The 56,022-nt window shown below is 60.7% G+C and carries 55 protein-coding genes (2 of these 55 running past the window's edge); 30 read left to right on the top strand and 25 right to left on the bottom strand.

Annotated elements, in window-relative coordinates; all coding sequences use genetic code 11:
• Positions 1-536 carry the 3' end of an FAD-binding oxidoreductase gene (locus ACR0M9_RS14380; protein ID WP_480773923.1) on the top strand. 880 nt of this gene lie to the left of the window's left edge, so the window shows 536 of its 1,416 coding nt (coding positions 881-1,416); its start codon lies off the left edge, out of view; the stop codon is at positions 534-536.
• A 42-nt stretch (positions 537-578) separates the two neighbouring features.
• Here ACR0M9_RS14380 and ACR0M9_RS14375 read toward each other — a convergent pair whose 3' ends face one another.
• Complete coding sequence (locus tag ACR0M9_RS14375) at positions 579-1,118, bottom strand: adenine phosphoribosyltransferase (protein WP_209505620.1); 540 nt, start codon at positions 1,116-1,118, stop codon at positions 579-581.
• A 325-nt stretch (positions 1,119-1,443) separates the two neighbouring features.
• On the opposite strand from ACR0M9_RS14375, the gene ACR0M9_RS14370 reads away from it, so the two are divergent.
• Complete coding sequence (locus ACR0M9_RS14370) at positions 1,444-1,617, top strand: hypothetical protein (protein ID WP_209505622.1); 174 nt, start codon at positions 1,444-1,446, stop codon at positions 1,615-1,617.
• An 8-nt stretch (positions 1,618-1,625) separates the two neighbouring features.
• Here ACR0M9_RS14370 and ACR0M9_RS14365 read toward each other — a convergent pair whose 3' ends face one another.
• From ACR0M9_RS14365 to ACR0M9_RS14355, 3 genes are all read right to left on the bottom strand, one after another.
• Positions 1,626-2,255, bottom strand: a complete 630-nt coding sequence (locus ACR0M9_RS14365) for a LysE family translocator (protein WP_209598172.1) — start codon at positions 2,253-2,255, stop codon at positions 1,626-1,628.
• A gap of 314 nt (positions 2,256-2,569) precedes the next feature.
• Positions 2,570-3,442: an S-methyl-5'-thioadenosine phosphorylase gene (locus ACR0M9_RS14360; protein WP_480773922.1), complete on the bottom strand. Its 873-nt coding sequence runs from the start codon at positions 3,440-3,442 to the stop codon at positions 2,570-2,572.
• Between the two features lie 66 nt (positions 3,443-3,508).
• Positions 3,509-4,069, bottom strand: coding sequence for an invasion associated locus B family protein (locus ACR0M9_RS14355; RefSeq protein ID WP_480773921.1), 561 nt, complete (start codon positions 4,067-4,069; stop codon positions 3,509-3,511).
• A 165-nt stretch (positions 4,070-4,234) separates the two neighbouring features.
• On the opposite strand from ACR0M9_RS14355, the gene ACR0M9_RS14350 reads away from it, so the two are divergent.
• The gene (locus ACR0M9_RS14350; protein ID WP_480488476.1) at positions 4,235-5,869 is read left to right on the top strand and encodes a SulP family inorganic anion transporter; all 1,635 of its coding nucleotides are present in this window, start codon (positions 4,235-4,237) and stop codon (positions 5,867-5,869) included.
• 135 nt (positions 5,870-6,004) lie between these two features.
• Here the strand turns inward: ACR0M9_RS14350 and ACR0M9_RS14345 are convergent, their stop codons facing one another.
• Complete coding sequence (locus ACR0M9_RS14345; protein WP_480773920.1) at positions 6,005-6,610, bottom strand: flavin reductase family protein; 606 nt, start codon at positions 6,608-6,610, stop codon at positions 6,005-6,007.
• Between the two features lie 72 nt (positions 6,611-6,682).
• Here ACR0M9_RS14345 and ACR0M9_RS14340 point away from each other — a divergent pair, with 72 nt between their 5' ends.
• The 5 genes from ACR0M9_RS14340 (at position 6,683) to ACR0M9_RS14320 (ending at position 9,745) form a co-directional block, all read left to right on the top strand.
• A complete protein-coding gene (locus tag ACR0M9_RS14340; RefSeq protein WP_267363076.1) occupies positions 6,683-7,177 on the top strand; it encodes a GNAT family N-acetyltransferase in 495 nt (164 codons plus the stop codon).
• 52 nt (positions 7,178-7,229) lie between these two features.
• The gene (locus tag ACR0M9_RS14335; protein WP_480773919.1) at positions 7,230-7,973 is read left to right on the top strand and encodes an EcsC family protein; all 744 of its coding nucleotides are present in this window, start codon (positions 7,230-7,232) and stop codon (positions 7,971-7,973) included.
• A gap of 140 nt (positions 7,974-8,113) precedes the next feature.
• Positions 8,114-8,575, top strand: coding sequence for an NUDIX hydrolase (locus ACR0M9_RS14330; protein ID WP_480773918.1), 462 nt, complete (start codon positions 8,114-8,116; stop codon positions 8,573-8,575).
• A gap of 72 nt (positions 8,576-8,647) precedes the next feature.
• Positions 8,648-9,103 (top strand): DUF1178 family protein, encoded by a 456-nt coding sequence (locus ACR0M9_RS14325; protein ID WP_480507785.1) that lies wholly within the window; start codon positions 8,648-8,650, stop codon positions 9,101-9,103.
• Between the two features lie 3 nt (positions 9,104-9,106).
• Entirely contained in the window at positions 9,107-9,745 is a 639-nt protein-coding gene (locus ACR0M9_RS14320; RefSeq protein ID WP_209505642.1) for an SDR family NAD(P)-dependent oxidoreductase, read from the top strand.
• Here ACR0M9_RS14320 and ACR0M9_RS14315 read toward each other — a convergent pair.
• Entirely contained in the window at positions 9,739-10,095 is a 357-nt protein-coding gene (locus tag ACR0M9_RS14315) for a hypothetical protein (RefSeq protein ID WP_480773917.1), read from the bottom strand. The genes ACR0M9_RS14320 and ACR0M9_RS14315 overlap by 7 nt on opposite strands.
• A gap of 165 nt (positions 10,096-10,260) precedes the next feature.
• Between ACR0M9_RS14315 and ACR0M9_RS14310 the strand changes: the two genes are divergently transcribed.
• The 6 genes from ACR0M9_RS14310 (at position 10,261) to ACR0M9_RS14285 (ending at position 19,071) form a co-directional block, all read left to right on the top strand.
• Complete coding sequence (locus tag ACR0M9_RS14310) at positions 10,261-11,499, top strand: aspartate kinase (protein ID WP_480488466.1); 1,239 nt, start codon at positions 10,261-10,263, stop codon at positions 11,497-11,499.
• Between the two features lie 46 nt (positions 11,500-11,545).
• The gene (ptsP, locus tag ACR0M9_RS14305; protein ID WP_209505648.1) at positions 11,546-13,789 is read left to right on the top strand and encodes a phosphoenolpyruvate--protein phosphotransferase; all 2,244 of its coding nucleotides are present in this window, start codon (positions 11,546-11,548) and stop codon (positions 13,787-13,789) included.
• A 149-nt stretch (positions 13,790-13,938) separates the two neighbouring features.
• The gene (zwf, locus tag ACR0M9_RS14300; RefSeq protein ID WP_480773916.1) at positions 13,939-15,384 is read left to right on the top strand and encodes a glucose-6-phosphate dehydrogenase; all 1,446 of its coding nucleotides are present in this window, start codon (positions 13,939-13,941) and stop codon (positions 15,382-15,384) included.
• A 2-nt stretch (positions 15,385-15,386) separates the two neighbouring features.
• Positions 15,387-17,192 (top strand): phosphogluconate dehydratase, encoded by a 1,806-nt coding sequence (gene edd, locus ACR0M9_RS14295; protein ID WP_480773915.1) that lies wholly within the window; start codon positions 15,387-15,389, stop codon positions 17,190-17,192.
• 4 nt (positions 17,193-17,196) lie between these two features.
• A complete protein-coding gene (locus ACR0M9_RS14290) occupies positions 17,197-17,829 on the top strand; it encodes a bifunctional 4-hydroxy-2-oxoglutarate aldolase/2-dehydro-3-deoxy-phosphogluconate aldolase (protein WP_480773914.1) in 633 nt (210 codons plus the stop codon).
• A gap of 51 nt (positions 17,830-17,880) precedes the next feature.
• Positions 17,881-19,071, top strand: a complete 1,191-nt coding sequence (locus tag ACR0M9_RS14285; RefSeq protein WP_480507795.1) for a pyridoxal-phosphate-dependent aminotransferase family protein — start codon at positions 17,881-17,883, stop codon at positions 19,069-19,071.
• A 127-nt stretch (positions 19,072-19,198) separates the two neighbouring features.
• Here the strand turns inward: ACR0M9_RS14285 and ACR0M9_RS14280 are convergent, their stop codons facing one another.
• Positions 19,199-20,314 (bottom strand): pyridoxal phosphate-dependent aminotransferase, encoded by a 1,116-nt coding sequence (locus tag ACR0M9_RS14280; protein WP_480773913.1) that lies wholly within the window; start codon positions 20,312-20,314, stop codon positions 19,199-19,201.
• A gap of 90 nt (positions 20,315-20,404) precedes the next feature.
• Between ACR0M9_RS14280 and ACR0M9_RS14275 the strand changes: the two genes are divergently transcribed.
• Positions 20,405-21,475 carry an SMP-30/gluconolactonase/LRE family protein gene (locus ACR0M9_RS14275; protein WP_480773912.1) on the top strand — a complete coding sequence of 357 codons (1,071 nt, stop codon included), beginning with the start codon at positions 20,405-20,407 and terminating at the stop codon, positions 21,473-21,475.
• A gap of 66 nt (positions 21,476-21,541) precedes the next feature.
• Complete coding sequence (locus ACR0M9_RS14270; RefSeq protein WP_209505660.1) at positions 21,542-22,324, top strand: crotonase/enoyl-CoA hydratase family protein; 783 nt, start codon at positions 21,542-21,544, stop codon at positions 22,322-22,324.
• On the opposite strand, the gene ACR0M9_RS14265 is transcribed toward ACR0M9_RS14270, so the two are convergent.
• From ACR0M9_RS14265 to ACR0M9_RS14250, 4 genes are all read right to left on the bottom strand, one after another.
• On the bottom strand, positions 22,325-22,657 hold the full coding sequence (locus ACR0M9_RS14265; protein WP_480773911.1) for a DnaJ family domain-containing protein: 333 nt from the start codon (positions 22,655-22,657) through the stop codon (positions 22,325-22,327).
• Between the two features lie 39 nt (positions 22,658-22,696).
• Positions 22,697-23,860, bottom strand: coding sequence for a benzoate/H(+) symporter BenE family transporter (locus tag ACR0M9_RS14260; protein WP_480773910.1), 1,164 nt, complete (start codon positions 23,858-23,860; stop codon positions 22,697-22,699).
• Positions 23,861-23,995: 135 nt separating this feature from the next.
• Positions 23,996-27,088, bottom strand: a complete 3,093-nt coding sequence (locus tag ACR0M9_RS14255) for a valine--tRNA ligase (protein ID WP_480484400.1) — start codon at positions 27,086-27,088, stop codon at positions 23,996-23,998.
• Between the two features lie 94 nt (positions 27,089-27,182).
• Positions 27,183-28,082, bottom strand: a complete 900-nt coding sequence (locus ACR0M9_RS14250; RefSeq protein WP_480773909.1) for a phytanoyl-CoA dioxygenase family protein — start codon at positions 28,080-28,082, stop codon at positions 27,183-27,185.
• A 164-nt stretch (positions 28,083-28,246) separates the two neighbouring features.
• Between ACR0M9_RS14250 and ACR0M9_RS14245 the strand changes: the two genes are divergently transcribed.
• Both ACR0M9_RS14245 and ACR0M9_RS14240 read left to right on the top strand, forming a co-directional pair.
• A complete protein-coding gene (locus ACR0M9_RS14245) occupies positions 28,247-30,538 on the top strand; it encodes a xanthine dehydrogenase family protein molybdopterin-binding subunit (protein WP_480773908.1) in 2,292 nt (763 codons plus the stop codon).
• Positions 30,516-31,592, top strand: coding sequence for a DUF2235 domain-containing protein (locus tag ACR0M9_RS14240; protein WP_480773907.1), 1,077 nt, complete (start codon positions 30,516-30,518; stop codon positions 31,590-31,592). Before ACR0M9_RS14245 ends, ACR0M9_RS14240 begins: the two co-directional genes overlap by 23 nt.
• Before the next feature lie 254 nt (positions 31,593-31,846).
• Here the strand turns inward: ACR0M9_RS14240 and ACR0M9_RS14235 are convergent, their stop codons facing one another.
• From ACR0M9_RS14235 to ACR0M9_RS14220, 4 genes are all read right to left on the bottom strand, one after another.
• The gene (locus ACR0M9_RS14235) at positions 31,847-32,626 is read right to left on the bottom strand and encodes an IclR family transcriptional regulator (RefSeq protein WP_480483850.1); all 780 of its coding nucleotides are present in this window, start codon (positions 32,624-32,626) and stop codon (positions 31,847-31,849) included.
• An 11-nt stretch (positions 32,627-32,637) separates the two neighbouring features.
• The gene (locus ACR0M9_RS14230) at positions 32,638-33,996 is read right to left on the bottom strand and encodes a TRAP transporter large permease (protein WP_480547640.1); all 1,359 of its coding nucleotides are present in this window, start codon (positions 33,994-33,996) and stop codon (positions 32,638-32,640) included.
• Positions 33,996-34,661 (bottom strand): TRAP transporter small permease, encoded by a 666-nt coding sequence (locus tag ACR0M9_RS14225; protein WP_480487433.1) that lies wholly within the window; start codon positions 34,659-34,661, stop codon positions 33,996-33,998. The genes ACR0M9_RS14230 and ACR0M9_RS14225 overlap by 1 nt, the downstream gene beginning before the upstream one ends.
• A 66-nt stretch (positions 34,662-34,727) precedes the next feature.
• The gene (locus ACR0M9_RS14220; RefSeq protein WP_480483847.1) at positions 34,728-35,966 is read right to left on the bottom strand and encodes a TRAP transporter substrate-binding protein; all 1,239 of its coding nucleotides are present in this window, start codon (positions 35,964-35,966) and stop codon (positions 34,728-34,730) included.
• A 109-nt stretch (positions 35,967-36,075) separates the two neighbouring features.
• On the opposite strand from ACR0M9_RS14220, the gene ACR0M9_RS14215 reads away from it, so the two are divergent.
• Positions 36,076-37,671 (top strand): GMC family oxidoreductase, encoded by a 1,596-nt coding sequence (locus tag ACR0M9_RS14215; RefSeq protein WP_480483846.1) that lies wholly within the window; start codon positions 36,076-36,078, stop codon positions 37,669-37,671.
• A 603-nt stretch (positions 37,672-38,274) separates the two neighbouring features.
• Here the strand turns inward: ACR0M9_RS14215 and ACR0M9_RS14210 are convergent.
• Complete coding sequence (locus ACR0M9_RS14210) at positions 38,275-38,844, bottom strand: GcrA family cell cycle regulator (RefSeq protein WP_267363457.1); 570 nt, start codon at positions 38,842-38,844, stop codon at positions 38,275-38,277.
• A gap of 126 nt (positions 38,845-38,970) precedes the next feature.
• Here ACR0M9_RS14210 and ACR0M9_RS14205 point away from each other — a divergent pair, with 126 nt between their 5' ends.
• A complete protein-coding gene (locus tag ACR0M9_RS14205; protein ID WP_480622737.1) occupies positions 38,971-39,774 on the top strand; it encodes an ABC transporter permease in 804 nt (267 codons plus the stop codon).
• Here ACR0M9_RS14205 and ACR0M9_RS14200 read toward each other — a convergent pair.
• The 3 genes from ACR0M9_RS14200 to ACR0M9_RS14190 all read right to left on the bottom strand — a co-directional run bounded on the left by ACR0M9_RS14200 (position 39,771) and on the right by ACR0M9_RS14190 (position 42,415).
• Positions 39,771-41,006, bottom strand: coding sequence for an MFS transporter (locus ACR0M9_RS14200; RefSeq protein WP_480773937.1), 1,236 nt, complete (start codon positions 41,004-41,006; stop codon positions 39,771-39,773). The two genes, ACR0M9_RS14205 and ACR0M9_RS14200, sit on opposite strands and share 4 nt — an antisense overlap.
• Before the next feature lie 106 nt (positions 41,007-41,112).
• Complete coding sequence (locus ACR0M9_RS14195; RefSeq protein ID WP_480773906.1) at positions 41,113-41,997, bottom strand: DMT family transporter; 885 nt, start codon at positions 41,995-41,997, stop codon at positions 41,113-41,115.
• Between the two features lie 52 nt (positions 41,998-42,049).
• A complete protein-coding gene (locus ACR0M9_RS14190; protein ID WP_480586237.1) occupies positions 42,050-42,415 on the bottom strand; it encodes a MerR family transcriptional regulator in 366 nt (121 codons plus the stop codon).
• A gap of 74 nt (positions 42,416-42,489) precedes the next feature.
• Between ACR0M9_RS14190 and ACR0M9_RS14185 the strand changes: the two genes are divergently transcribed.
• The 4 genes from ACR0M9_RS14185 to ACR0M9_RS14170 all read left to right on the top strand — a co-directional run bounded on the left by ACR0M9_RS14185 (position 42,490) and on the right by ACR0M9_RS14170 (position 45,585).
• Positions 42,490-42,750: a zinc ribbon domain-containing protein gene (locus ACR0M9_RS14185; RefSeq protein ID WP_480773905.1), complete on the top strand. Its 261-nt coding sequence runs from the start codon at positions 42,490-42,492 to the stop codon at positions 42,748-42,750.
• A 242-nt stretch (positions 42,751-42,992) separates the two neighbouring features.
• On the top strand, positions 42,993-44,180 hold the full coding sequence (locus ACR0M9_RS14180) for an acetylornithine transaminase (protein WP_480773904.1): 1,188 nt from the start codon (positions 42,993-42,995) through the stop codon (positions 44,178-44,180).
• A 75-nt stretch (positions 44,181-44,255) separates the two neighbouring features.
• Positions 44,256-45,182, top strand: coding sequence for an ornithine carbamoyltransferase (gene argF, locus ACR0M9_RS14175; RefSeq protein ID WP_480484533.1), 927 nt, complete (start codon positions 44,256-44,258; stop codon positions 45,180-45,182).
• A 58-nt stretch (positions 45,183-45,240) separates the two neighbouring features.
• Complete coding sequence (locus tag ACR0M9_RS14170) at positions 45,241-45,585, top strand: 5-carboxymethyl-2-hydroxymuconate Delta-isomerase (protein ID WP_480773903.1); 345 nt, start codon at positions 45,241-45,243, stop codon at positions 45,583-45,585.
• A 24-nt stretch (positions 45,586-45,609) separates the two neighbouring features.
• Here the strand turns inward: ACR0M9_RS14170 and ACR0M9_RS14165 are convergent, their stop codons facing one another.
• From ACR0M9_RS14165 to ACR0M9_RS14155, 3 genes are read right to left on the bottom strand one after another with little or no spacing between them, the layout of a single operon-like run.
• A complete protein-coding gene (locus tag ACR0M9_RS14165; protein ID WP_480473648.1) occupies positions 45,610-45,924 on the bottom strand; it encodes a monooxygenase in 315 nt (104 codons plus the stop codon).
• 38 nt (positions 45,925-45,962) lie between these two features.
• Entirely contained in the window at positions 45,963-46,340 is a 378-nt protein-coding gene (locus ACR0M9_RS14160) for a hypothetical protein (RefSeq protein WP_480773902.1), read from the bottom strand.
• Positions 46,337-46,795 (bottom strand): MarR family winged helix-turn-helix transcriptional regulator, encoded by a 459-nt coding sequence (locus ACR0M9_RS14155; RefSeq protein ID WP_480484530.1) that lies wholly within the window; start codon positions 46,793-46,795, stop codon positions 46,337-46,339. The genes ACR0M9_RS14160 and ACR0M9_RS14155 overlap by 4 nt, the downstream gene beginning before the upstream one ends.
• 176 nt (positions 46,796-46,971) lie before the next feature.
• Between ACR0M9_RS14155 and ACR0M9_RS14150 the strand changes: the two genes are divergently transcribed.
• Together ACR0M9_RS14150 and ACR0M9_RS14145 are read left to right on the top strand one after the other, a co-directional pair.
• Positions 46,972-47,964, top strand: a complete 993-nt coding sequence (locus ACR0M9_RS14150; RefSeq protein WP_480556001.1) for a pirin family protein — start codon at positions 46,972-46,974, stop codon at positions 47,962-47,964.
• Between the two features lie 45 nt (positions 47,965-48,009).
• A complete protein-coding gene (locus ACR0M9_RS14145) occupies positions 48,010-48,984 on the top strand; it encodes a 2-dehydropantoate 2-reductase (RefSeq protein ID WP_480773901.1) in 975 nt (324 codons plus the stop codon).
• Between the two features lie 9 nt (positions 48,985-48,993).
• Here ACR0M9_RS14145 and ACR0M9_RS14140 read toward each other — a convergent pair whose 3' ends face one another.
• The 3 genes from ACR0M9_RS14140 to hrpB all read right to left on the bottom strand — a co-directional run bounded on the left by ACR0M9_RS14140 (position 48,994) and on the right by hrpB (position 53,663).
• Positions 48,994-50,472 carry an inorganic phosphate transporter gene (locus tag ACR0M9_RS14140; RefSeq protein WP_480773900.1) on the bottom strand — a complete coding sequence of 493 codons (1,479 nt, stop codon included), beginning with the start codon at positions 50,470-50,472 and terminating at the stop codon, positions 48,994-48,996.
• Between the two features lie 89 nt (positions 50,473-50,561).
• Positions 50,562-51,020, bottom strand: a complete 459-nt coding sequence (locus ACR0M9_RS14135) for an NUDIX hydrolase (RefSeq protein WP_480773899.1) — start codon at positions 51,018-51,020, stop codon at positions 50,562-50,564.
• Positions 51,021-51,212: 192 nt separating this feature from the next.
• Positions 51,213-53,663, bottom strand: coding sequence for an ATP-dependent helicase HrpB (hrpB, locus tag ACR0M9_RS14130; protein ID WP_480773936.1), 2,451 nt, complete (start codon positions 53,661-53,663; stop codon positions 51,213-51,215).
• Positions 53,664-53,839: 176 nt separating this feature from the next.
• Here hrpB and meaB point away from each other — a divergent pair, with 176 nt between their 5' ends.
• The 4 genes from meaB to ACR0M9_RS14110 all read left to right on the top strand — a co-directional run.
• Positions 53,840-54,811: a methylmalonyl Co-A mutase-associated GTPase MeaB gene (meaB, locus tag ACR0M9_RS14125; protein WP_209598140.1), complete on the top strand. Its 972-nt coding sequence runs from the start codon at positions 53,840-53,842 to the stop codon at positions 54,809-54,811.
• 232 nt (positions 54,812-55,043) lie between these two features.
• A complete protein-coding gene (rpmB, locus tag ACR0M9_RS14120) occupies positions 55,044-55,331 on the top strand; it encodes a 50S ribosomal protein L28 (RefSeq protein WP_008756960.1) in 288 nt (95 codons plus the stop codon).
• A gap of 189 nt (positions 55,332-55,520) precedes the next feature.
• Positions 55,521-55,670, top strand: coding sequence for a hypothetical protein (locus tag ACR0M9_RS14115; RefSeq protein WP_209505706.1), 150 nt, complete (start codon positions 55,521-55,523; stop codon positions 55,668-55,670).
• A 69-nt stretch (positions 55,671-55,739) separates the two neighbouring features.
• On the top strand, positions 55,740-56,022 hold the 5' portion of the coding sequence (locus ACR0M9_RS14110) for a hypothetical protein (RefSeq protein ID WP_480539525.1). 68 nt of this gene lie beyond the right edge of the window; only the first 283 of its 351 coding nucleotides appear in the window; it begins with the start codon at positions 55,740-55,742; the stop codon falls past the right edge of the window.

The following is a 56,022-nucleotide window of genomic DNA, read 5'->3' as shown; positions in this document are numbered from 1 at the left end:
AGTCTCCGTCCGACGCGCTGGAGGATATCTTTGTCCACGCGCAAGCGCTTGGGCTGGTGCAGGATGGCGTGATTGCACAAAGCGAGGCGCAGCGTGATGAGTTGTGGGCCGTGCGCGAGCGTATCCCCGAGGCCAACCGCCTGATCGGCTCGGTGTCGAGCCATGATATCTCGATCCCGATCTCAGAAATTCCGGAATTTGTGCGCCAAGGGGAAAAGTTGGTTTCCGGTCTCGGGCAGTTCCGGATCAATTGCTTTGGCCATCTCGGGGATGGCAATCTGCACTACAACGTCTTTCCCCCCAAGGGGCAGCGCCGCGCGGAATTTGAGGGTCAGAGCGCCGTGGTCAAGCGGGCCGTGCATGATTTGGTCCATGCCTTTGATGGTTCGGTCAGCGCGGAACACGGCGTGGGCCGCATGAAAACGGACGATCTGGACCGCTATGGCGATCCGGTAAAGCTGGATGCAATGCGGACCATCAAGGCGGCGCTGGACCCCTTTGGCATCATGAATCCCGGCGCGGTGCTGAAGGCGTGAACCCGGCTCTGACTCTTGTTAAGAAGTCCGAAGGTTGCCGCGTTAAAGCCCTTCGAATTCGCACAGGACATGCACGTCCATGCCCATATCTTCTAATACTTTGCGCCCGCCGAGGTCAGGCAGGTCGATAATGAACGCGCATGAGACGATCTCACCGCCCAAACGCTCGATCAGTTTGATGCCCGCCGCCGCAGTGCCGCCTGTGGCCAGAAGGTCGTCAACGACAAGGATTTTTTCGCCTGGCTGGATGGCGTCATCGTGGATCTCGACGATCGCTTCACCATATTCCAGCTTGTAGTCCTGGCTGATCGTTGTGCCGGGCAGCTTGCCTTTCTTGCGGATCGGTACGAAGCCCAGGCTCAGCTGATGCGCAATCGCCCCCCCAAGGATAAAGCCCCGCGCTTCGAGGCCGACAACCTTGTCGATGCGTTCCCCGGCATAGGGGTGCAGCATCTGGTCAATGGCCATCCGAAATCCGCGCGGATCGGCAAACAGCGTCGTCACATCGCGAAACAGAATTCCTTCATGCGGAAAGTCGACAATCGTCCGGATGTAGTCTTTGACAGTCTTGTTCCTTGACATGAACCAACCCTTTTCCGCTTCAAATACCAAAACGTGTTTGGCCCAAGAGGGTTAGCCATGCAAGGAACAATTCATTCACGCGATCACCAGCGGCACGAAACCACAGCCTTGGGCAATCCGTAATACCGGTAAAGCGTGGCAGGCAAACATGACAGGTGCGGCTTGCGCATTTGCGTTGATCTCGCAAAAGAAAGGCCCCAGACGGTTTGAAGGTTCATTGCCATTTCCGTTCCGGTGCTGTTAAGTGCCCGATAACGACAATCACTATGCTATGTATACACAATGCATCGCCTGAATTAACGAGCATTTGCTAGGAGCAACGCGCGTGCCAAAGAAAGACGGCAAGGGATCAACGAAGAAAAACAGCCAGCTGGTTCTGCGTCTGGACAAGGATGAACGCGACGCGTTTGTCGAGTTGTGCAGGGAGCTGGATACATCAGCTGCCCGCGAAATCCGCCGGTTTATCCGCGGGTTCATGAAGGAAAACGCCGAAAACTGAAAAAGGGGTCAGGCCGGGCGGCGCAGAACTGCCGTGGCGAAACCCATCCCGATCAAGGTCAGCCCGCCAAACCGCGTCATGCCGGTGATCACGCTGGCGCGGCCAATCAGCCGCCGCAACCGGTCGGCCAGCAACGCATAAGCCAGCGCATTCAGCCAGGCCAGCCCGACAAAAGTGGCGATCAGGATGGCAAATTGCGGCCCCAGTGGTTCAGCCGGGCGCAGGAACTGCGGCACAAAGGCGATGAAAAAGGCGATGGATTTCGGGTTCAGTGCCGTGACTGCGGCCGCATGTCCAAACACGCTGCGGGGGGTGACATCCCGCCCGGTCGCGACCGTTCCCAAACCACTTGCCGGGGCGCTGCGCAGCAGTTTAACCCCAAGCCAGACCAGATAGGCCGCTCCGACCCATTTGAGGACGGAAAACAAGGTGGCCGAGGCCAGAACAAGCGCGCCCAGTCCCAACAAAGACGCGGTCATTGCCACAAGATCCCCCACAGCGACCCCTGTGGCCGAGGCCACGGCAACGCTGCGCCCCTTGGACAGCGCATAGCTCAGCACCAACAGCACGGTTGGGCCAGGGATCAGCAGCAAGGCGGTGGATGCGGCAACAAAGGCCAGCCAGAGTTCCAGAGACATAAGGGTCTGCTCGCAATACGTTCCTTTGGTACCGCTATAGCCAAACTACCAGTACTTGACAATTTTCATGGTGACCAGCTTTCGGGCCCTTCAAATCGGTCGGATCAGGCCGAGACTTGCACGAAAACTGATACGAGTGCGATCCGTCACAACCGTCGCATTCTTGCGGCGAGTATCCCGGCAGAAAGTACCCGCATCCCCTGTGCCCGGACAGTTTCGAGCGCAAGGGTCGATGCCATGCTTGGACGCTTGAACAACGTGATCCGGAAAACCGATCTGCTGTCGGCTGCAATGCCCGACGCGTCGCGCAGAACCTACAGAATCCGACCCGCAACCGCGTCCAACTTGGCCAACAGCGCCGGGTCGCGTTTTTCAGGGGCAGTCAGGATTGCGTATTCCAAGGCCCGGTCACAGCCATGCGGGCAGGGCGCGCGGTCGGACCCCAACAGGGCGGGTAGGCCCTTGACCAGTGCACGGCCCTTATCGGCATTGCCGGTCAGGGTCGCAATGATGGTGGTCACATCCACCTCGCCATGATCCGGGTGCCAGCTGTCAAAATCGGTGACCATTGCGATCGAGGCATAACAAAGCTCGGCTTCGCGGGCGAGCTTGGCTTCGGGCATGTTGGTCATCCCGATCACGTCGCAGCCCCATTGCTCGCGATACATCTTCGATTCCGCCAGAGACGAAAACTGCGGCCCTTCCATCGCCAGATAGGTGCCGCCGCGATGGATCGTGATACCGGCAGCCTTGCCTGCGGTCTCACAGGCGTCCGACAGGCGCGGGCAGGTCGGGTGCGCAACGCTGACATGGGCGACGCAGCCTGTTCCGAAAAAGCTCTTGTCGCGCGCAAATGTCCGGTCGATGAACTGATCGACGATGACAAAATCGCCCGGTGCCATGTGTTCGCGAAACGACCCGCAGGCCGAGACCGAGATCACATCCGTCACACCAAGCCGTTTCAGCGCGTCGATATTGGCGCGATAGGGCACATCGGTGGGCGAATGCACATGCCCGCGCCCATGGCGCGGCAGAAAGGCCATTGCGACACCGTCCAGCGACCCGGTCAGAATCTGATCCGAGGGCGCCCCCCAAGGGGTATCGACACTGACCCATTCCGCATTTTCCAGCCCATCGATGTCATAGATGCCTGATCCGCCGATAACGGCAATCCTGGTTTGGGTCACTGTCCTGCTCCGCCTGAAATACTGATATTGAATTTGTGCGGGTTCGGCCCGAAATTGACAAGAGGTCTATTCCTGTTTCGCCAGCAGGTTACGCTGTTGAGATTGCGTATTGAAATCCGCCCACGCGGCTCCAAACTCATCCAGCGGCCACGTCAGGTCCTGCGATTGACCATGCCTGTCACGAAACTCAAAACGATACGCATCCCCGTTCAGCATGGCATCCAGCAGGCTGTCGGCGCGATGATCCTCGAATGTGCAGCTTAACCCTGTCAGGCACCCGGGGCGCCGCGTGCGCCAGATCACATCCTGATCTTTCTCTATGCGGAATCCAGAAGGGATGAAGAAGGTGCCGGGCTCAATCCCGAACTCGATTTTGAAACCATCTGGTTCAGGTGTGATGAACATGAATTGCGCCGCAAATTTCGGACGCAAGGAAAACACCTCGGCGCGCCTTATGTAGCAGCGCTTCACCAAAGTACCGGCTTCCTCACGCTCGTCACAAATCGAATTCCAGATGCCGAAAATTTCATGGTGCGTGACACGCCAGTTTCCAGCCGTGTCATTCCCTTGCAAGTCCTGTGCAAAGGCGGGCAGGGCCGATAGAAATATAAGGGCAATCCAACGCATGAACTCACATTTGGGTGCTTGATCCGGGTGCCGCAAATCACGTTGCCGAGAGGCAAGTTATGCGCTGTGCGCATGGCTGCATCCCACCTCCTGCGGTGGCTTAACAGCGGCGCGCCCGCTACAACGACCCCTTCGCGCGAACATAAAATCCTTTAGGACTGTCCAATGCCCCGAGCCTTGCTGGCAAGTTTTGCCAACCGTATCGCCATACCCGATCTGCGCTGGGTGCCGGATGAGGGGCTGACCTTCTCTCGCCTGCGGATCGAGCTGCTGTCCGGCCTGACCGTGGCCCTCGCACTGGTGCCCGAGGCCGTGGCCTTTGCCTTTGTGGCAGGCGTGCACCCGCTGGTGGGCCTATATGCCGCTTTCCTTGTGGGGCTCATCACCGCGCTGATCGGCGGACGACCCGGCATGATCTCGGGCGCGACGGGCGCGCTGGCGGTCGTCATGGTGGCTTTGGTGGCCGAACATGGGGTCGAATACCTGTTCGCGACGGTGGTTCTGATGGGGATCCTCCAGGTTATCGCCGGGGCGATGCATTGGGGTCGCTTCATCCGACTGGTGCCGCACCCGGTGATGCTGGGTTTTGTGAATGGCCTGGCCATCGTGATCTTTCTGGCCCAGATGGGCCAGTTCAAGGTGCCGGGTACCATGGAAAACACCGGTCACGGCATGGGTGGTGGAGAATGGCTCTCCGGTGCGCAGCTATACACCATGCTGGGCCTTGTGGCACTGACCATGGCGGTGATCTGGGTGGTGCCGCGCATCACGCGCATCATTCCTGCGCCTCTGGCCGGTATTCTGGTTGTCGCTGCGCTGGTGATCGGTCTGGGTCTGGATGTTCCGCGCGTCGGTGATCTGGCCTCGATCGAAGGTGGTCTGCCTGCCTTCCACATCCCGATGGTTCCGCTGAACTGGGGCACGCTTGAGGTCATCCTGCCCTACGCTGTCATTCTGGCCGCGATTGGCCTGATTGAATCCCTTCTGACCCTGAACCTTGTGGGCGAAATCACCGGCAAGCGCGGCGGGGCGTCTCAGGAATGTATCGCCCAGGGAGCGTCGAATATCGTTACCGGCTTTTTCGGAGGCATGGGTGGCTGCGCGATGATCGGTCAGTCGATGATCAACGTGAAATCCGGTGGCCGGACCCGTATCGCCGGGATCGCTGCGGCGCTGTTTTTGCTGACCTTCATCCTGTTTGCCTCACCGCTGATCGAGCAGATCCCGCTGGCCGCGCTGGTTGGGGTGATGTTCATGGTGGTCATCGGCACCTTTGCGTGGAACTCGTTCAAGATCCTGCGCAAGGTTCCACTGACCGACGCCTTTGTCATCGTTCTGGTCACCGTCGTGACAGTGATGGAAGACCTCGCGGTTGCTGTTGTGGTCGGTGTCATTGTCTCGGCTCTGGCCTACGCTTGGAACAACGCCAAGCGCATCCACGCCGTCACCCGTGAGTCCGCGACCGAAAAAGGGGCGAAGGTCTATGAAATCCAGGGGCCGCTGTTCTTTGGGTCATCGGATGGCTTTATCGAACTCTTCGATGTGCCGAATGACCCGGAAACCGTCATCGTCGATTTCGCTGAAAGCCGTGTGGTGGACCAGTCGGCGTTGCAAGCCATCGAAAATATCGCGGCCAAATACGAGGCCGCGGGTAAACGCGTCATGTTGCGCCACCTGAGCCGGGATTGTCACAAGCTGTTGAACAAGGCAGGCCACCTTATGGTCGACAGTGACGATGACCCGGATTACGAACTTGCCGTCGATTACTCGGTCCGTACCGGCATTCTGGGCGGCCACTGATCCATTTGCGAGGCTCTGCCTCGCGCTCCGGGATATTTGAAGCCAGATGAATGAAGGATCCCTGCTTCATCTGGCCAAAAAATATCCCGGGGGAGCCGCCCGGAACGGGCGGTGGGGGCAGAGCCCCCGACACCCTCAATCATCCGGGCGACTGAGCGAGAACAGCTCGGACACGACCGAATAGTCCCGGTACCCAAGCCGCGCCAGAGGTTTGAACGAGGTTACGTCGAACTTGCCCTCTCGGATGTGGTCGTCGAGCAGATGCACGCCTGTTACTTCGCCGAACACGACGCGGTTGGCCGCGCCCGGCAGAGTGACGATCTGGGTCAACTTGCATTCCAGTGCTGCCGGGGCGCCTTGTACGCGGGCGCAGGGTATGGTTTCACATTCGACCGGGGTTAACCCGGCATGGGCAAACTCGTCCACCTCCTTGGGAAGGCTGGCCGAGCTGGCGTTCATCGCATCCTGTTGCGCAAGCGCTACAACATTCACGCAGAATACACCTGTCGCCTCGATATTGGCGATACTGTCCTTGCCGCCGATCTGATCGTGTTTCGTGCCGGTTGTGGCGAACATCACCTGCGGCGGTGTGTAAGCAACCCCGTTGAAAAAGGAATAGGGTGCCAGATTGTTGATCCCACCCGCATCACGGGTCGAGATCCAGCCGATCGGGCGTGGCGTGATAATGGCGTTGAACGGGTTGTGCGGCAGGCCGTGGCCGTCTTCGGGGCGGTAGAACATCATATCTCCAAGCGTTTGCCCAAGGCGTAACGAAGTGCTAGGGCGATTTCCAGCAAGGAAAAGAGGGCGGGTGTGCAGCAATTCGGGATCAGGCCAGAAGAGCCGGACGATTGGTGGGAGGTCGAAGCCCTCTATGACCTGTGCTTTGCGCCGGGCCGTGAGGCGTTGTCGTCCTACCGGTTGCGCGATGATGTGCCGCCGGTTTCTGACCTGTCACTGGTCGCGCGCGACGGTCAGGGCATTCTGGCCGGGGCGATCCGCTTCTGGCCGGTCCATGTCGGCGAACACGACGCATTGCTGCTAGGCCCGGTTGCCGTACACCCAACCCACCAGGGCGAGGGTCTGGGCGGGTATCTGATCCATGCCGGTGTCGAAGCCGGGCGTAAGCGCGGGTGGCAGCGGGTCATGCTGGTCGGTGACGAACCCTATTACAGGCGATTTGGTTTTGCGCGGCTGCAAGGTGTCGAGATGCCACCGCCCACCAACCCGGACCGGGTTTTGGGGCTAGAACTGATGCCCGGTGTCTGGTCCGGAGTTCAGGGGGCTGTCACCCGCTGGACCCGCTGACCTATTGAATCGACACGGCTTAACGCCGATGTTGATAGGCAGGAGGACGCACATGCAGAACGTGGTTCTTGTCGAAAACGTGGATGCCGAGGCTGAACTGGATCGTTTGGCGGGTTATTACCGATCTGCCGGAGGGACTGGTGTCAAACTGCTGAACAAGCTGGGCGGATCAGCCGAGTCACTGCTCGAGCAATTGCCCGATCCGGTTCGGAACGGCCTGACAGGGGCTACCGAGCAGGCGCTGTGGCTTGCGATGCACGCGGCTCAGGGGTCCCGGCGTGCGATCCCTGATCAGCAGCCCTGGGTCAATACCGCGCTTGCCACGGCCATGGGCGCGGCCGGCGGGCTGGGCGGTGTTTCAACAGCCCTGATGGAGCTGCCTGCAACAACCGCCATGCTGTTGCGCGCCATTCAGGGGGCCGCCGCGCGCGAAGGTTTCGATCCGTCTGCCGAGAACGTAAAGTTCGACTGTGTGCGGGTTTTGTCCGCATCGGGCCCGCTGTCGCATGATGACGGTGCGGATCTTGGCTTTTTCTCGGTGCGCCTGACACTGACGGGTCCGGCCATGCAGCGTCTGATTGCTGCAGTGGCACCACGCTTTTCAATCGTGCTGGGGCAAAAACTGGCGGCACAGTCCGTCCCGGTGCTCGGCGCGTTGGCCGGTGGTGGAACGAACTATGTCTATTCGCGCTATTACCAGCAAATCGCGCGTGTGCATTTCGGCCTGCGAAGATTGGCGGTTGATGCCGATATCCCGCATAACGAGCTGGTGAAACAGCTGTCAGCCCGTATGTGATCAACAAATGCGCCATCACGCCGGACTTGGCGGACACCACTTCATATGGTAGTTTTTCAAGAGAAAGGCGCTAAATAGGCGTGTCCTGCGGGCCTATAACGCCAACGGGTCCTTTGCCCGAACAAAAGGTGCGTCGCGCAATGAATGCAAGACCGGTACTGCGTGAATTGGCTGAGACTGCGGAACACCCTGTTTTGCGGCAATCCGCTGCCCTGTGTTACCGGATACGGCATGGCCAGCCAGAGGTTTTGCTGATTACAACGCGTCAGGCCCAGCGCTGGATTATCCCCAAAGGGTGGCTTATCCCCGGGCTGACCCCATCAGAAACCGCAGTGCAGGAAGCCTGGGAAGAAGCGGGCGTGACGGGGCGATGCAGCAAAGCGGGGCTGGGGCAGTTTCTGCACGTCAAGCACCGCCCAAATCAGCCTCCGGCCTTGATTCTGGTTGATGTTTTTGCGCTGCATGTACAGACAATGTCGCAGGACTTCCCCGAAAAGCACGAGCGCAGGCGCAAGTGGTTTGCGCCTGAAAACGCGGCCCAAAAGGTCAGATCACCCGAGCTTGCCGAATTGTTACGCGACTTTAAGACCCATACACATTAAGATAGCACCAGAGAGGCTTGATATTGTCAGTCTGGTCGGTATCTATTCGCCAATCGCAATTTTGGACTGAACATGATTCAATACGCGTTGAAATGCAGTGAAGGCCACACATTCGACAGCTGGTTTCAATCTGCCGAAGCCTTTGACAAGCTGGCTTCTGCAAGGATGGTGACCTGCGCGATCTGCGGATGTGCGCAGGTTGCGAAGGCAATCATGACACCGCGTGTCCGTCCGGCCCGGAACGCAAAGGGAAAAACCGATAGCGCGCCTGTTTCCAACGAACGGATCAACGTTGCCACCCCTTCGCCCGAGATAGAGAAGGTTCTGGCCGAGATGCGCCGCCATGTAGAAAAGAACTCGGACTACGTCGGCAAGGATTTTGCCAGCGAAGCGCGCAAGATGCATCTGGGAGAGGCGCCAGAGCGCTCGATTTACGGTGAAGCCAGACCGGATGAGGCAAAATCGCTGATCGAAGATGGCGTGCCGGTGGCACCGCTGCCGTTTCTGCCCAGCAGAAAGACCAACTGACCCATGCATGTCGTGATCACCGGTGCCAATCGCGGTATCGGTCGCGCCCTTGCCTTGCGCTACGACACCCGCGGTGACGTGGTCACCGGAACTGCGCGAGATGGCAGCGCAAAGGTGCGTCTGGACGTGTCGGACCCGGCCCAACAGGCGGCAATGGCCGAACAGTTGCAAGACCAGCCCGTTGATCTGCTGATCTGCAATGCCGGGGTCTATCTGGACAAGGGGCACACGCTCAACGACTACCCCGCCGATATGTGGGCGCAAAGCTTTGCCACCAACGTGACCGGCGTTTTCCTGACTGTTCAGGCGTTGTTGCCCAATCTGCGCGCCGCAGGCGGCAAGGTCGCGATCATCTCGTCTCAGATGGCGTCCCATACGCGGGCGCCGGGGGGCAGCTATATCTACCGCGCCTCCAAAGCGGCGGCGCTGAATCTGGGGCGAAACCTGGCGACGGATCTGAAAGCCGACGGGATCGCCGTGGGCATCTATCATCCGGGCTGGGTGCAAACCGACATGGGCGGTGGCGCTGCTGATATTGATGTCGATCAGGCCGCCTCCGGCCTGATGGAACGCTTTGAGGCCCTGTCGATCAGCTCAACCGGCTGTTTCGAAACCTATGACGGTCAGGCGCACGTTTACTGACGGGTCAGTGCCGCTTTGGGAATTTCATAGACTTCACCGGGTTCAATATAGACCACAAGCAGGTCACCCAGCGTTTCATAGGTCATCTTCGAGGTCGAGCTGCTGGACTCCGGCGCACCATCCTTGAAATAGATGTTGCGCACCTTGCCACCCCCCAAAGCCACGGCCAGCGTCGTTGTGCCGTCATCATGGCGGCGCAGTTCTGCATTGCAGCTTTGCATCGGGTCACCGGCATTTGCGGCGCAGGGCACCTTGCCCAGTGCATTCTTTCCGTCCGTGCCGGCCACACTGGCAACCTGCGCCAATGCAGGCGACGATAACAAAGTAACGGCAAGGGCTAGGCGAAACATGGGGAACCTCTTGATTTGGTTGTTACTCGCAGGCTGACACCGCACCTGCGCAATGTAAAGCGGCCCTGTGCCACAGGCGGGTCCTGTTTGCGCTCTTGCTCTTGGGGTGCCCCTCGCTTATGAGGCTCGGGACCTCTAATCCAAGGCGCGGAGACATTTGCCCCCATGCCCGTACTCGTTATGAAATTCGGCGGCACTTCGGTCGCCAACCTGGACCGCATCCGCCGTGCTGCCAAGCGCATCGGTGTCGAAGTTGCCAAGGGCTATGACGTGATCGTCATCGTCTCGGCCATGTCGGGCAAAACCAACGAGCTGGTGGGCTGGGTGAACGAGACCTCGCCGCTGTTTGATGCACGTGAATACGATGCTGTGGTATCTTCGGGCGAAAACGTCACCGCTGGCCTGATGGCGCTGACATTGCAGGAAATGGATGTTCCTGCGCGCAGCTGGCAGGGCTGGCAAGTGCCGCTGCTGACAACCAGCGCGCACAGCCAGGCCCGGATCGAAGACATCCCGACCACGAACATCAACCAGAAATTCGGCGAAGGCATGAAAGTGGCCGTTGTGGCCGGGTTTCAGGGGCTCAGCCCCGAAGGCCGCATCACCACGCTGGGCCGGGGTGGCTCTGACACCACTGCCGTGGCTTTTGCCGCCGCGTTTGGTGCGGAACGCTGCGACATCTATACCGACGTGGACGGCGTCTATACCACCGATCCGCGCATCTGCGAAAAGGCGCGCAAGCTGGACAGGATCTCGTTCGAGGAAATGCTCGAACTGGCGTCGCTGGGCGCCAAGGTGCTGCAGACCCGCTCGGTCGAGCTGGCAATGCGCTACAAGGTAAAACTGCGCGTTCTTTCAAGTTTCGAAGAACAATCCGACGAGGCCGGTACGCTGGTCGTTGACGAGGAGGATATCATGGAATCCAATGTTGTGGCCGGTGTGGCCTATTCCCGTGACGAGGCCAAGATGACCGTCGTTTCGGTGGCGGACCGTCCCGGTATCGCCTCGACCATCTTCACCGCGCTCAGCGATGAGGGCGTCAATGTCGACATGATCGTGCAGAACATCTCGGACGAGGGGCGCACGGACATGACCTTCTCGTGCCCCACCGATCAGGTGGTCCGTGCCGAAAAAGCGCTGCTGGCGATCAAGGACAAGGGCGAGCTCAATTATGCCGAACTGGTCGCCGATACCGGTGTCTGCAAGGTCTCGGTGGTGGGAATCGGTATGCGCTCGCAATCGGGTGTCGCGGCCAAAATGTTCAAGATACTCTCGGATGAGGGGATCAACATCAAGGTCATCACAACCTCCGAGATCAAAATTTCCGTTCTTATCGACAGGAAATACATGGAACTTGCCGTTCAGGCACTGCATGATGCCTTTGAACTGGACAAGGCGGCCTGAGCTGATCGGCCAAGGGTTTCGCCTGACACACTGAATTGGTTGGGCCATGGCGGACGGCACGGAAACAGAATCCCGCAAGCTGCTGGGGCGGTTGCGCGAGGCGATGGCCAGCGAAGCCGCTGGACAGGAGCGCCTTGATCAGATCACTCATCTGATCGCTGACAGCATGCGCAGCGAAGTGTGCTCAATCTATCTGTTCCGCGATGATGAGACCCTGGAACTCTGTGCGACCCAGGGGCTTGCGCCTGAATCGGTACACCAGACCCGGATGCGCATGGGCGAGGGGCTGGTGGGCAGGGTCGCCAAGACCGGCAAGGTGGTCAACACCCCGGATGCGCCGTCTGAAAAAGGGTTCCGGTATATGCCGGAAACCGGGGAAGAGCGGTTTTCGTCCTTTCTCGGCGTGCCGGTGCAGCGCCTTGGGGAAAAGCTCGGTGTTCTGGTTGTCCAGTCCCGCAAAGCGCGTGAATTTTCCGCCGACGAGATCTATGCGCTGGAAGTGGTGGCCATGGTGCTGGCCGAAATGGCCGAACTGGGCGCCTTTGTTGGCGAAGGCGCGGCCCTGTCGCCACGGCACCAGCAATCGGTTCTGCTGCGCGGCGGCCCGGCGCAGGAAGGTTCCGCCGAAGGCCATGTCTGGCTGCATGAACCCCGCGTGGTTGTCACCAATCCGATCGCCGAGGACCCGCACCGGGAACGCGAACGTCTGAATGAGGCGGTGGAAGAGCTGCGCGTCGGTGTCGACAAGATGCTCGAAATTTCCCGGGATGGTGATACCGAACAGCTCAAGGTGCTGGAAGCCTACCGGATGTTTGCCAATTCCAAAGGCTGGATGCGCCGGATGGAAGAGGACATTGCTCTGGGGCTCAGTGCTGAGGCCGCGGTCGAGAAAGAACAATCTCAGGCGCGCGCCCGGATGGGGCAGGTGTCCGATCCCTATCTGCGCGAACGGCTGGCGGATCTTGACGATCTCAGCAACCGTTTGTTGCGCATTCTGACCGGGCAGGGAAAAACCGACAGCGCCGATCTGCCGCCCGATCCGATTCTGGTCGCACGCAATATCGGCCCCGGCGACTTGCTGGAATACGGGCGGGCGCTGAAGGGGATCATCCTCGAAGAAGGTTCAGTCGGCAGTCACGCCACCATTGTGGCCCGTGCGCTGGCGATCCCTCTGGTGGTCCATGTGGGCCGGATCACGACCGAAGCGTTGAATGGCGACCACGTGCTGGTGGATGGCGATCAGGGCGTTGTTCACCTGCGCCCCGAAGATAGCGTGGTCGGCGCCTTCCGCGACAAGATCGCGATGCAGGCCAAAGCGCAGGAACGCTATGCCTCGATCCGCGAAACGCCCTGTATCACACGCGACGGGACGCGCATCAATCTGGTGATGAACGCAGGCCTTATGGCCGACCTGCCGTCGCTGGGAACATCAGGTGCCGAAGGTGTTGGCCTGTTCCGAACCGAGCTGCAATTCCTGATCCGCAATCAGATGCCCAAACGGTCCGAGCTGGTCACCCAGTATCAGCGGGTACTGGATGCGGCAGGCGACAAAAGGGTGGTGTTCCGCACACTGGATATCGGGTCGGACAAGGTGCTGCCCTATATGAAACACGTGGCCGAACCCAACCCGGCCCTGGGTTGGCGCGCCATTCGTGTCGGTCTGGACAAACGCGGCGTGATGCGGATGCAGTTGCAGGCCCTTCTGCGCGCTGCCAATGGTCGCCCGCTGACCATCATGTTCCCCTTTGTCGCGCAGGCCGAGGAGTATCGCGAAGCCCGCTGGGAGGTAAACAAAACCATCGAACGCGAAAAGCGACTGGGCCACGTTCTGCCCGAAACGCTTGAAGTCGGCGCGATGCTGGAAACCCCGTCGCTGGCCTTTGCCCCGCAAAAGTTCTTTGACGAGGTCGATTTCATCTCGATCGGCGGGAACGACCTCAAGCAGTTCTTTTTTGCGGCTGACCGCGAAAATGAACTGGTCCGCCGCCGCTATGACACGTTGAATGTCAGTTTCCTGAGCCTGATGGAACGCATTGTCGAACGCTGCGGGCTTTCGGACACCCCGCTCAGTTTCTGTGGCGAGGATGCGGGCCGTCCGGTCGAGGCGCTGTGCCTTGCGGCCATGGGTATTCGCACCCTGTCTATGCGCCCGGCGTCGATTGGTCCGGTCAAAAGCCTGTTGCTGCGGTGCGACCTGATGGAGGTGCGAAAAATCATCGCCGACGCGCGCCATCGTGGCGAACAATCCGTGCGCCCGGCCGTGATGGAGTGGCTGCGCAGTCAGGTATAGCCCGCAAAACCTCGCTTTTTGGGGAAACTATGCTTGATTTTTTCGCGCAGGCTTTCTATCACGCAGGCAATGTTAGCGGTAACAGTGTGCCGCAGAGCCGTTTCATGCCGTGCTGAACTGATATCGGCAAACTCGAGAAGGAGCCTGTGATGGTTTCACGCGTAATTCCGGTAGAGCCGTTCGATCTTGTGTTGTTCGGCGCGACCGGGGATCTGGCGCAACGTAAGATCTTGCCGGGCTTGTACCATCGGTTCGAGGTCGGCCAGATGCCCGATGGGGCGCGGATCATCGGCACGGCGCGCTCGGATATCGACAGCAACGGGTTTCGCGATCAGGTCCGCGCATCGATGCAGGAATTCGCACCAAAGTTCAAAAAGGACACATTGGACCGGTTCCTGTCTCATGTTGAATACGTGCCGGTGGATGCACTGGGCGATGCCGGATGGTCCGATCTGTCCAAGCTGCTGCGCCCCGACGTGGTGCGGGCCTTTTACCTGTCGGTGGGTCCCAGCCTGTTTTCCGGCATTGCGCAGCGCCTGCATGACGCCGGTCTGGCCACGCCGGACAGCCGCATCGTTGTTGAAAAGCCTTTCGGTCATGACCTTGCCTCGGCCAGGGCGCTAAACGAAGGCTTGCGGGCGTGTTTCAAGGAACACCAGATTTACCGGATCGACCATTATCTGGGCAAGGAAACCGTGCAGAACCTGATGGCGCTGCGCTTTGCGAATTCCCTGTTCGAGCCGCTTTGGAACTCGACTCATGTCGACCATGTGCAGATCACCGTGGCGGAAACCGTCGGGGTCGAAGGGCGCGGGGCCTATTACGATCAATCCGGCGCGATGCGGGACATGATCCAGAACCATCTGGTGCAATTGCTGTGCCTGACCGCGATGGAACCTCCGTCAAAGTTCTCTCCCAACGCAGTGCGTGACGAGAAGGTCAAGGTGATTGAGGCGCTGGAACCGGTCGAACCCAGGGACATCGCCCGTGGTCAGTATCGCACGGGCAAGGGCGGTGACGGATACCTTGATCACGTTGGCAAGCCGGCCAGCCGCACCGAAAGCTTCATTGCACTCAAGGTCCATATCGGCAACTGGCGCTGGGCCGGGGTGCCGTTCTACCTGCGCACAGGCAAACGTCTGCGCGTCCGTGCCTCTGAAATCGCGGTGTTCTTCCGCGACCCACCACACACGATCTTTCCCAATGTCGGCCCGTTGCATGGCAACGTGCTGGTGATCCGTCTGCAACCTGACGAAGGCATCACCCTGCGCACAACGATAAAGGAACCGGGGCAGGGCGGCTTCCGCCTGTCCGATGTCGCTCTGGACATGAGCTTTGCCGACGCGCTGGGTGATGACTCGCAATCCCCGGACGCATATGAACGCCTGATCATGGATGTCATCCGGGGCGATCAGACCCTGTTCATGCGTGGGGACGAGGCCGAGGCCGCCTGGGCCTGGGTCGATCCCATCATTCACGGCTGGGAACAGCGCGGGGACAAACCCGCCAAGTACGATCAGGGCAGTTCAGGCCCCGAAGAAGCACTGATGCTGATGCATCGCGATGGGCGTCGCTGGCGTCAGATCGGAGGGTAATCATGGTTCACTCTGTCATTTCCGACGTCACCAAACGGATCATCGACCGCAGCGCCGATCTGCGTGGTCCCCATATTGACCGGATGGAACAGGCCAGATCCAAAGGTCCCGCCCGTGCGCACCTGTCCTGCAGTGGTCAGGCCCATGCCTACGCGGGTGCGGGTGAAGACCAGCAATCCATGGCCACCGGCACGGCGGGCAATCTGGGCATCGTCACCGCCTATAACGACATGCTGTCCGCCCATCAGCCCTTTGAACGGTACCCTGCCTTGATCCGCGACGCGATCCGCGCCGCCGGAGGCACCGCTCAGGTCGCGGGTGGTGTACCAGCCATGTGTGACGGTGTCACCCAGGGTGAAGCAGGGATGGAATTGTCGCTGTTTTCACGCGACGTGATCGCACTTGCCACTGGCGTCGCGCTCAGCCACAACACCTATGACGCGGCTGTCTTCCTCGGCGTCTGCGACAAGATTGTCCCCGGCCTGATCATCGGTGCGCAGGCGTTCGGGCATCTGCCTGCCGTGTTCCTGCCCGCAGGGCCAATGACCAGTGGCCTGCCCAATGACGAAAAGGCCAAGGTCCGCCAGAAATTCGCTGCCGGAGAGGTCGGGCGCGACGAACTGATGGCCGCTGAAATGGCCGCCTATCACGGCCCCGGCACCTGCACTTTCTACGGCACCGCCAACACCAACCAGATGCTGATGGAGTTCATGGGCCTGCACCTGCCGGGCTCCAGCTTCGTCAATCCCAACACGCCCTTGCGCGACGCGCTGACACAAGAGGGCGCGCGCCGCGCCCTGTCGCTCAGCGCGCTGGGAAACAGCTATACCCCGGTTTATCAGGTGCTCGACGAACGGGCCTTTGTGAACGGTATCGTCGGCCTTATGGCGACCGGAGGTTCGACCAATCTGCTGATCCACCTGATCGCCATGGCGCGCGCCGGGGGCATCGTGCTGGATTGGCAGGATTTTTCCGATATCTCCGCCGTTGTTCCACTGGTCGCGCGGGTCTATCCCAACGGTCTGGCCGACGTGAATCACTTCCACGCCGCAGGCGGGCTTGGGTTCACCATCGGCACGTTGCTCGAAGAAGGTTTGCTGCACCCCGATACGCTGACCGTCGCCGGGCAGGGCCTGCACAATTACACGCGCGAACCCAAGCTGATCAATGGTGAGCTGACATGGCAAGACGGTGCAGGCCACAGCCTGAATGACAAGATCGTCCGTCCCGCGCGCGATCCGTTCCAGCCCACCGGCGGCCTGTCGCGCCTGACCGGCAATCTGGGCACCGGGGTCATGAAAGTATCAGCCGTCGCGCCAGAACATCAGGTGGTCGAGGCTCCGGTCCGCGTTTTCCACGACCAGGACGCGGTCAAGGCAGCCTTCAAGGCTGGCGAGTTCACCGGTGACGTCATCGTCGTCGTGCGCTTCCAGGGCCCCAAGGCCAACGGGATGCCGGAACTGCACTCACTGACGCCCATGCTGTCGATCCTGCAGGGCCGGGGCCAGAAAGTGGCGCTGGTCACCGATGGCCGTATGTCTGGCGCATCCGGCAAAGTACCCGCCGCCATCCATGTCGTCCCCGAGGCGCTCGACCGCGGCCCCATTGCATACCTTCAGGATGGTGACATCCTGCGCGTTGACGCGGTCAGGGGTGATTTGGAAATCCTCACCGCAGGCGTTTTGGACCGTGCGCCCGTCACCGCCGACCTGTCCGCCAATCAACACGGTACAGGGCGCGATCTTTTTGGCGCGTTCCGCCAGAATGTCGGCTCGGCCGACACCGGTGCCAGCATTTTCGGAGTTTAACCTCATGTCCAAATCCCAACGCACCCGTGAAATCTGCGCACTGGCCCCGATCGTTCCGGTTCTGGTTGTCGATGACGTCGCGCAGGCCTGCCCGCTGGCCGAGGCATTGGTCGCCGGCGGTCTGCCAGCGCTTGAGGTCACTTTGCGCACGCCCGCCGCGCTCGACGCGATCCGCGCGATGGCCAAGGTGCCCGGCGGCGTGGTCGGCGCAGGTACGCTGGTCACACCGGAAGACGTCCGCGCCGCCAAAGAGGCGGGCGCGCAGTTCGGCGTCTCTCCGGGCGCAACCGACGCGCTCATCGCGGCGTGCGAGGCCGAGGGCCTGCCGCTGTTGCCCGGCGCGGCCACGGCCAGCGAAGCGATGGCATTGCTGGAAAAAGGCTATGACATGCTGAAATTCTTTCCGGCCGAGGCCTCGGGCGGCGCGCCCGCACTCAAAGCCATCGGCGCACCCCTGCCGCAGATCAGCTTTTGCCCGACAGGCGGGGTGTCGCCGTCCAACGCCCGTGACTACCTGTCCCTGTCCAATGTGGTCTGCGCCGGTGGCAGCTGGGTCGCGCCCAAGCAGATGGTCGAAAGCGGCGACTGGGCCGGGATCGAAACACTTGCGCGCGAGGCATCGAAGCTGGCGGATTGACGCCGCGAAGCCCCTCGGTAATGTGGGCGTCAACTCAGACAGGTTGACCCCATGACACAGACATCTGCCCTCTCCCAGGGGCGAACTTATTTGGCGATCCCGGGCCCGTCGGTGATGCCGGACGCAGTCCTGCAGGCGATGCATCGCCCGTCGCCCAATATCTACGATGGCGCGCTCATCGACATGATGCCCGCGTTGACCCGCGATTTGCGCCGGGTTGCTCGCACAGGCCATGACGTCGCCATCTATATCGCCAACGGTCACGGCACGTGGGAGGCCGCGTTGTCCAACGTGATCGCCCCCGGCGAAACCGTTCTGGCTCCTGCCTCGGGCCGGTTCACCCATGGCTGGGCCGAGATGGCCGAAGGCATCGGGGCAAAGGTGCAACTAATCGATTTTGGCACCTCATCCGCCTGGGATCTCGACCGAATTGCCGACGCATTGCGCGCGGACAAAAGCTACCAGATCAAGGCCGTTCTCGCGGTTCATGTGGACACATCAAGCTCGATCCGCAACGATATCCCGGCACTGCGCAAACTGCTCGACGATCTGGACCACCCGGCGCTGTTGATGGCCGATTGCATCGCCTCGCTGGGATGCGACCGGTTCGAGATGGATGAATGGGGCGTCGATGTCACGGTCACCGCCTGCCAGAAAGGCCTGATGACCCCCGCAGGCACAGGCTTTGTCTTTTTCAACGACAAAGCACAGGCCAAGCGGGCCGCCATGCCGCGTGTGTCGCGATACTGGGACTGGCAGCCGCGCGCCAATCCCGACCTGTTCTACCAGTATTTCGACGGTACCGCGCCGACACATCACCTTTATGGTCTGCGCGCCGCGCTCGACCTGATCCATGCGGAAGGGATCGAACAGGTCTGGGCCCGCCATGAGCGTCTGGCTACTGCCATCTGGGCGGCCTGCGAAACATGGTCCGAAGGCGGCGCGCTGCATCTGAACGTTGCCGACAGCGACCACCGCAGCCATGCCGTTACAGCCCTGCGCCTGACCGCAGGGCGCGGCACGGCCCTGCGCGCGTTCACCGAACATCAACTGGGCCTGACACTGGGCATTGGCCTTGGGATGGAGGATTACGACAGCTGTTTCCGCCTCGGGCATATGGGCCATGTCAACGGGCAAATGGTGATGGCGATGCTGGGCGGTATGGAAACGGCCATGGCCGCGCTTGATATCCCCCGTGGCAAAGGCGCGCTCGAGGCCGCCGCCGCCGTCCTGGCCGCCTGATACACGTCAGACGAACAGCACTGATCCGCCCCTTCATCTGGCCAAAAATATCCTCGGGGGGAATCGCGCATTGCGCGATGGGGGGCAGACAGCCCCCCCTTTGCCCCGATGGCAAGACAGACCAGTGCTAGGCAGTATGTGACCGCACCTCCACTAGCGCCTTGGGCAAGGCGGCCGCAAAAGCATCCAAATCTGCTGTTTCACCACAGCTTACCCGGATGCACCTGTTCTGGGGCGCTGCAAACGGCATCCGAACAAACAGACCCCGCGCAACCAAAGCCTCCAGTACCGCTCTGGCGAACTCGCCATCCCGCCCGCAATCAATCGTCACGAAATTGGTGGCCGAGGGCAGGGGCTCCAACCCGTTCTCGCGGGCAATCGTTCCTATCCGCTCACGCGCCTCTGCGATCTGTGCCTGAATGTGCTCCAGCCACGCACCATCCTGCAACGCGGCCAGCGCCCCGGCCTGCGCCGCGCGGTTCATGCCGAAATGGTTGCGCACCTTGTTGAAGGCTGCAATCAGGTCGGGCGCTCCAATGGCATAGCCAACCCGTGCGCCCGCCATGCCATAGACCTTGGAAAATGTCCGCATTCGGATCACGCGAGGGTCGTCTGCGCTGACGGGTGCCGCTGTCCCCTCTGGCGCGCATTCCACATAAGCCTCATCCAGAATCAGCAGGCAACCCTCGGGCAGGGCATCCATCGCCGCCACGATATCCGCGCCGGAATGCCAGCTGCCCATCGGATTGTCCGGATTGGCCAGATAGACCAGTTTTGCCCCCACCTCGGCCGCCTTCGCAAACAGGGCCGCCGGGTCCTCGTGATCCCCGGCATAGGGAACCTTGTGCAGAACGCCACCGAACCCGGCCACATGATAATTGAACGTCGGATACGCCCCGTCCGAGGTTACAACCGCATCCCCGGGCCCTACAATCAGACGCACAAGATAACCCAGAAGCCCGTCAATCCCTTCGCCTACGACGATATTTTCGGGGGTTACCCCATGATACTCGGCCAAAGCATGGCGCAGATCGTGATTCTCGGGATCGCCATACATCCAGATATCAGACGCGGCCTGCTCCATAGCCCGGATCGCGCGGGGCGAGGGGCCAAACACGCTCTCGTTGGCGCCAAGACGGGCAATGAACGCCGTGCCGCGCTGACGCTCTTGCGTTTCGGGGCCCACAAAGGGCACGGTGGCGGGCAGGGATTGGGCAAGCGGGGTGTATCGAGGTCCTGTCATGCCTGCAGATAACCCCAAGCCCGAGCTTCGGGCAAGCGCGCACCTCATCCCGCGCGTCAGAACGTATTGAAACACAAGTAAGGAGCGCAGATGCGCATACTGTCTGCCATTGTTCTTCTGGGCCTTGCCTATCTTCTGTTCTGGCCCGTTCCCGTTATCCCCGTCGCCGTTGAGATGCCTGAAGATGCCGGTTTCACAGGGGATTTCGCAGAAAACACCGCGCTGGACGCCGCGCAGCTGATCCGCCTGCCGGATGGGGAAACCGGCCCCGAAGACATCGCCATCCTGCCCGGCGGTGCGGTCTATACGACCAGCCGGTCCGGCACGCTCTATCGGATTGACGGGGCCGACCCTGTTGTGGTCGACCAGCTTGGCGGGCGTCCTCTGGGCCTCAGGGCCGGGCCGGATGGCGCGCTATATATTGCCGACAGCTTTCGCGGGGTGATGCGCTGGACTGGGTCGGGCACGCTTGAATCCGTGGTGGCAGATATCGACGGTGCACCCGTGGTCTATGCAAACCAACTGGACGTGGCACAGGACGGCACGATCTATTTTTCGAACTCCTCTGACCGGTTCGACCCCGAAACCATGGGCGGGACCAAGCCGACCTCGGTCCTGACCATCTGGGAACAGTCCGAGACAGGCTATGTCGCGCGTCACAACCCCGATGGCCGCACCGAAAAGATTGCCACTGGATTCGTCTATACCAATGGCATTGCGCTCTCACCTGACGCAGATTTCCTGCTGATCGCCGAAACCGGCCGCGCACGGGTGCACAAGCTGTGGCTCAGCGGGCCGAAAGCCGGTCAGCAAGAGGTCTTGCTGGACAACCTGCCGGGCTATCCCGACAATCTCGAAGCACAGGGCGATGGCACCTACTGGATGGCCTTTGCCAGCCCGCGTGTTCCGTCCGAGGTGCTGATGCCGTACCCCTTCCTGCGCAAGGTGATCTGGCGACTGGGTCCCACCGTGCGCCCGGCGCCGATCCACCGGGGTATGCTGGTGCAGTTCGATGGTGAAGGCACGATCCTGCGCACGCTACAGGATCCGCAGGGCCGTATTGGTATCACGACAGGGGGCCGGATCGTGGGCGATCAGTTTTATGTCATGACGCTTGATTCCCCCTGGTTCGGGCGGATGCCTGTCAGCGATATGCCCTGACGTCGCAGTGGAAATCGGCGTCCCGTCCGGGCATGGTCGCCGCAACTGAATTTCGGGAGGTCCCCCATGTCACGCGTATCCGTCACCTATCAAGACCATGTTGCCCATGTCACCCTGACCCGGGGTGACAAGATGAACGCGCTGGATGACGCGATGGTCAAGGCATTGCTCTCAGCCGGGCAAGAGGTCGCCGCCTCGGACGCCCGCGCCGTGGTTTTGTCGGGCGAGGGGAAAAGCTTCTGCGCCGGGCTCGACATGGCAAGCTTTGCCAAGATGGCCCATATGGACCCCACCGAATGGCTGATGACCCGCAGCCACGAAGATGCCAACGAAATGCAGGAGCTGGCGCTGATATGGCGTCGCGTACCGGTGCCGGTGATCTGCGCCATTCAGGGCGTCGCCTATGGCGGTGGCCTGCAAATCGCGCTGGGCGCGGATATCCGTATCGCGCACCCCGAGGCGAAACTGGCGGTGATGGAGATGAAATGGGGTATCATCCCCGATATGGGCGGCATGGTTCTGCTGCCCCGGCTTGTGCGTTCGGACGTGCTGCGCCTGCTGACCTACACGGCCCGGCCCATCGGCGCGCAGCAGGCGATGGATTGGGGACTGGTCACGCAGCTTTCAGATGACCCGCTGACCGAAGCTCTGGCCATTGCCGAGAATATCGCCGGTCAAAGCCCCTCGGCTATCCGTGCCGCCAAGCGGCTGATCGAAGTGGCCGAAACCCAGCCCCGTGCGGACGTTCTCAAGGCGGAATCCGCCGAGCAGGTGGAGTTGATCGGCAAGCCTCATCAGATGGAGGTCGTGATGGCGCAGATGCAGGGCCGCAAGCCCGAGTTCAAGTGATCAGCGCATGAAAGCCCGCCGCGCATCGCGGGCCATGTTGTAACGCATTTCCAGATTAGCGATCTCCGACATCGCGGCCCGGCGTTCCGCGGGGTCGGTCAGGGCCGGATACGCTTTGCGGGCCGCATCCAGTTTCTTTTTGATGTCGAACTCTTCGGGCAGAACCCCGGCTTGCGCCATGATCCGGTGCCCGGCGGCGATGGCCGGATCGCCCTGCGCCTCGCCGGACCGGTCGGGCAGGGGGTGACCTTCGCCGACAAGGCCCTGCAACTGCCCCTCGGCCTGTGCCTTTTTGATCTGGCGTTCCACCAGTTTTCCAAGTGAACCGAACATGGCGCAATAATACCCGGTAAGGGCGGGATACGAAAGCGGCTACCGAATTCTGTTGCTCACCAGATAGGCCAGCCCGCCGACCAGAAGGCCCCAGACCGCCGCGCCCAGCCCAAAGACCGAGATGCCCGATGCGGTGATCGCAAAGGTCAGCATCGCGGCCTCACGCTCGGCCGGAACCTCAAGTGCTGCGAAAATCGAATTGGCCAGAACGCCGATCAGGGCGACACCGGTCAGTGTCCCCATCAACAGCGGATCGGCATGGGATGCAAAGCCGGTAATCGCCACGGCAAAGATACCGAATACACCATAGAACACACCACTCATGATGGCCGACCAGTACCGTTGCGCGGGGTCGGGGTGGCTGTCTTCATTGGAACACATCGCAGCCGTGATCGCCGCAAGGCAGGTGGCAGGTGCACCAAATGGCGCAGATAACAGGCTCGCCCCACCCACGGATGAAAACAGCCTGCCCGGTGCCGGGGTATAGCCAAAGCTGCGCATCACCGCGATGCCGGGAATATTCTGGGTCGCCATCGTGACGATGAACAGCGGGATGGCGATCCCGATGGTCGAGGCCAGCGAAAAACTGGGCGTGGTCCAGACCGGTGCCGCCAGCCATCGCGCCGGGGTCACCGATGCGTCGCCTGCGTTCAGCACCACAACCAGCGCGGCGGCGACAACAGCTGCCGGAACAGCGAACAGCCGGTTGATCCGGCCCGCGATGAACCATGTCAGGATCACCGGCAGGGCTTGCGCGGGCAATTCGACTGCGGCCTGAAAGGGCAGAATGCAAAGCGGCAGCAGAACCCCCCCCAGCATGGCCTGCGCCAGTGTCGTCGGAATGGCGGCCGCCAGCCGCCCCAGTGGCCGCCAAAGCCCGGCCAGAACCGTCAGCGCCCCTGCACACAGGAAGGCGCCCGTCGCCTCGGCAAACCCCAGCGCCGGTGTCGCGGACACCGCCAGCAGCGCCGCCCCCGGCGTCGACCAGGCGACGCTGATCGGTTGCCGGTACCACAGGCTCAGAACAATGGCGGTCAGTCCCATTGCGATGGCCGCCATCATCAGGCCCGAGGCCGCCTGCGCCGGAGACGCCCCCATCGCGGCCAGCCCCTGCAACACGATAGGAAATGAACTGAAGAATCCGACAATGGCGACTACAAGCCCGGTCGAGACTGTCTGGAGCGGTGGGGCAAACTGGGTCATGACTGCCTCGGGCGGTTGGGGTTGGTGATTGCTAACAAGCGGCGGCAGGGACGGGCAAGGTCTGAACGCGCAAAAGAAAACCCCGCCAGATCAGCGGCGGGGTTCGGGGTATGAGTATTTTTGAAAAGATGAAGATCAGGCGATCTCGGCCAGACGGGCCAGCGCCTCGTTCAGCTTGGCTTCTTCTTCCTCGCGTGCGGCGAGGTTGGCTTTGGCTTCCTCGACCACCTCATCCGGGGCCGAGGCCACGAATTTGGGGTTGTTCAGACGCCCACGCAGGCCACCCAGTTCCTTGGCCAGCTTGCCCTTTGCTTTCTCCAACCGCTCCTTTTCCGCGCCAATGTCGATGATATCCGCCAGCGGCAGGCCGAAGGAGGCTCCGGGAGCGGCAATCGAGATGGTGCCCTTGGGCAGCGCGTCCGCGCTGGTCAGGCTGTCGATGCGGGCCAGACGTTTGATCAGCGCCTCGTTGCGGTCCCACGCGGCTTGGCCGTTGGCGTCGATCTCGGTCACCAGCATCGGCACGTAAAGACCCGCAGGCACCCGCATCTGCGCACGGGCCGAGCGGGTGTTCTCGATCACCGAGATCACCCAGTTCATCTCACGATCCGCGTCGGCGTCGACCAGTTCCGTGCCGTAGGTCGGCCAGTCGGCATGGACGACCATTTTCGCGCGGTTGCCGGTCAGGCCCCACAGCTCTTCGGTGATGAAGGGCATGATCGGGTGCAGCAGAACCATGCACTGATCCAGAACCCAGCGCATGGTGGCGCGGGTTTCGACCTGTGCTTCGGCGTCGTCACCCTGCAGCAGGGGTTTCGACAGTTCCACGTACCAATCGCAGACCTTGCCCCAGACAAAGGCGTACAGGCCGTTGGCGGCATCGTTGAAGCGATAGCTCTCCAGCGCCGCGTCGACCTCCGCCCGCACACGGGCGGTTTCGCCGATGATCCAGCGGTTTACGGCGGCCTTGGGCTGCAGGTCGGCCACGTCCAGTTGCGGGACGGCGTCGGTAAAGACCTCGTTCATCTCGGCAAAGCGGACGGCATTCCAAAGCTTGGTGCCGAAGTTGCGATAGCCGGTGATGCGCTCGCGCGACAGTTTCAGCACACCGCCAATCGCCGCCATCGAGGCATTGGTGAACCGCAGCGCGTCGGCACCGAACTCGTCGACGATTTCCAGCGGGTCGATGACGTTGCCGGTGGTCTTGGACATCTTCTTGCCCTTCTCGTCACGGACGAGCGTGTGCAGATAGACGGTGTGGAACGGGATTTCGTTCACCACGGCCAGTTGCATCATCATCATCCGGGCGACCCAGAAGAACAGGATATCCGCGCCGGTGATCAGGACGTCCGTGGGGAAGTAGCGCTCCAGCTCCTCGGTATCTTCGGGCCAGCCCAGCGTGCCGATGGGCCAGAGGCCGGAGGAGAACCAGGTGTCGAGGACGTCGGGGTCGCGGTAGAGGCCGATTTTGCCCTCGCGAATGAACGAGATAGCCTCTTCCTTAGTAGAGACCTCGGCGATTTCCATGCCTTCGTAGTAGCCCTCAACGTCCGCCCGAATTGCATCAAAAGACGGGCCGCAGAATACCGCAAACTCCCCTTTGTTGTGGCTTTCCATACGGGCGATGCGATCAGGGTTCGGTTCCAGCCCCGAGCACTTCTGCTGAGGCCCATACCAAACCGGAATCTGATGCCCCCACCACAGCTGGCGCGAGATGCACCAGGGCTCGATGTTTTCCAGCCAGTGGTAATAGGTTTTCTCGCCCGATTCAGGGATGATCTTGACCGTGCCATCCTTGACCGCGTCCAGCGCAGGGCCGACGACCTTTTCGGCGTCGACGAACCACTGGTCGGTGAACATCGGCTCGATGACGACTTTCGAGCGGTCGCCAAAGGGTTGCATGATCGGTTTGCTCTCGACCAGTGGGACAAGTGCCGGGCTGAAGTCCTGCTCACCGTCTTCGTCCTCTGTAGGCCGGGCCTCAGTCCGGCTCGATCCCAGACGCGGATCGTCCGCTGGACACATAACAGCCAGACCTTCGCGGGTGATCTCTTCGACCACCTTGGCGCGCGCCTCGAACCGGTCCAATCCGCGCAGGTGATCCGGGATCAGGTTGATTGCGTCGATCTCATTCTCGGTGAACGGCTTGCCGCGCGCATATTCCTGCGCCTTGCCCGCCTCTTCGGCGTAAGGCGCGCCATCAGCCCGCATCGCGCCCTTGGTGTCCATCAGGCGGTACATCGGAATACCGCCGCGCCTGGCGACCATATTGTCGTTGAAGTCATGCGCGCCGGTGATTTTCACCGCGCCCGAGCCGAAGTCGGGATCGGGATACTCATCGGTGATGATCGGAATCTGGCGGCGATGCTCTTTCGGTCCAACCGGGATTTCGCACAGTTTGCCGACGATCGGCGCGTAGCGCTCATCCGACGGATGCACGGCCACAGCACCGTCGCCCAGCATGGTTTCGGGCCGCGTGGTTGCAATGGAAATATAATCCCGCTCTTCGCGGAAGATCACATTCCCATCTTCATCTTTTTCCAAATACTCATATGTCTCACCGCCCGCCAAAGGGTACTTGAAGTGCCACATGTGGCCTGGCGTTTCAATATTCTCGACCTCAAGGTCCGAAATCGCAGTCTCGAAATGCGGGTCCCAGTTGACCAGTCGCTTGCCGCGATAGATCAGGCCCTTCTCGTACATATCGACAAAGACCTTGATAACGGCATCATGGAAGTTGGGTGAGTTTTCGTGCCCGGTGCGTGGGTCACCTGGTGCGCCCGCCATGGTAAAGGCATTGCGCGACCAGTCGCAGGAATTCCCCAACCGCGTCATCTGTTCGATAATCTTGCGGCCGTATTGCCCCTTCCAATCCCAGACCTTGGCCAGAAACTCCTCGCGCGCGTAGTCGGTACGCTTCTTGCCCTCTTCGGCCATCAGTTTCTTTTCAACCTGCATCTGCGTGGCGATGCCGGCGTGGTCCTGACCAGGTTGCCACAGAGTGTCGAACCCGCGCATCCGGTGCCAGCGGATCAGAATATCCATCAGTGTATGGTTAAAGGCATGTCCCACATGCAGCGCGCCGGTCACGTTGGGCGGTGGCAGCATGATGCAAAAGCTCTCATCACGCGAACGGTTCGCGCCTGCCTTGAAGGCTCCGGCCTGTTCCCAGGCCTCATAGATACGGGCCTCGGCCTCGGCCGCGTTGAATGTCTTTTCCATCGCCATGGGATGCGTCCTGCGTCAACAAATTCGGGTCAGCGCCTGCAATAGCGAATGGAGACGGGAAGGGGAAGGCCCTGTGCGGCGACGATTGCCGAAGTCACCCCGTGCCGGTCGCCTCGTTTCCGTACAGGTGCGTGCTTTGCGCCGCGCCTTGTGTCATCGCCTTGGCCTGATCCTCCCGGATGCGGGCATGAAGCGCCAAGGCTGGTTGCGAAAACAACTCGGTCGGTGGTTCGATGAGGATGAAATTGCCCACCCGGTCTTCGCCCCGCGCCAAGACCGCGTAATCGCGATCCGCCACTTTTTGCTGCGCGTTCGGGTTCAGATACCGGATCGCCAGCCCGATCCGCCGATCGTCTGACATATTGGGCCCCGAGCCATGGATTGTGAGGCCATGGTGCAGCGACATCTGACCCGGCTGCAATTCGATATGCGTTTTGTCCTCGTCTGCCACATCGACAGCCACCTCCTGCCCGCGCGACAGCAGGTTGTTGTCTGAAAACGTGTCGTTATGGGGCAGGATCGGGTTTTTGTGGCTGCCCCTGACAAAATCCATGCAGCCGCTTGTTACCGTGGCAGGCGACAATGCGATCCACGCGGTCACCTGATCCGGTGTTTCGCCCATCCCCCAATAGGTCAGGTCCTGATGCATTCCCACCACCTGGGTCGTGCGTGGCTCTTTGATGAACAGTTCCGCAGACCACAGCAGCAAGTCCGGTCCCAGTATTCCTTCGACGATGTCCAGAACCCTGGGGTCCAGTGCGATACGGGCGACCAGCGGCATCACCACATGGGCGTTCAGGCGTTTGTACATGTTCAGCGGCAGCGGAAGGTCAGCCACGCGCCAGGTCTCCTCGATCTGCTCCAGCTCGGCCCGGAACTGTTCGGTCTCATCCGGCGAAAAGACAGTGATGGGAAAGGCAAACCCGTCTTGCCAATACGCGTCGACCGATGGGGCGTCCAGGCGGCCCTGTGACAGGGAAATGGGTTCGGGCATGGGGGACCTCCGGCAGGCTGTATCTTCAAACAGCCTACGAATCCCTCTGTGGCTCCTGCAATCCTGTTTACGACATCGGTGTCGCCACACGCTTTCATGCAAGGCGCTGGACATAAGCAAGCACAGGGCTAGTGTCGCCATCAAGGCAGCGACAGGAGCATCCCATGGAAAAATTCGGCAAAAGCCAGCCCGTCAAACGGACCGAGGATCAGCGGTTCCTGACCGGGCAGGGGCGCTATATGGACGATGCCGTGCCCGACAATGCGCTGTTTGCCGCTTTCTTCCGCAGCCCTGCGGCCCATGGCGATATCACCGCGCTGGATCTTGAGGCCGCGCGGGATGCTGACGGGGTGCGGCTGGTCATGACACTGGACGATCTTGCCGCCTCGGGCATCGACACGGTGATGAATGCCGCAACCTTGACCAACCGCGACGGGACCGGCTCTGCCGCGCCGGATCGGCATATGCTGGCCAAGGACCGTGTGCGCTTTGTGGGCGAACCCGTGGCCGTTGTCATCGCGGATACACTGGTACAGGCGCAGGACGCGGTCGAACTGATCTGGATGGACATCCGGGAACGCCCCGCCAAGCTGGACGTGAACGCGGGGGGTGAGGCCCTGCACCCGCAAGCGCCCGACAATCGCGCGTTTGATTGGGGTCTGGGGGATGAGGCCGCGACCAAGGCCGCCTTTCAGGCCGCCGCCCATACCGTGTCGCTGAACTTGCACGACAACCGCGTCATCATCAGCTCGCTCGAGCCGCGGGGCTGTCAGGCCGACTGGTCTGGCGGGCGTCTGCACTTTTCCTATGGCGGGCAGGGTGTCTGGGCGATGAAGGCACAACTGGCACAAAAGCTGAAACTCGATGCGGATGCGATCCGCGTCACCACCCCGGATGTGGGGGGCGGGTTCGGCATGAAGGTGATGCCATATCCCGAATATTTCTGCGTGGCCGTGGCCGCGATGAAACTGGGCCAGCCCGTGCACTGGATGTCCGACCGGTCCGAAGCGATGCTGTCCAATCACCACGGCCGCGATCTGACCTCGCTGGCCGAGCTGGCCTTTGATGCAGACCACCGGATCACCGCCTACCGCGTCCACAGCAAAGTCAACCTTGGTGCCTATAACAGCCATTTCGCGCAGGCGATCCAGACAAGCCTGTTCAGCAAGGTGCTGATGGGGGTCTATGACGTTCAGACCACCTATCTCCGGGTCGAGGGGTTCTATACCACGACAACACAGGTCGACGCCTATCGCGGTGCCGGACGTCCCGAGGCGATCTATGTGCTGGAACGCGTGATGGACCGCGCCGCACGCGAACTGGGCGTTGACCCGTGGGAGTTGCGTCGCAAAAACTTCATCAGACCCGGCGATTTCCCCTACACCTCTGCCACGGGTGAAACCTATGATGTCGGCGATTTCGACATGGTCCTGCGCCGCGCGGCCAGCCAGACCAGCGGGTTCGAAGCCCGCAAGGCCGCCGATGCCGAACGCGGTCTGATCCGGGGGCAGGGTCTTTGTTACTATATCGAAAGTATTTTGGGGGACCCTTCCGAGAACTCGAAGGTCGAGTTTTGCGCGGATGGCACGGTGAACCTTTATGTCGGCACACAATCGAACGGGCAGGGGCACGAGACGGTTTATGCCCAGTTCCTGTCCGATCAGACTGGCGTCCCGATGGACAGGATCACCGTCATTCAGGGCGATACCGACCGGCTTGGCCATGGCGGCGGAACCGGTGGCTCGCGCTCGGTGACGGTGCAAAGTACCGCGACCCTCGCCACCATTGACAAGATGATCGCCGCATTCACGCCTTATCTGGCCGATAAGATGGGGGTCGAGGACAGTGATGTGCGATTTGACCATGAAACATTCCGCGCGCCGGGCTCGAACCTGACGCCGACCCTGACCGAAGCCGCGGCTATGGCGCGCGCCGACGGGCGCGTGGACTTGCTGACGCATGAGTCCCGCGCGCAACTGGATGCCCGCAGCTATCCCAACGGCGCGCATGTTGCCGAGGTCGTGATCGATTCCGTCACCGGCGAAACCCGTGTGGACCGCTACACCGTGGTTGATGATTTCGGAAATCTTATCAACCCGATGCTGGCCGAAGGGCAGGTGCATGGCGGGGTGGTTCAGGGCATCGGGCAGGCGCTGTCGGAACATGTGGTGCATGATGATCACGGACAGCTGCTCACGGCATCGTTTATGGATTACGCCTTGCCCCGCGCGGTGGACGTACCCATGATAAAGTTTACCTCGGCGCCGGTGCCGTCAACTTCCAACCCGATGGGGATGAAAGGATGCGGCGAGGCCGGCACGGTGGGCGCTCTGGCCGCTGTGGCAAATGCGGTTCAGGACGCGCTCTGGGATCACGGGGTGCGGCAGGCGGATATGCCTTTCACACCTCACAAGGTTTGGGAATTGCTGACGCATGAATCTGTCGCGGCTAAGTAGGAAGGTTCTGGGATGGCTCGGGCGGCCCTTACGGTCCGAGCACTCCGCCGAAACGCGGCACCGCGAGCCGATCAGCCACGTCATTATCCTTGATGGCACCATGTCCACCCTCGAACCGGGGTTCGAGACCCACGCCGGTCAGACCTATCGCCTGTGCTGCGAAATGGGCAGCAAGGTGTCGGTGTTCTACGAGTCGGGCGTGCAGTGGGAAAGCTGGAAGTCCACCATGGACGTGATGATGGGCCGGGGCATCAACCGCCAGATCCGCCGCGCTTATGGCTATCTGGCGTCCCGCTACAAACCCGGTGACCGCATTTATTTCATCGGTTATTCCCGTGGCGCCTACGGCGTGCGCAGCCTGGCTGGGGTGATCGATATGATCGGCCTGCTCAAGGCCGAACACGCGACCGAGCGGAACATCCTGCAAGCCTACCGCCATTATGAATGCAATGTCAGCGGCACTGCCGCCCGCGATTTCCGCCGCAAGTTCTGCCACGACAACGTCAAGATCGAGATGGTCGGTGTCTGGGACACGGTCAAGGCGCTGGGCCTGCGCCTGCCGCTGCTGTGGCGCTGGGCCGAGGATCGCCATGCCTTTCACAACCACCAGCTGGGCCCTGCCACTCTGCATGGCTATCACGCGCTGGCCCTCGACGAAACGCGCGAGGTGTTCGAGCCGGTTCTGTGGCGATGCAAGCCCGAGTTCAATGGCCATGTGGAACAGGTCTGGTTCCGTGGCACCCATGGCGATATCGGCGGCCAGCTGAACGGCTATGAAGAGGCCCGGCCGCTCAGCAATATCTCGTTGATCTGGATGCTGGACAAGGCCGAGATGCACGGGCTGCCGATGCCCGAAGGCTGGCGCACCCGTTTCCCCACGGATGCCCATGCGCAATCGGTTGGAACCTGGCGCGGTTGGGGCAAGATATTTTTGCTGCGCAAACACCGCAAGGTCGGGCGGGACCAGTCAGAACGCCTGCATGTCTCGGTCGCGCCGGATGAATTGCCGGGCTGGGTGGCGATGCCGAACCTGCCGACACATCCCGCGCAGTGAAAGGCTACCATGTGCCACTGACACCAAGATCACCGGCACTTCAATGTCAGGTTCGAGCCCAGAGCGGCTGATGCTGCACCAGCCAGGAATGGCAGCAGTGCGCAAATGTTGACTCTACAACGCTGAACGAACGGCGCACACTGGACTTTGATCACACTCTCACTCACTGAGGTGCAGAATTCTCCAAACCGGTCGATTACCGAATTCGCAGTTGGTAAAAAAGTTTACGTTTTGACTGTCATCTCCGGTACTAGTCACTCGGTCAAAAGAGCCGAAAGCTCATCCGCCCCTTTTTGCAGTATTCCCAGAAACGACATCAGACTGTTGACGTCATGACGTTGTGTCGGCGCATGAACCGAAAGCGTGCCTACCAATCGGCCTTGCCCATCCTGAACGGGTACAGCTAAGGCAGTCATTCCGGTCATGAATTCCTCGTCATCGGTGGAATAACTATTCTCAGAGATACGTTGGATCTCCGCTCGCAGCGACTTGGGATCAGTCAGCGAGCGCTCCGTCTGTGGTTGTAGATTTCCCGCTGAAAGAAAACCGTCCAGCGTTTTTTGCCGCAGTGTGGACAGGTACATCTTGCCGCTGGCCGTACAATGGAAGGGTACCTGAGTACCAACCGGAAGCTGAATCCGCAGTGGCCACTTCGTTTCCACCCGGTCCAGATAGATCATCCCCTCTCGGTCTGGAATGGCGAGATTGCAGGTTTCACCAACCTGCTCGGCGACGCTGCGCAAGATCGCCAGACGCGCCGTACGCAGGTGCTCGGAAGACATCGTATTGACTGAAAGCAATCGCAGTCGGTGTCCAGGGCCGTATGAACGCCCATCCAGATCGCGCTGCAGGAAGCCCTCGGCTTCTGCGGTTTGCAACAGGCGGTGGATGGTTGGCTTGGCCAGGCCCAGTGACTCGATCAGGTCTGACGGTTTGACGGCGACCCCGCGTCGCGCCACCTCCTCAAGGATGAGAAGAAGGCGCAAGTTGGTCGGTATCTGAGTTTCTTTGTCTTTTGTTTCCGTTGCGGCCATTCCTTAACAGTCTAGTTATTTGGCAGCAGGATCAAGGCCAGATCGGGCACAAGTGACACCAAAATCCACACCGACAGCAATGCGACCAGATAAGGTACTGTGTACCGCAGCAGCCGGAAATAGGGCACTCCGGTCACGCCAGAGGCCACATACAGGTTTAAGCCATATGGCGGAGTGATGAACCCGATAGACGCCCCCACGAGGAAGATCACTGAGAAATGGATCGGATCAATTCCAACTGACGCCGCAATCGGGGCAAGGATCGGGGCCAGAATGATCGTCACAGGCAGGCTTTCCAGCACCATGCCCGAGAAGAAGACGATCACCATCGAGGTGAACAGAACCGCATGGTACCCACCCATTGAGGTTACGAAATCCCCAATGGTCTGCTGTGCGCCAAGCAATGACAGGATCTGCTGCATCACCACCGAAATCGCGATCAGCGGTGCAAGAATTCCGGTGATCTGGGCCGAACGGATCACGATCGATGGGATCTCGGGGATAGTAAACCCTTCGACTACGAACATCTCGGCATAGCTCTTCTCGGTCGGCGAAATATCATTCCGCGCGCCCATGATCCGGTTGATCGGATAGCTGACCAATCCTGCGATCACACAGAATCCAACCGTCACGCCCGCTGCTTCGGTCGGAGAGAATTTGCCCGTATAGATGCCCCAAAGCACCAGTCCAATTGCGAAGAACCCAAGCCATGCACCAAAGGCGGTTTTCAACACTCGGTTCAGCTGTAACGGGATCAGATGCCCCCAACCGTTTATGCGGCAAATGATCCAGCACGCGAATTGCATGCCAAAGACCATCAGTGCCCCCGGAAGGATGCCTGCAACGAACAGTTCGGAAATCGGCAGGTTCATAAGAAATCCGTAGACGATAAAGATAATCGACGGAGGAATGATGATGCCCACCGTACCACCCGCCGCCGCTGTGGCCGCGCTGAAACGTTCGTCATAGCCGCCTTTCACCATCTCGGGATGCAGCATTGAGCCAATGGTTGCTGTCGTCGCCGAGTTGGATCCTGAGATTGCTGCGAACAACCCACAGGCGCCAAGCGAGGCCATCGCCAGCCCGCCGCGTATCCAGCCCAGACAGGCATAGGCGAAATCGCTGAGACGCCGCGCAATACCCGATTTGTTGATCAGGTCTCCGGTCAGGATGAACAGTGGCATCGCCAACAGGGCAAAACCCTTGTTGAACACGTTCAGCAATTCGGCACCCATGTTGTCCAGCGTCAGGCCAAGGACAAATGAACAGCCTATGACCCAATAACCGATGACCAACAGGACCGGCACGCCCAACATGAACAGAAAAGTGACCCCAAGCGAGATCAGTGTGACCATGGTTCCATCTGTCATCAGTCTGCTCCGATCACGGCCTGCTTGATCAGCGGCTCACCTGTTTTCCAGTTGTGCAGATCGTCGGCGAGGTTTTGAAACACCCGACCGACCATCAGAAAGAACGACAGTGGTGCGGCCAGAAGGAACCACCACTGCATGATATTGTCAGTCCCCAGAACGATCTGAAAGTTCGATGCCGAAAGGGCGACTAGCCGGGACGTGGTCACGATGACGATCACTGCGAATATGAACCACAGCAAGGCGTCAAGGATCAGGCAGGCCAATTGACCACTGCGCGGCATGGCAGAGCGGAATTCGCTAAAGCTCAGATGTGTACGTAGGCGGACGTTATACGAGGCCCCGAACCACGCCATCACCATGAACAGCAGCGGCGGAATAGTGGTCGACCAGGGCTCTTGATCGTTGAACACGAACCGGTCGATCACGCCCCAAAAGATGATCAAGGCAATGGCAAGGTAGGAATACACCATTACCGATCGTTCCAGATGCCGTTCAATGAAGGGCACGGCCCGATAGATCAGCATGATCACGAACCCGCCCAGAGCCGAGACAATCGCGCCCAACACCCAGGTCGCGTCGGATTCCAGTGCGGATTGAATCTCGAACGAATCCTGGCTGAGAAAGGCGCTGAAAATTGCGCCTATGTCTGCCCAAAACGACATGTACCCCGTCCTCCCAGTCGGTAATTGGATGAACCGGCCCGCCTGGGGCCGGTTCGTGTAAGTTTATCAGGCTTCGCCCTTCCACCAACGGCGCGGCTCGACATTTTCCGGTAGTGTATCGGCTGGAATCTCACGCGCGATGTCATAGATTTCCTGATAGGTATCGATGCCACCTGCCCATTTGTTCAGGCGTTCACGCCATTGCGCCCAGGGCTCGGGGTTGTAGTTTGGGGCGCACATTTCCTCGGCCAGTTTGATCTGATCATCCGCCAGAAATGCCGGGCGCACGCCGTTTTCGGCAAAGATCGTGTCAGGCAGTTGCGGGTCCGAGAAGCCCACGGTGTTCAACAGCGCCGCCTCATTCGCGCCCTGAATCAGCGCCTGCGTAAAGTACGAAGATTCCATCACAGCATCCTGTAACTCGCCGCTCAGCCCATCAAACACCTTTGCTGACATTGAGGTATGTTCGGTTCCGCAGAAGAATTTCAGGTTCACTGACTGCGAGACCACCGGCGCCATGTTGGCATAGGCAACGGCCGAGGCCCATGTTTCGGCCCCGTCGATCAGACCAGTCTTGAGCGCGTCCAGAGTCTCTTCCCATGCCACCGGCACCGGGTTCAGGTTCAATAACTGCATCGCAATCCGGCCCAACTGCGTGCCGGTCACGCGGTTTTTGGTGCCAAACAGTTCTTCCAGTTTGGTGACGGTCGGTTTGTCTGAAAAGGTCGATCCCATTTGCAGACCGCGCAATTCGCAATGAGTGAACAGGAACTTCAGCCCATGCCGTTTCTCCAGCGGATCACGCAGGATGCGCTGGCTCGCCGGGCTGTAGAAGAAATGATACTGTGCCGCGCGACTGGGGAACATATACGCGTAATCCAGCACGTTCAGATAGGGCGCACCGCCGGCAGAGTTCTGGGTCGATGCCGCATAGATGTCGACGATACCCTGCTGTGTCTTCTCAACACAGCTCAACTGTCCGCAGATCTGATTGTCACCGATGAATTCAATCCGAATCTCGCCATCCGTTCGCTCTTCCAGATCCCGTGCGAACTCGATTGCGCCTGCGCGTTCAATCAGCAGGTTGCGGGTGTTGAAGCCCGACGCGCCGAATTTCAGCGTGTGCTTCGGTTCTTTCGAAAAGCGTTTCTCGTAAGTTGATTCGGCAGCCTGTGCCAGATTCGCCAGGCTCATTGCGCCACCGAACCCGCCTGCTGCCAATAAGGTCGAGCTCATGCCGTAACGGCCCGCAACTCGGAAGAAATTCCGACGCGAAATACCACTTAGTTTCCGACCAATCTCCATTGCTTACCTCCCTGATCACAATTATTGAGACGTTTTGTATCAAAAAAGGCTAGTATAATTCGATCAACTTGCATAGAGTTTTTTTCAGCAACTTTCGGAGGAGGCAGTCATGGAGGTGGATTATGCGGTTGTTGGCGCGGGGTCTTCGGGCTGTGTCATTGCCAATCGGCTAAGCGCTGATCCCAATACGACGGTTGCGCTGCTTGAGGCTGGTGGCCGCGATACGAACCCGTGGATTCACATCCCTGTTGGCTATTTCAAAACAATGCACAATCCATCGGTCGACTGGTGTTATCGGACCGAACCCGATCCCGGCCTGAACGGTCGATCCATCGATTGGCCACGCGGTAAGGTGCTGGGTGGGTCATCCTCTTTGAATGGGTTGCTATATGTGCGCGGCCAGAAAGAGGATTACGACCGTTGGCGTCAGATGGGCAACGAAGGTTGGGGCTGGGAGGACGTGTTGCCACTGTTCAAACGCTGCGAGGATCAAGAGCGCGGCGAGGATGAATTCCACGGTGTCGGTGGACCTTTGTCTGTGTCCAACATGCGCATCCAACGTCCCATCTGCGACGCATGGGTCGCTGCAGCGCAGGCCGCAGGTTATCCGTTCAATCCAGACTACAACGGGGCCGAACAAGAGGGCGTCGGGTACTTTCAGTTGACCACCCGCAATGGTCGACGCTGCAGCGCAGCCGTGGCGTATCTAAAACCTATCCGGGGTCGTCAGAACCTCAACATCATTACCAATGCCTTGGTAGCGCGGGTGGTTTTAGAAGGGAAAAAGGCAACCGGACTGGTTTATCGGGATCGTTCGGGTGCTGAACAAACTCTAAAAGTCCGGCGCGAGATCATTCTGTCCGGTGGGGCGATCAATTCCCCCCAAATTCTGATGTTGTCGGGAATCGGAGACCCAGATCATCTAAAGGAAAACGGTATCGAACCGCTGCACGCCCTGCCGGGTGTCGGCAAGGGTTTGCAGGATCACTTACAGGCGCGGCTTGTGTTTAAATGTAACGAGCCGACTTTGAATGACGAAGTCCGCAGCCTGTTCAATCAGGCGCGAATTGCCCTGAAATACGCGCTGTTCCGCGCAGGCCCGATGACCATGGCCGCCAGCCTTGCCACCGGTTTCATGAAAACCCGCCCCGAGGTTGAAACCCCCGACATTCAGTTTCACGTCCAACCCTGGTCCGCTGACAGTCCTGGCGAGGGAGTGCATCCGTTTTCAGCGTTCACGATGTCGGTGTGCCAACTGCGCCCGGAAAGCCGCGGAGAATTGCGGTTGAACGGTCCCGATCCGTCTAAACACGTCAAAATCGTCCCTAACTACCTGTCCACGGAAACGGATTGCAAAACGATCGTCGATGGCGTGAATATCGCACGTGGGATTGCCAAACTGGCCCCTCTGGCTTCAAAAATTTCCGAGGAATTTCGACCGACGGCAGAGCTGAGTTGCGACGATTACGAAGGCACGCTAGATTGGGCCAGATCCAACACCGCATCAATCTATCACCCAACCGGAACTTGCGCGATGGGAAGCAATGGCATGTCCGTTGTCGACGCAAAACTAAATGTGCATGGAATAAAGAACCTAAGGGTAGCTGATTGCTCCATTATGCCGGATATCGTCAGTGGCAACACTAATGCGCCAGCAATTATGATAGGCGAAAAGGCAAGCGACTTGATAAGTGCAGATGCCTGACAGTCCCTCCGTCTTGTCCGCATGCCATGCAAAATGCCCAAAACACTCGCAACCGATGGATCAGTGCGCCATTCGCGCAAGCTCAAGCTGTTTGGTCGGTGGAGTCTGGTCGCAACTTGCGCTTTGCCTAACTCATGACTCATGAGTCATGACTGACAGTGATCTGGGAGCGACCATTGGTCAATGATCTGTGGAGCATCTAGCGCAGGGACTTAACACCACACCAACCTCGCGAAGCATGCATAAGCGGACGCGGACACTTTCCTAAAGTTCAACTCTTAACGTCCGCTTTCCTATTTTTAGGCGTACAAGTACTGCACTTGCTGAGATAGACATACACAGCCTTGGGTCGCGAACTTGAATGTTCCCTAATTGTCTGGGTGCGGACACTGCGTCGGTGAACGCTATTGTCTGCTAAGTCCCGCAAAGTTGACGCTCCGAACTAAAACACCTTCGCAGCATTCAGCGAGGGTGTTTTCTTTGTAAGAGCTCGTTACGTCTTGCGTCGTTCTTGACTATGCAACGCCTCCGGTAAGAGGCGTGGCGAAACGCCTGCGCCCTTTTCACGTTCTATAGACATGATTTAGGTTCTGGTGTTCGCAATTACCGCCGCCGGTCGCGGCGCGAGCTCATGGGTTGGAAGGCCACGCCCACATGCGCCTCGCAATAGGGTTTGCCCGCCTCAACCGGAAGGCCGCAGAACCAGAAATCCTCGGTCGCGGGGTCGCCCACGGGCCATTTGCAGGTCTTCTCGGTCAGTTCCATCAGCGTCAGCTTCTTGGCTTTCTTCTCGATCTCGTTGACCTTGGCCAGCGCCTCGGGGCTGATTTCGTTGGCCGAGGGCTGCGGCGGCAGCGGCTGACCGGCCGGGATGATCTGGCGGCGGGCCGGAACGGCGGGTTTCGCCTCGGCAGCAGCAGCCGGGCGCGCCGGTTCTGTCTTTGGCATGGGTCTGGGCTTGGCTTCGGCCTTGGGCGCGGGCGCCGGTTTCTCTTTCGGTTCGGACTTGGCCGGGGCTGCGCCTGCTGTCCGGTTGGACAGGCCCAGGCGGTGGACCTTGCCAATCACCGCGTTACGGGTCACGCCGCCCAGTTCCTTGGCGATCTGGCTGGCCGACTGGCCTTCGCCCCACATCTTCTTCAGCAGTTCTACGCGCTCGTCTGTCCAGGACATCGTCAGCCTTTCAAAAGCGGAAAGCGGCCCCGGATTCGGGCCGCCTTGGGAATTCGTCTCAGCCCCCTATTCTAAACACTGCGGCCCGAGTTACAAGCTGTCTTCGAATCAGGTTGAGGGCAAAGCATGCAGAATCCCGCAGAACAGACCGCACGCAGCTTTGGGGCGGTCAACTGGATGGGGCTTTACACGCTGGCGCAGCGCGAGATTCGGCGCTTTCTTTCGGTCTGGACCCAGACCGTTCTGGCGCCTCTGGTCACGGCTGGCCTGTTCCTGCTGATCTTCACCATCGCCATTGGGCCCAGCCGCCCTGACGTCATGGGCGTGCCGTTTGTGGTCTTTCTGGCACCGGGGATCCTGATGATGACGGTGATCCAGAACGCCTTTGCCAATACCTCCTCTTCGATGGTGATTGCCAAGGTGCAGGGCAATATCGTCGACACGCTGATGCCGCCGCTGTCCCCGCTCGAGATCCTGCTGGGGTATCTCGCCGGTGGCATCGCCCGTGGCCTGATGATCGCGCTGGTGATTTCGGTTGCGTTGCTGGTCCTGTTGTCCATCGCGCCCCAGCATCCGTTGATTGCACTGATCTTTGTTGTTCTGGGGGGTGCCTTCATGGGCGCGCTGGGCCTCTTTGCCGGGATCTTTGCAAACAAATTCGATCAGATGGCCGCGATCACCAACTTCATCGTCACACCTCTGGCTTTCCTGTCGGGCACCTTCTATTCGGTCGAGGCGCTGCCTTCTGTCCTGAACCGCCTGACCCACCTGAACCCGGTCTTCTACCTGATCGATGGGCTGCGTTACGGCATGATTGGCGTGTCCGACAGCTCTCCGTGGTTGGGCATGGCGGTTTGTGGTTTTGCCACGCTGGCCATCGGGCTGATCACCTGGCAAATGCTGCGCACCGGCTATCGGCTTAAGGCTTAACCGGGCTCTGCCAGCCTATCGGGCGACAGGGCAGGCTTGGGTTCGCCCAGCCGCGGATGCAAGCGGGCCGAGACAGCCCATGCCCCGAACAAGGCAATCCCGCCTGCCGCAAACACACCGGCCACCGGAGCCACCAGCAGGACCAGAGCTGCAACACCGGGCGTCAGAATGCCCGAGACATCGCGGTAACTGGAATAAATCGCCGACATCTCGGTTCGCTCAGACGGTTTAACGGCCATAAGGAAGGGCAATCCGGCGCAGATATCCAGAACGATCAGCCAGACAGACCCCAGAACCAGCGCAGCCACCGAGGCAACCGGCCATCCCGCGACCAATCCGGCTGCGAAAAAGCAGGCCCCCGCGGCGGCAAACCCGATGCGAACAGCCGACCTGAGCGACCGCGTCTGGACCCAGCGCAGGATCAACGGGGCGGCCAGCAGCATGGCGTTTGTGCACGACAGAAGGATGCCGCCCAGTTGCTCTCCCAGCCCGTTTTGGATGGCGAAAATGGGCAGGTAGACCACATATATCCACCACCCGCAGGACCGGATCATTGCAAACAGATATCCGGCAACCAGTCGGGGTTGGACAAAGAACCGGGGAAGAAAGGCCAACGGGTTCTTGGCCGGACCACGAGCCTTGGTGATCAGCTTGCCATTGCCCAGACGCATGCGCCAGAACTGCGCCAGCATGACCAGCGCCGCTCCGGCACTGATGACAAACGGGGCAGGGCGCCAAAGCTCCATCAGCAGAACACCGGCCATTGGGCCGCCCGTCCATCCCAAAGCGCTGTAGAACATGCGGCTGGTCTCGCACCGGCCAAGTTCGATCTTGCTGATGTAATCCAGCACATAGGTGTTGAAGCAGATGAAAGTGACAACCGCGGCCATGGTATTCAGGGCCAACGCGCCGACCACGGCCTCGGGGCTGCCCACGATCGCCAGCGATGCACCGCAGATGAACATGACGCAACCGGTGGAATAGGCCCATCTGCGCGGTACAAAACGGATCAGGAACGGCACCATCAACCCGACCAGCAGGGACAGGATGCCAATCAGGAAATACAGGAATGACACGGACGAGGCATCGCCCAGCGCCCGGTACATCGCCAGCGGAAAGACCGAAATCAGAATACCGCGCACCACGGCTTCGATTCCGGCCAGAATCCCGAAATCGCGCACCGATGGGGCAGGCGCGTGGCGTACCCATTCAGGTATTCGGCGTTCATGCATAACAAACTCGCAAATCAACTCAGCCCAGAATGCGCCGGTCACCTCGCCATTCATGGGGATTTGCGACACAAAGGTCGCCCCTGAACCGCAAGGGCGGTTTTTTCTGTCAGGTCCGGCGGTTTACCGCCTCGCGCCAGACCAGGATCAGCCCTCCGGTCAGGATCGTGACCGCGCCAATCAGGCTGATCCGGTCGGGGATCACATCAAACACCGCAAAATCGTACAGCGCGGCGAAAATCAGTGTGGCATAGCTGATCGGGGCCACGAATGACGCGTCCGCACGTGCCATGCCGTTGATGAAACAAACCTGCGCGCAGGCCATCAGCAGGCCGATCCCCACCAGCGCAACCCATTGCTGTGGCGTAGGCATGTGAAACACAAAGCTGACCGCGACCGTGGCGATCACCAGCCCCATCGTGTTGTTGATCAGCAGAATCTGGATCGGGGCCTCGCGCCCCGACAGTTTCTTGATAAAGATCAGCTCCATCCCGATAAACGCAGCCGCAGCCAGCGCCAGAAGGGCGGCGGGTTGAAAACTTGCAGGTGTCGGGCGCAGCAGGATCACCGCACCCGCAAGGGCCACGGCCGCCGCCAGCCAGCGCCACGGGCCGACGCGTTCCCCCAATAGCGGAATGGCCAGGACCATGCCAAAGACCGGGTTCAGAAAGGAGATCGCCGTCGCATCCGCCATCGGAATGAACGCAACAGACGCGAACATCAACGTCACCCCGGCCCAGCCAAAGCTGGTTCGCCCGACATGCAGCCCCCAATGGGGCCGCCCCAGCCGGGGACGAAGCACTGCGACCGCCGACAGGATGGCAAGCAGGGCAAACAGAAACCGCCCGTGACTGATCTGCATCGCGTGCAAGGGTGGCCCGAGTGTGTCCGTCCCCAAGGCCTTGGCCAACAGCGTCGTCGCCGCGATAAAGGCGGTCGCGACAAAGATCAGCCCTGCGGCCAAAGCAGGATTTTGCGCCTTCGGGGTGAACATGGGCGAAAGCGGTGCGCCAAAAAAGGGGCCTTGGCAAGACGCAATTCAGCGCTCAGCGCAAAACCGGAGCGGCCGCCAGCGCCGCCTTGGCTTGTTTGAGGCTGTCCAGAAACCGCTCCGCACGCACAATCCGTGCTTCGACCTCGTCAATCCGGTCCTGCAAAAACGCCTCGCCGTCAAAGCTGTCGGGATCGGCGGCTTCCAACTGCCCCAGCAACATGACCAGTTCTGCAATGCTGATGCCTGCCGCCTGTGCATCGGCAACTTGCTCCAGCGTGATCAGCGCGTCTTCGGGATAGTCGCGATAGCTGTTGGTGTTGTCCGGACCCGGGCCTGACCGGATCAGCCCTTGGCGTTCATAAAACCTCAGCGTGTCACGGCTCAGCCCGCTGCGCCGCGCAAGTTCCCCGATCCGCATGTTTCAAAACCGTTGACTCAACTCCATGGTTTTGATCCTATGTCAGACAGTCATTCTCTGCAAGGACATGCACCATGGGTCCCAAATGCCAAAGTTGCGGCATGCCGCTGTCAAAAGATCCCCAGGGCGGCGGGTCCGAAGCTGACGGCGGGCGCAGCACGCGTTACTGCTCGCTGTGTTACGAAAACGGTGCATTCCGCCATCCCGACGCTTCGCTGGAAGAGTTCCAGTCTCATTGCGTCGATGCCCTCGTCGCCAAAGGCATGCCCCGCATCCTTGCCTGGGCTTTCACCCGCGGTATGGGCAAGCTCGACCGCTGGCGCCCGGCGAAATGATCCGGCGGTAATTTTGACGCGGCGGCAATAATAGGGTTTTCAGGCTGTCTTTTCACGTCTATAGAGCGGCCATGATCAAACGCGCACATATCCAGCTGCTCCGACGCCGACGCCTCTTTGCGTAATCGGCCTGTTTGATCCCATGTGCCTGCCAAATTGGCACAAATCTCACCAAATCTGTTGACGAACCGGGCCTTCGTGTATCACTCACGAGGCTCAAACGACCCGAAAAGGATGATCCCATGATCCCGTCCGTTCTGCCGACCTATAACCGCGCGCCCCTGTCATTTGTAAAGGGCGAAGGCGCCTGGCTGACCGAGGCGGATGGCCGACGTTTTCTGGACCTTGGCGCAGGGATCGCGGTGAACGCACTGGGCCACGCCCATCCGGCACTGGTGGCCGCCCTTACGGAACAGGCCCACGCGCTGTGGCATGTCTCGAACCTCTACAACATCCCGCAACAGCAGGCACTGGCAGACAAGCTGGTCGAACACACCTTTGCGGATACGGTATTCTTTACGAATTCCGGTACCGAAGCCTGTGAACTGGCCGTGAAAATGGCCCGCAAGTATTTCTATGACAAAGACCAGCCCGAACGGGTTGAGATCATCACCTTCGACGGCTCCTTCCATGGCCGGTCGTCGGCGGGCATCGCAGCGGCCGGGTCTGAGAAGATGACCAAAGGCTTTGGCCCGCTTCTGCCGGGCTTTGTCCACGTCGCCTTCGGTGATCTCGACGGTGTCACCGACGCCATCACCGAAGATACCGCAGCCATCCTGATCGAACCGATTCAGGGCGAGGGAGGCATCCGCCCCGTGCCTGACGCCGAACTCAGGGCCCTGCGCGCCATTTGTGACGAACACGGTCTGCTGCTGATCCTGGACGAGGTGCAATGCGGCGTCGGTCGTACCGGCAGGCTCTTCGCCCATGAATGGGCCGGGATCACCCCGGATATCATGATGGTCGCCAAAGGCATCGGCGGCGGTTTCCCTCTCGGTGCCGTGCTGGCAACCGAAGATGCGGCTTCCGGCATGACCGCAGGTACGCATGGCTCCACCTATGGCGGCAACCCGCTGGGCTGCGCCGTGGGCTGTGCTGTGATCGATCAGGTCGCCACACCCGCCTTCCTCGAAGGTGTCAACCGCAAGGCCGGCCTGTTGCGCCAGAAACTCGAAGGCTTGGTTGCCGATCACCCCGAGGTCTTCGAAGAGGTGCGCGGATCGGGCCTGATGCTCGGCCTGAAATGCAAGGCGCCGAATATTGATGTGGTCAATGCGGGCTATGACAATCTGGTCATCACCGTCCCCGCCGCCGACAACGTCATCCGCCTGCTGCCGCCCCTGACCCTGACCGAGGATGACATCGCCCAGGCCATGATCCGCCTCGAAAAGGCCGTCAATCAGATCGAAACCCAGCTCGCAACTGCCTGAGCTTCATCTTTTCCCAAATACTCCGGGGGTGTGGGGGCTGGCCCCCACCGCCCGACCAGCCAAAAGCGAAGCGATATGAACCATTTTCTCGATATCCACAAAACCGATGCCACCGCGCTGCGGTCCATGATCGATCAGGCGGGCGCGATGAAACTGGCGCGTCTGGGCCGTCCCAAGGCCGCCCCTGACGACGAACAGCCGCTGAAAGACCGTATGGTCGCGCTGATCTTCGAAAAGCCCTCGACCCGGACGCGCGTGTCCTTTGACGTGGGTGTGCGCCAGATGGGTGGCCAGACCATGGTGCTGTCGGGCAAGGACATGCAGCTCGGTCACGGCGAAACCATTGCCGATACCGCCCGTGTGCTGTCGCGCTATGTCGACATGATCATGATCCGCACCTTCGATGAAACCATCCTGACCGAGATGGCCGAATATTCCGACGTGCCCGTCATCAACGGCCTGACCGACCGCACCCATCCCTGCCAGATCATGGCCGATGTTTTGACGTTCGAGGAGCACCGCGGCCCCATTGCGGGCAAGAAAGTGGTCTGGACCGGCGACGGCAACAATGTCTGCGCCTCCTTCCTGCACGCCGCCGGTCAGTTCGGCTTCGATCTGACCTTCTCCGGCCCGGCCCAGCTTGATCCGGAAGAAGAGTTCATGGGGTTTGCCCGCCAGAAGGGGTCCCGAGTCGTCATCGAACGGGACCCGCACAAAGCGGTCGAGGGCGCTGATCTGGTGGTGGCCGACACCTGGGTTTCGATGCATGACAGCCAATCCGCCAAAGAACGCCGCCACAACATGCTGCGCCCCTATCAGGTCAACGCGGAACTCATGTCACATGCCAAACCCGACGCGCTGTTCATGCACTGCCTGCCCGCGCATCGTGAGGAAGAAGCAACCTCCGAGGTCATGGACGGACCGAACTCGGTCATCTTCGACGAGGCCGAAAACCGCCTGCACGCACAAAAGGCCGTCATGCGCTGGTGTCTTGGCGTTTAGGATCACCTTGCAGTTTCGAGAGGGCCATCAGGCTCTCTCATGACCTTCGGAGCATTCAATGCCTCACGTCACACTGGAATTTTCCAAATCTCTGGACGACACTCATGATTTCCAGATGATTTGCGAGCGGCTGCATGCTGTTCTCGCAAAACATGATGAAATCGACGCCTCAGCGCTCAAGATCCGCGCCGCACCGATTGCCTATTCCTACATCGGAACGCAACCACAGACCTTCGTGCATGCCACGCTGCTGTTGATGCGTGGCCGGGATGAGGCCACACGGGCCGAGCTTAACGCCATCATTCTGGACGTTCTGGCCCAGACCTTGCCCGAGGTCGGCAGCATCACCGTGCAGGATGTCGAGATGACCCGCGCCACCTATGCAAAGCGCCTGGCAGGTTGATGGCGCGGGTACTCTCCGGGTCCGTCAGCCGTGTATTGGCGCGTTGTTGATCGCGCTGAGGTCTTCCATGATGTCAAAGACATGATCCGAGGTCACTGCGACCCCGATGGCCTCAAGGCGTTTCAGGTGCATCGCCTTGTAGGTCTCCAGACTGGCGCGATCGCGAAACAGATAGGTCGATCCGAAATGGTTCGTGCCTTCTTCGACAGTCCAGATCTTCCAGACGACACCGGGTTCCTGGGCGATGCTTTCAGCCAGTTCCTTTGTTCCGGCCAGAAATTCTGCGGTTACGGGTCCGTCATAGGCCAGATGCAGATCCCAGATTTTCATCGTACTCATGGTCAAATGCTCCACGTTCAGGGGGGTAGGGGGTGTGGTCAGCGGTTCCTGCCAAGCTGCACAAAGCTCAGAATGGCAAGCAGCGCAAAGAAGATGGGATCGGACCAGCCAAAGCCGGTGAACACCCCGGTCAGACAGGCATAAAGCGTGATGACAACGCCCAATATGTTGGTCCCCATCAGACCTTTCAGGATGTTCTGTGCTGTCTCGGTACCGGTTTCAGTGTTTCGAAACAGGAAGCTGATTAGGCCGATGCCACCCAGAAAGATCGCATTATGCTGCGACAGAAACACGGCATACTGATCGTTCAGTTGCAGTCCATAATTGGGCCAAAGGATGGTTGGCGCAAAAAACAGCGCCAATGCGAAAAACATGTAGATCACACCATGCGCGGTCAGGAAGGTTTTGTTGGTCATGTCTCGCCTTTCTGTGGTTGGGGCAGCTTTTTGCGAAGCTGGTTGAGCGTTCTGATCGTCTCGCGTCTGGTTTCGGTGCTCAGGCGTCCGAATATCTGCTCCAGCGCCTGATTGTGGACGGGCATGAACGCGGCCACTTTCTGTTTTCCGGCTTCTGTCAGGCGTAAAACGCGGGCGCGCTTGTCGGTTTCATCAACGGTCTTCTCCACCAGACCGGCCTGAATCAGGTTTTTGACGACAACATCCAGATTGCCGGATGTGGACAGCGTCAGGCGCAACAGGTCATTGATCGACAGCGCGCCTTTGGTGTTCAGGGTCTCCAGCGCATCCCACTGAGGTGCCGTCAGCCCCCCGGCGCGAAACACCGGCCCCATGGCACGCATGAACAACTGCTGGCTGCGCAACAGGGCCAATACCAGGGCCTGGTTTTCTCGGTCTTGGGTCTCGTGTGTCATGGCTGTCATTTATCCCTAGTTAGGGGTAATGTCAAGATGCACCCACACGTGCGAATGCTGCAAATATGCACGTCCCCCGTGCAAGGCTGCACTGACGCCGGGCCCGGGCCTGCATATATTTTGACTTAGCGAATGCAGACCTGCTTTGGATGATCAAAAAGGCCGAGGATACGAATGTGAGCTGGAACCCGTCCCACACCACCGACGCAGCTGAAAACGGCGCGCTGGAAACACTCATCATTCCCCGCGCCCGCGATCTGGGCGGGTTCGAGGTGCGCCGCGCGCTGCCCTCGGTCAAACGCCAACTGGTTGGCCCATTCATCTTCTTCGATCAGGTCGGCCCGGCAGAATTCGTCACCGAAGGTGGCATTGACGTGCGACCGCACCCGCATATCGGGCTGGGAACCGTCACTTACCTCTATCAGGGCGAATTCGAACATCGCGACAGCCTCGGCACTCACCAGATGATTTATCCCGGCGAGGTCAACTGGATGGTTGCAGGCCGTGGCGTGACCCATTCCGAGCGCACCAGCGAAGAAACGCGCGGCAAAGGCCACAAGCTGTTCGGCATTCAGACCTGGCTTGCCCTGCCCGAAGCGCAGGAGGATATGGCCCCCGAGTTCGAACACCACAAGCAAGGCGCGCTGCCCCATATCCAAGACAAGGGCGTCAGCGCACGGCTGATCCTCGGCAACGCTTATGGCGAAACCAGCCCCGTGACGATGCTGTCCGAGACCTTCTATCTGGATGTTCAGCTTGCCCCCGGCGCGTCCTTCCCGCTGCCCGACGACCACGAGGATCGCGGTGTCTATGTCACACAAGGATCGATCGAGATTGCAGGCGACATGTTCGACGAAGGCCGCATGATGGTGTTCCGCCCCGGTGACAGGCTATCGGCCCGGGCAGGCCCGCAGGGCGCGCGGCTGATGCTGCTGGGCGGTGCCACTCTGAATAAGGATCGCTATATCTGGTGGAACTTCGTCTCATCCTCGAAAGAAAAGATCGAGACGGCGATTCATGAGTGGAAAAGCGCCGATTGGGTCAATGGCGCCTTCCACCTTCCGGCAGGGGATGACCGCGAGTTTATCGCCATTTCAGAACAGTTTGAGCGTACTAAGCCCCGGTTGGCCCGCCCGCGTACGGCGTCGGGGCCGGGTGGGCTTGTGTAACCGTCCGTTTGCGGTGATCCTTTCTGGTATACCAGAGGGGGTATCATGAAACTTGTCATCGCAGGCGCGGGCAGCATCGGCTGCTACTGCGGCGGTTTACTGGCCCGCTCAGGGCATGCGGTGACCTTGCTGGGGCGTGCCCGTGTACTGGACCCGATCCGCGAACATGGGCTGACTGTCACGGATTACGATGGCCTCAATGCCCATGTTGCGGCGGAAGCCCTGACACTCAGCTCCGATCCTGCCTGCCTGGATCAGGCCGAACTGGTGATCGTCACCGTCAAATCCGGGGCGACGGCGGATATGGCCGGTCATATCGCGGACGCCGCCTGTCGGGACGCGCCCGTCCTGTCCTGGCAAAACGGGATCGAGAATGCGGCAACCCTGCGCAAGGCGCTGCCCGGTCGGGATGTGCGCGCGGGTATGGTCCCCTTTAACGTGGTCCCGAACGGCCCCGCCACCTATCACCGGGCCACATCAGGCGAAATTGTCATCCAGAACGGCCCTGGCGATCTGGCCACCGCCCTCAGCAGCCCGGACCTGCCCGTTATCGCAACTGACCGGATCGAGGCGGTGCAATGGGGCAAGCTGGTGATCAATCTGAACAATGCGCTGAACGCGCTGTCGGGCCTGCCGCTTGTGGATCAGCTGCTCAGCCGTGACTGGCGCAACCTCATGGCCGACCAGATGGCCGAGGCGCTGTTGGTTCTCAAGGCGGCCGGGCATCCGGTGGCCTCGACAACGCCGCTTCCGGCGTGGATGACGCCGCATATCCTGCGCCTGCCGACACCCTTGTTCAGCCGGATCGCAGCGCGGATGCTCACCATCGATCCTGCCGCCCGGACCTCGATGGCCTATGACCTGATGGCCGAGCGGCAAACGGAAATCGACAGCCTTCAGGGCCATATCATTCGGCTGGGGCATGAAACCGGGGTGCCCACCCCCCTTTGCACAAAAGTGTCAGACCTGATCAAGCACGCGCCCGATCATCCGCTGTCCCCGGAACAGATCAGGCTCTGATAGCAGTCGTCAGACGAATCTGGTCAATATCCAGAAAATCACGGCCGACATGGCGGCTGCGGCAGGCACGGTCACGACCCAGGCCGCAATGATCGTCATGAAATGCGACCGCCGCACCAGCTTGCGCCGCCGGTATTCTTCCGGGGCCAGCTTCTGCGCTGTCGCGTTTCGCCCATTGTTCTGTTTCCGCCTGCGATCCGACTGCCACTCACGATAGAACCCGACGCCGAAAATTGCGCCAACGGCGATATGCGTGGAACTGACCGGCAAGCCCAGCCAGCTGGCGACAATGACCGTGATCGCCGCTGACAACGCCACGCAAAACGCCCGCATCGGGTTCAGTTTGGTGATCTGACTGCCGACCATCCGGATCAGCTTGGGCCCGAACAGGAACAGGCCGAACGAAATCCCGAACGCGCCGATGATCATCACCCATAGCGGGATCGAAACCTTTTGGGCGAAATCCCCGAACTCCGCCGCGTGGACAATCGCCGCCAGGGGGCCGACCGCGTTGGCCACGTCATTGGCACCGTGGGCAAAGCTCAGAAACGCGGCCGATATCACCAATGGCAGGCCAAACAGGGTTTTCAGCGACCGGGTCCGGTTCTCCAGCCCCTCGGACTTGCGACGCACCCAGGGAACCGTCAGCGCCCAGACCAGCACACCGCTGCCCAGACCGATCAGCAGCGCCACCTCCAGTTCGATCTTCACGATCCGCTTCAGACCCTTGACCGACAGGTAGGTGGCGAACGCTGCCGCCATCACCGCCACAAGGATTGGCACCCAACGCCGCGCGGCGGCGATCTTGTCGTCCTGATACTGGATTTTGGTCTTGATCAGCGCCAGGAATGCCGCCGCAATCACGCCGCCTAGAACCGGGGATATCACCCAGCTGGCCGCAATCGCGCCCATCGTGCCCCAGCTCACCGCGCTCAAACCGGCAGCGGCAATCCCCGCGCCCATGACCCCGCCCACAACCGAATGCGTTGTCGACACCGGCGCGCCGATCCAGGTCGCCAGATTGACCCACATGGCGGACGAGATCAGCGCCGCCATCATGGCCCAGATGAACACGTTGCTGTTCTGCACCGAGGCCGGGTCGATGATCCCCTTCGAGATGGTCGAGACCACATCGCCCCCCGCAAGCAACGCGCCCGCGCTTTCGGCAACGGCGGCAATCACGATGGCACCGCCCATGGTCAGCGCGTTCGCACCCACCGCGGGACCCATGTTGTTGGCCACGTCATTGGCGCCGATATTGATTGCCATATAGGCCCCGAACGCGGCCGCAGCCACGACGATATAGGTGCCGTCGGCCCGTCCGAACAGCACCGCCGCCATCAATCCGGCAAGCACCATGAACGCCAGTGCGATTCCCGGCGCCAGCAGCGGGCGGGCGACATGAAGATTGGCAATTTCGACGCGCGAGATACGTTGCAGGTCGGTGTCAAGCGCCTGCCAGCGCGGTTTTGAGTTTGTGTCAGACATGGGTTTTGTCAAAGTTTCGCAGATCGCCCGCAGCTAACGGTTTCCCGGTTCAGGGGCAAGCGCGCAGCCATCAAATTGTTGCGAAACGGCTACATCTGTCGCAGCAGCGCCTGCAACTCGGGCTCCTGAACCCGTTTGGCGGCTTCTGCCGGTGAAAACCACTGACGTTTGCGCTTGTCCACTTCGGGAAAATCATCGGCCAGCTCGCGCACGGAAACCCGGTAGACACGGGTCAGGACCGATTGGGCCGTTCCCCCCTTGAAGATCTTGTCATAGGTGAATTGGCCGACGGGCTCCTTGTCAACCGCATCTGCACGCACGCCAGCCTCTTCCCACGCCTCCAGCAGCGCCGTCTCCAACCCGTCCAGACCATTGACTGGCCAGCCTTTCGGGATGATCCAGCGCCCGGTTTCGCGGCTGGTGATCAGCAGAACCTCGTCCTGACCCTCATGCCTGCGGGTACACAGGGCCGCAAACTGCACCCGTTGGGGGCGCAGGAACAAGGGGCGTCCGACCTCTTCCCAGATATTTCGCAGCCAAGCACTCATGTGATGTTCTTCAAATCCTGTTTCTGTCTTCGAAACCTGTGTGACGTAACAACAATAATGCCAGACTTCAATGAAATGTCCGCTTATTTCTGATTATGACCGGTTCTTCGGTCAGTTTACTGTGATTTGTGAGATTTCGTGCAACAGCCCCGAAAGCCCAAGCCGCTTGCCGGAAGGAACGCGGCAATGGGCCTATCCCTGCCTGCGCTTGGCCCTCAGCGTTGGGTCGGCCTGTGTCGGGTCTTCGGGCCAGGGGTGCTTAGGGTATTGCGCCCGCATATCCTTGCGCACATCCGCATAAGACCCGGCCCAGAACCCCGGCAGATCGCGGGTAATCTGGATCGGGCGCTGCGCCGGCGACAGCAGCGTGATCTTCAGGGGCTGTCCGCCGACCACCGGATGCCGGGTCACGCCGAACAGCTCCTGCAACCGAACCGAGATTTCGGGGACCGCCGCGCCATAGTCGATCGGCACCTTGCGCCCCAGCGGTGTTTCAAACGATCCCGGCGCGCGGCGGTCCAGCTCCTGGGTCTGGGCCCAGTCCAACCGCGCGCGCAAGGCGGGCAGCGGGTCAAACCGTTTCCAGTCCTCTGCGCTTTTGACACCGGACAGCATCGGCAACAGCCAGTCGTCCAGCTCGGCCATAAGACCCTCGACCGAAAAGTCGGGCAGGTCTACCCCGTCGGCACGCACCAGTTCTACCCGCGCGGCCAGCCGTGCGGCGGCCCCGTCCAGCCGCAACCCCAGATCGCGCACCCCGTCCAGCATCGCGCGCGCCAAGGCGTCGTCCGGGACATCCTTCCAGATGCGGTCGTCCAGCGTGATCGCCCCGAACCGCTCCTGCTGCCGGGACACGACCCGCCGTTCGCGTTTCGACCAGGCGCAAACCTCGACCCAATCGATCTGATCGGCGAACAGTTCGCGGATCTCGCGTTCCGAAATCTGGGTGGCCATCCGCACCTTTGCCTCGCGCGGGTTGCCATCTGTGTCAGTGACAACCAGAAAAGGCGCAGCGGCCAGCGAATCGCCGCTGTCCAGCACGACACCCTTACCCCCCGACAACACATAACGCGGCGCATCGCCCTTGCGCCGCTGTCCGATACGGTCGGGATAGGCGAGGGCGGCCATGGCAGCAGCGCTCAGATCATCCGTCTTGCTTCCGGCCTGTTTCCTCAACCGCTTGGCCTCGGCATTGATCCGATCCACGGCCCCCAAGTTCACCTGCCAGACCCGGTTGCGCTGAAAGGTGCGCACATCCCGCAGTGCCTCTTGCCGCAAGGCGATATCCACCGGCGCGCCGCGCAGGGGGTCGCGCTCGGCCATCAAGGCGGCCAAAGGCGCGGCACTCGGTCCGGCCCGCACCAGCATATGCCCCAGCCGGGGATGCAACGGCAGCGCCGCCAGCGCCCGCCCGTGTTCGGTGATCCGCCCCTTGCCGTCCAGCGCGCCCAGCATCGCCAGAAGGGCGCGCGCCTCGGCCATCGCGCCTTCGGGTGGCGGGGTCAGAAAGGCCAGATCAGCGGCATCCGCGCCCCACAGCGCCAGCTCCAGCGCCAGCCCGGTCAAATCGGCGGCTTCGATCTCGGCAGGCGGGTACGCGGCCAGCGCGCCATCCTCCCCCTTTGACCACAGCCGGTAACACAGCCCCTCTGCCACACGGCCCGCACGACCCGCGCGTTGCGTGGCCTCGGCCCGTGTCACCCGCTCGGTCACCAGTCGGGACATGCCCGAGCCCGGATCAAACTGCGCCCGTCGCGCTTGCCCCATATCCACCACCACCCGGATATCGGGGATCGTCAGCGAGGTTTCGGCAATCGACGTCGCCAGCACCACCTTGCGCCCGGTCTCAACCGGGGCAATCGCCGCGCGCTGGGCCGCAAAGGGCATGGCCCCGAACAGCGGGCGCACCGTGCAATTGGCGGGCAGGCGTCCGGTCAAGGCTGCCTCAGCCCGCCGGATTTCACCCTCACCGGGCAGAAACACCAAGATCCCGCCACCGGTGGCGCGGGTTTCGCACTCGGCCCCAACGACCAGATCGACCAATGCATCCAGCCGCCGTGCCTGAGGCCCCAATGGCCGGTCCAGCCAGCGCATCTCGACAGGAAAACTCCGGCCTTCCGACGTAACCAGCGGCGCGGCCATCAAGCGCCCCACCGGGTCCGCGTCCAATGTGGCCGACATGGCCAGCAGAATCAGATCGTCCCGCAGCGCGCCCGTGACCTCAAGGCACAGCGCCAAGCCCAGATCCGCGTTTAGCGAGCGTTCGTGGAATTCATCAAAGATCACCGCCCCGATGCCCGGCAGGTCAGGGTCCGATTGCAGCATCCGGGTCAGAATGCCCTCGGTCACCACCTCGATCCTTGTGTCTTTTGACACTTTCGCATCGCCCCGCACGCGATAGCCAACACTCTGGCCCGCGCGCTCTCCCAGCGTCTCTGCCATCCGCTCTGCCGCGGCCCGTGCCGCCAGCCGCCGCGGCTCCAGCATCACGATCCTGCCGCCGCACAGACCCGCCTCCAGCATCGCCAGCGGAACTCGCGTGGTCTTGCCCGCACCGGGCGGTGCTTGCAGCACGGCCCGCCCCTGCGCGCGCAGGGTGTCCAGCAGGCCGGGTATGGCGTCGTCTATGGGCAGGCGTAGGATCATCCGGCCCTTATCCGCGATCCCGCAGGTGGCGTCCAGTTTCCGCGCTCACATCAGCAAATCGCCCCGCACGAAATGACGCAGGCTGCGCGATCTTCGCAATTCCTGCCGCCTCCGGTCTGGACAAACACCCCTCAAGCACGGCAACTGTTCCTGCCTCTAGGATCGGGACAAGAATGCAGACAGACAGCCTGAGCGACAGAATTCTGAAGGGCGAGCGCCGGGCGCTGGCGCGTGCGATCACCCTTGTTGAAAGCAACCGCGCCGATCACCGGGCACAGGCCAGCGACCTTCTGGCACAGCTTGCCGGTTCGGGCCGTCAGGCGCTGCGTATCGGTCTGTCCGGCACGCCCGGCGTGGGCAAGTCCACCTTCATCGAAAGCTTTGGCATGATGCTGACCGGGCAGGGGCTGCGGGTCGCGGTTCTGGCGGTCGATCCCAGCTCGGCTCGGTCGGGCGGCTCGATCCTGGGCGACAAGACCCGGATGGAACGCCTGAGCCGCGAGCAGAACGCCTTCATCCGGCCCTCTCCCAGCCAGAGCCACCTTGGCGGCGTCGCCCGCCGCACCCGCGAGGCTATCGCCCTGTGCGAGGCCGCAGGCTATGACGTGGTGCTGATCGAAACCGTGGGCGTGGGACAGTCGGAAACGGTGGTGTCCGAACTGTCTGACCTGTTTCTGCTGCTGCTGGCCCCGGCGGGCGGGGACGAGTTGCAGGGTGTCAAACGCGGCATCATGGAAATGGCCGACATCATTTTGGTCAACAAGGCCGATGGCGACCTGAAAGCGACCGCCACCCGCACCTGCGCGGATTATGCCGGCGCCCTGCGGCTGCTGCGCAAACGCCCGCAGGATCCCGAAGGCTTCCCCAAGGCGATGACCGTTTCCGCTGTCGAAGAACACGGGCTGGAACAGGCCTGGGACGAAATGCAAACCCTGACCCAATGGCGCCGCGACACCGGTATCTGGGAGGCAAACCGCGCCGCCCAGGCCCGCTACTGGTTCGATCAGGAGGTCCGCCACGCCCTTCTCGCCCGCCTCGACACACCGCAGGCCCGCGCCGAGATGGAGCGCCTGAACGACGAAGTCTCGCAAGGGCGACTCAGCCCGGCGGTCGCTGCCGGTCAGCTTCTGGACACGCTCGGCTGAAGGGCCGTCATGGCCGTTTCACCTTTTGCCAAATACTCTTGCCAACGGCATGGCCCATCCGGGCCATTCCTGCATGGCAGGCAAATTGAAAGATTTCGCGCAGCCCGTCTTGACCCCCCGCGCGATTCCCACTACACGCATCCAACCAGTTTTCGGGCGCGACTTCGGGTTGCGCCCCTTGTGATTTGGCCGCGGGTATCCAGCCCGGCCTCCAGAAACAAAGGAAGAAACCATGTCGCGCCGTTGCGAACTGACCGGAAAAGGCCCGATGACTGGCAACAATGTCAGCCACGCCAAAAACAGAACTCGTCGTCGTTTTCTGCCGAACCTGAATGACGTTACCCTGCAGTCCGAAACTCTGGGCCGTGGCGTCAAGCTGCGCATCTCGGCGGCTGCGCTGCGTTCGGTTGACCACCGCGGTGGTCTGGACGCGTTCCTAGCCAAAGCCAAGGATGATGAGCTGTCGGCAAACGCTCTGAAAGTGAAGAAAGAAATCGCCAAGGCGCAAGCTTCGGCCTAAGGTCTTTCAACCAACAGAATTTCAGGCCCTGCACCCTCTCGGTGCGGGGCCTTTTCTGTTGGGCCAGCCCCTTTCGGCCCCCATTGTTCTCAATCTGGAACTAATTTTTCGCCATTGGTGAACTTCTTCACATACAGGTTTCCGAATCTGACCTAACGTCACTGTCATTCATCAGGCGGGGGCCACATTATGACGTTAAAAAGTTTTTATCTTTTCCTGTTTCTGGCCGCGGTATTCCGCAAGGCGATTGCAACCTGCACGCGGATGCAGCGCTGGGTGAACCGGTCTCATACCAGCTTCACGGCAGACACGGTAAAAAGACCCGGACTGGATTACTAAAAAACAGCTTCAAGCGCGACCCTTTGGCGCTTGAAGCTTTTCCCGCTGCTGACCTATAGCTGGGTCAGGATGAGACCTGTTGTTACCAGATTTCTGCCTTATGCGCTGTCCCTGCTGCTGGTTCTGACCGGGCAGGGGCTGGCCATGTCGCGCGGCATGGACAAGGCCGTGGGTCAGATGGTGCTGTGTACGGGCACCGGACCGGTCGTCGTCTATATTGACGAAAACGGGCAACCCACTGCACCGCCGCATTTTTGCCCGGACTATGCAATATCCCTGCTGGGGGCCGTGGCTGTCGCGCAACCAGCACTGCCAGCCGCGCCGGAACGGGCGCAGCCAGCTCCGCTGCGGC

The organism is Ruegeria sp. CH2 (assembly GCF_056537065.1).
Note: the sequence above shows the minus strand (reverse complement) of the source record. Positions and strands in the feature narration are given on the sequence as shown.

What these genes read in the sequence shown, in the direction of transcription:
- ACR0M9_RS14375 (WP_209505620.1), bottom strand. Translation starts at nt 1,118, where the DNA reads ATGTCAAGGAACAAGACTGTCAAAGACTACATCCGGACGATTGTCGAC.
- ACR0M9_RS14365 (WP_209598172.1), bottom strand. Translation starts at nt 2,255, where the DNA reads ATGTCTCTGGAACTCTGGCTGGCCTTTGTTGCCGCATCCACCGCCTTG.
- ACR0M9_RS14355 (WP_480773921.1), bottom strand. Translation starts at nt 4,069, where the DNA reads ATGCGTTGGATTGCCCTTATATTTCTATCGGCCCTGCCCGCCTTTGCA.
- ACR0M9_RS14350 (WP_480488476.1), top strand. Translation starts at nt 4,235, where the DNA reads ATGCCCCGAGCCTTGCTGGCAAGTTTTGCCAACCGTATCGCCATACCC.
- ACR0M9_RS14345 (WP_480773920.1), bottom strand. Translation starts at nt 6,610, where the DNA reads ATGTTCTACCGCCCCGAAGACGGCCACGGCCTGCCGCACAACCCGTTC.
- ACR0M9_RS14335 (WP_480773919.1), top strand. Translation starts at nt 7,230, where the DNA reads ATGCAGAACGTGGTTCTTGTCGAAAACGTGGATGCCGAGGCTGAACTG.
- ACR0M9_RS14330 (WP_480773918.1), top strand. Translation starts at nt 8,114, where the DNA reads ATGAATGCAAGACCGGTACTGCGTGAATTGGCTGAGACTGCGGAACAC.
- ACR0M9_RS14325 (WP_480507785.1), top strand. Translation starts at nt 8,648, where the DNA reads ATGATTCAATACGCGTTGAAATGCAGTGAAGGCCACACATTCGACAGC.
- ACR0M9_RS14320 (WP_209505642.1), top strand. Translation starts at nt 9,107, where the DNA reads ATGCATGTCGTGATCACCGGTGCCAATCGCGGTATCGGTCGCGCCCTT.
- ACR0M9_RS14315 (WP_480773917.1), bottom strand. Translation starts at nt 10,095, where the DNA reads ATGTTTCGCCTAGCCCTTGCCGTTACTTTGTTATCGTCGCCTGCATTG.
- ACR0M9_RS14310 (WP_480488466.1), top strand. Translation starts at nt 10,261, where the DNA reads ATGCCCGTACTCGTTATGAAATTCGGCGGCACTTCGGTCGCCAACCTG.
- ptsP (WP_209505648.1), top strand. Translation starts at nt 11,546, where the DNA reads ATGGCGGACGGCACGGAAACAGAATCCCGCAAGCTGCTGGGGCGGTTG.
- zwf (WP_480773916.1), top strand. Translation starts at nt 13,939, where the DNA reads ATGGTTTCACGCGTAATTCCGGTAGAGCCGTTCGATCTTGTGTTGTTC.
- edd (WP_480773915.1), top strand. Translation starts at nt 15,387, where the DNA reads ATGGTTCACTCTGTCATTTCCGACGTCACCAAACGGATCATCGACCGC.
- ACR0M9_RS14290 (WP_480773914.1), top strand. Translation starts at nt 17,197, where the DNA reads ATGTCCAAATCCCAACGCACCCGTGAAATCTGCGCACTGGCCCCGATC.
- ACR0M9_RS14285 (WP_480507795.1), top strand. Translation starts at nt 17,881, where the DNA reads ATGACACAGACATCTGCCCTCTCCCAGGGGCGAACTTATTTGGCGATC.
- ACR0M9_RS14280 (WP_480773913.1), bottom strand. Translation starts at nt 20,314, where the DNA reads ATGACAGGACCTCGATACACCCCGCTTGCCCAATCCCTGCCCGCCACC.
- ACR0M9_RS14275 (WP_480773912.1), top strand. Translation starts at nt 20,405, where the DNA reads ATGCGCATACTGTCTGCCATTGTTCTTCTGGGCCTTGCCTATCTTCTG.
- ACR0M9_RS14270 (WP_209505660.1), top strand. Translation starts at nt 21,542, where the DNA reads ATGTCACGCGTATCCGTCACCTATCAAGACCATGTTGCCCATGTCACC.
- ACR0M9_RS14265 (WP_480773911.1), bottom strand. Translation starts at nt 22,657, where the DNA reads ATGTTCGGTTCACTTGGAAAACTGGTGGAACGCCAGATCAAAAAGGCA.
- ACR0M9_RS14260 (WP_480773910.1), bottom strand. Translation starts at nt 23,860, where the DNA reads ATGACCCAGTTTGCCCCACCGCTCCAGACAGTCTCGACCGGGCTTGTA.
- ACR0M9_RS14255 (WP_480484400.1), bottom strand. Translation starts at nt 27,088, where the DNA reads ATGGCGATGGAAAAGACATTCAACGCGGCCGAGGCCGAGGCCCGTATC.
- ACR0M9_RS14250 (WP_480773909.1), bottom strand. Translation starts at nt 28,082, where the DNA reads ATGCCCGAACCCATTTCCCTGTCACAGGGCCGCCTGGACGCCCCATCG.
- ACR0M9_RS14245 (WP_480773908.1), top strand. Translation starts at nt 28,247, where the DNA reads ATGGAAAAATTCGGCAAAAGCCAGCCCGTCAAACGGACCGAGGATCAG.
- ACR0M9_RS14240 (WP_480773907.1), top strand. Translation starts at nt 30,516, where the DNA reads ATGAATCTGTCGCGGCTAAGTAGGAAGGTTCTGGGATGGCTCGGGCGG.
- ACR0M9_RS14235 (WP_480483850.1), bottom strand. Translation starts at nt 32,626, where the DNA reads ATGGCCGCAACGGAAACAAAAGACAAAGAAACTCAGATACCGACCAAC.
- ACR0M9_RS14230 (WP_480547640.1), bottom strand. Translation starts at nt 33,996, where the DNA reads ATGACAGATGGAACCATGGTCACACTGATCTCGCTTGGGGTCACTTTT.
- ACR0M9_RS14225 (WP_480487433.1), bottom strand. Translation starts at nt 34,661, where the DNA reads ATGTCGTTTTGGGCAGACATAGGCGCAATTTTCAGCGCCTTTCTCAGC.
- ACR0M9_RS14220 (WP_480483847.1), bottom strand. Translation starts at nt 35,966, where the DNA reads ATGGAGATTGGTCGGAAACTAAGTGGTATTTCGCGTCGGAATTTCTTC.
- ACR0M9_RS14215 (WP_480483846.1), top strand. Translation starts at nt 36,076, where the DNA reads ATGGAGGTGGATTATGCGGTTGTTGGCGCGGGGTCTTCGGGCTGTGTC.
- ACR0M9_RS14210 (WP_267363457.1), bottom strand. Translation starts at nt 38,844, where the DNA reads ATGTCCTGGACAGACGAGCGCGTAGAACTGCTGAAGAAGATGTGGGGC.
- ACR0M9_RS14205 (WP_480622737.1), top strand. Translation starts at nt 38,971, where the DNA reads ATGCAGAATCCCGCAGAACAGACCGCACGCAGCTTTGGGGCGGTCAAC.
- ACR0M9_RS14200 (WP_480773937.1), bottom strand. Translation starts at nt 41,006, where the DNA reads ATGCATGAACGCCGAATACCTGAATGGGTACGCCACGCGCCTGCCCCA.
- ACR0M9_RS14195 (WP_480773906.1), bottom strand. Translation starts at nt 41,997, where the DNA reads ATGTTCACCCCGAAGGCGCAAAATCCTGCTTTGGCCGCAGGGCTGATC.
- ACR0M9_RS14190 (WP_480586237.1), bottom strand. Translation starts at nt 42,415, where the DNA reads ATGCGGATCGGGGAACTTGCGCGGCGCAGCGGGCTGAGCCGTGACACG.
- ACR0M9_RS14185 (WP_480773905.1), top strand. Translation starts at nt 42,490, where the DNA reads ATGGGTCCCAAATGCCAAAGTTGCGGCATGCCGCTGTCAAAAGATCCC.
- ACR0M9_RS14180 (WP_480773904.1), top strand. Translation starts at nt 42,993, where the DNA reads ATGATCCCGTCCGTTCTGCCGACCTATAACCGCGCGCCCCTGTCATTT.
- argF (WP_480484533.1), top strand. Translation starts at nt 44,256, where the DNA reads ATGAACCATTTTCTCGATATCCACAAAACCGATGCCACCGCGCTGCGG.
- ACR0M9_RS14170 (WP_480773903.1), top strand. Translation starts at nt 45,241, where the DNA reads ATGCCTCACGTCACACTGGAATTTTCCAAATCTCTGGACGACACTCAT.
- ACR0M9_RS14165 (WP_480473648.1), bottom strand. Translation starts at nt 45,924, where the DNA reads ATGAGTACGATGAAAATCTGGGATCTGCATCTGGCCTATGACGGACCC.
- ACR0M9_RS14160 (WP_480773902.1), bottom strand. Translation starts at nt 46,340, where the DNA reads ATGACCAACAAAACCTTCCTGACCGCGCATGGTGTGATCTACATGTTT.
- ACR0M9_RS14155 (WP_480484530.1), bottom strand. Translation starts at nt 46,795, where the DNA reads ATGACACACGAGACCCAAGACCGAGAAAACCAGGCCCTGGTATTGGCC.
- ACR0M9_RS14145 (WP_480773901.1), top strand. Translation starts at nt 48,010, where the DNA reads ATGAAACTTGTCATCGCAGGCGCGGGCAGCATCGGCTGCTACTGCGGC.
- ACR0M9_RS14140 (WP_480773900.1), bottom strand. Translation starts at nt 50,472, where the DNA reads ATGTCTGACACAAACTCAAAACCGCGCTGGCAGGCGCTTGACACCGAC.
- ACR0M9_RS14135 (WP_480773899.1), bottom strand. Translation starts at nt 51,020, where the DNA reads ATGAGTGCTTGGCTGCGAAATATCTGGGAAGAGGTCGGACGCCCCTTG.
- meaB (WP_209598140.1), top strand. Translation starts at nt 53,840, where the DNA reads ATGCAGACAGACAGCCTGAGCGACAGAATTCTGAAGGGCGAGCGCCGG.
- rpmB (WP_008756960.1), top strand. Translation starts at nt 55,044, where the DNA reads ATGTCGCGCCGTTGCGAACTGACCGGAAAAGGCCCGATGACTGGCAAC.
- ACR0M9_RS14115 (WP_209505706.1), top strand. Translation starts at nt 55,521, where the DNA reads ATGACGTTAAAAAGTTTTTATCTTTTCCTGTTTCTGGCCGCGGTATTC.